General features: G+C 71.3%; 55 protein-coding genes. 23 read left to right on the top strand and 32 right to left on the bottom strand.

Annotation, left to right across the window (positions count from 1 at the left end; translation table 11 throughout):
- Nucleotides 1–121 precede the first annotated feature (121 nt).
- Both ACWD12_RS36305 and ACWD12_RS36300 read right to left on the bottom strand, forming a co-directional pair.
- On the bottom strand, nucleotides 122–520 hold the full coding sequence (locus tag ACWD12_RS36305) for a hypothetical protein (protein ID WP_450103159.1): 399 nt from the start codon (nucleotides 518–520) through the stop codon (nucleotides 122–124).
- A gap of 227 nt (nucleotides 521–747) precedes the next feature.
- A complete protein-coding gene (locus ACWD12_RS36300; RefSeq protein WP_450103158.1) occupies nucleotides 748–951 on the bottom strand; it encodes a hypothetical protein in 204 nt (67 codons plus the stop codon).
- Nucleotides 952–1,116: 165 nt separating this feature from the next.
- Between ACWD12_RS36300 and ACWD12_RS36295 the strand changes: the two genes are divergently transcribed.
- On the top strand, nucleotides 1,117–2,310 hold the full coding sequence (locus ACWD12_RS36295; protein ID WP_450103157.1) for an XRE family transcriptional regulator: 1,194 nt from the start codon (nucleotides 1,117–1,119) through the stop codon (nucleotides 2,308–2,310).
- Nucleotides 2,311–2,320: 10 nt separating this feature from the next.
- Here the strand turns inward: ACWD12_RS36295 and ACWD12_RS36290 are convergent, their stop codons facing one another.
- From ACWD12_RS36290 to ACWD12_RS36275, 4 genes are all read right to left on the bottom strand, one after another.
- A complete protein-coding gene (locus tag ACWD12_RS36290; protein WP_450103156.1) occupies nucleotides 2,321–2,731 on the bottom strand; it encodes a peptidoglycan-binding domain-containing protein in 411 nt (136 codons plus the stop codon).
- 178 nt (nucleotides 2,732–2,909) lie between these two features.
- Entirely contained in the window at nucleotides 2,910–3,710 is an 801-nt protein-coding gene (locus ACWD12_RS36285; protein ID WP_450103155.1) for an aldolase, read from the bottom strand.
- Between the two features lie 105 nt (nucleotides 3,711–3,815).
- Nucleotides 3,816–4,526: an NAD(P)H-binding protein gene (locus tag ACWD12_RS36280; RefSeq protein ID WP_450103154.1), complete on the bottom strand. Its 711-nt coding sequence runs from the start codon at nucleotides 4,524–4,526 to the stop codon at nucleotides 3,816–3,818.
- Nucleotides 4,527–4,540: 14 nt separating this feature from the next.
- The gene (locus ACWD12_RS36275; protein ID WP_450103153.1) at nucleotides 4,541–5,185 is read right to left on the bottom strand and encodes a hypothetical protein; all 645 of its coding nucleotides are present in this window, start codon (nucleotides 5,183–5,185) and stop codon (nucleotides 4,541–4,543) included.
- Nucleotides 5,186–5,320: 135 nt separating this feature from the next.
- Here ACWD12_RS36275 and ACWD12_RS36270 point away from each other — a divergent pair, with 135 nt between their 5' ends.
- Entirely contained in the window at nucleotides 5,321–6,040 is a 720-nt protein-coding gene (locus tag ACWD12_RS36270) for a hypothetical protein (protein WP_450103152.1), read from the top strand.
- Here ACWD12_RS36270 and ACWD12_RS36265 read toward each other — a convergent pair whose 3' ends face one another.
- On the bottom strand, nucleotides 6,041–6,439 hold the full coding sequence (locus ACWD12_RS36265) for a VOC family protein (RefSeq protein WP_450103151.1): 399 nt from the start codon (nucleotides 6,437–6,439) through the stop codon (nucleotides 6,041–6,043). It abuts the gene before it with no gap.
- 61 nt (nucleotides 6,440–6,500) lie between these two features.
- Nucleotides 6,501–7,706, bottom strand: a complete 1,206-nt coding sequence (locus ACWD12_RS36260) for a helix-turn-helix transcriptional regulator (RefSeq protein WP_450103150.1) — start codon at nucleotides 7,704–7,706, stop codon at nucleotides 6,501–6,503.
- Between the two features lie 232 nt (nucleotides 7,707–7,938).
- Here ACWD12_RS36260 and ACWD12_RS36255 point away from each other — a divergent pair, with 232 nt between their 5' ends.
- From ACWD12_RS36255 to ACWD12_RS36245, 3 genes are read left to right on the top strand one after another with little or no spacing between them, the layout of a single operon-like run.
- A complete protein-coding gene (locus ACWD12_RS36255) occupies nucleotides 7,939–8,196 on the top strand; it encodes a hypothetical protein (protein ID WP_450103149.1) in 258 nt (85 codons plus the stop codon).
- The gene (locus ACWD12_RS36250) at nucleotides 8,189–9,148 is read left to right on the top strand and encodes an MvdC/MvdD family ATP grasp protein (protein WP_450103148.1); all 960 of its coding nucleotides are present in this window, start codon (nucleotides 8,189–8,191) and stop codon (nucleotides 9,146–9,148) included. Before ACWD12_RS36255 ends, ACWD12_RS36250 begins: the two co-directional genes overlap by 8 nt.
- Nucleotides 9,145–10,293: a methyltransferase domain-containing protein gene (locus ACWD12_RS36245; protein WP_450103147.1), complete on the top strand. Its 1,149-nt coding sequence runs from the start codon at nucleotides 9,145–9,147 to the stop codon at nucleotides 10,291–10,293. The genes ACWD12_RS36250 and ACWD12_RS36245 overlap by 4 nt, the downstream gene beginning before the upstream one ends.
- Nucleotides 10,294–10,296: 3 nt before the next feature.
- Here ACWD12_RS36245 and ACWD12_RS36240 read toward each other — a convergent pair whose 3' ends face one another.
- On the bottom strand, nucleotides 10,297–10,419 hold the full coding sequence (locus tag ACWD12_RS36240) for a DUF397 domain-containing protein (RefSeq protein WP_358363962.1): 123 nt from the start codon (nucleotides 10,417–10,419) through the stop codon (nucleotides 10,297–10,299).
- Between the two features lie 206 nt (nucleotides 10,420–10,625).
- On the opposite strand from ACWD12_RS36240, the gene ACWD12_RS36235 reads away from it, so the two are divergent.
- Nucleotides 10,626–11,405, top strand: coding sequence for an SDR family oxidoreductase (locus ACWD12_RS36235; RefSeq protein WP_450103146.1), 780 nt, complete (start codon nucleotides 10,626–10,628; stop codon nucleotides 11,403–11,405).
- A 120-nt stretch (nucleotides 11,406–11,525) separates the two neighbouring features.
- Here ACWD12_RS36235 and ACWD12_RS36230 read toward each other — a convergent pair whose 3' ends face one another.
- The 4 genes from ACWD12_RS36230 to ACWD12_RS36215 form a co-directional block, all read right to left on the bottom strand.
- Nucleotides 11,526–11,879, bottom strand: a complete 354-nt coding sequence (locus tag ACWD12_RS36230; RefSeq protein ID WP_450103145.1) for a UBP-type zinc finger domain-containing protein — start codon at nucleotides 11,877–11,879, stop codon at nucleotides 11,526–11,528.
- A complete protein-coding gene (locus tag ACWD12_RS36225; RefSeq protein ID WP_450103144.1) occupies nucleotides 11,876–13,417 on the bottom strand; it encodes an ATP-binding protein in 1,542 nt (513 codons plus the stop codon). The genes ACWD12_RS36230 and ACWD12_RS36225 overlap by 4 nt, the downstream gene beginning before the upstream one ends.
- 16 nt (nucleotides 13,418–13,433) lie before the next feature.
- Complete coding sequence (locus ACWD12_RS36220; protein WP_450103143.1) at nucleotides 13,434–15,110, bottom strand: FAD-dependent oxidoreductase; 1,677 nt, start codon at nucleotides 15,108–15,110, stop codon at nucleotides 13,434–13,436.
- Nucleotides 15,111–15,286: 176 nt separating this feature from the next.
- Complete coding sequence (locus tag ACWD12_RS36215; protein ID WP_450103142.1) at nucleotides 15,287–15,661, bottom strand: DoxX family protein; 375 nt, start codon at nucleotides 15,659–15,661, stop codon at nucleotides 15,287–15,289.
- A 230-nt stretch (nucleotides 15,662–15,891) separates the two neighbouring features.
- On the opposite strand from ACWD12_RS36215, the gene ACWD12_RS36210 reads away from it, so the two are divergent.
- Together ACWD12_RS36210 and ACWD12_RS36205 are read left to right on the top strand one after the other, a co-directional pair.
- Nucleotides 15,892–16,371: a nuclear transport factor 2 family protein gene (locus ACWD12_RS36210; RefSeq protein WP_450103141.1), complete on the top strand. Its 480-nt coding sequence runs from the start codon at nucleotides 15,892–15,894 to the stop codon at nucleotides 16,369–16,371.
- A 272-nt stretch (nucleotides 16,372–16,643) separates the two neighbouring features.
- Complete coding sequence (locus ACWD12_RS36205; RefSeq protein ID WP_450103140.1) at nucleotides 16,644–19,094, top strand: hypothetical protein; 2,451 nt, start codon at nucleotides 16,644–16,646, stop codon at nucleotides 19,092–19,094.
- Between the two features lie 97 nt (nucleotides 19,095–19,191).
- Here ACWD12_RS36205 and ACWD12_RS36200 read toward each other — a convergent pair whose 3' ends face one another.
- Nucleotides 19,192–20,586, bottom strand: coding sequence for a cryptochrome/photolyase family protein (locus tag ACWD12_RS36200; protein WP_450103139.1), 1,395 nt, complete (start codon nucleotides 20,584–20,586; stop codon nucleotides 19,192–19,194).
- Nucleotides 20,587–20,670: 84 nt separating this feature from the next.
- Between ACWD12_RS36200 and ACWD12_RS36195 the strand changes: the two genes are divergently transcribed.
- Nucleotides 20,671–21,201, top strand: coding sequence for a MarR family winged helix-turn-helix transcriptional regulator (locus ACWD12_RS36195; RefSeq protein ID WP_450103138.1), 531 nt, complete (start codon nucleotides 20,671–20,673; stop codon nucleotides 21,199–21,201).
- 138 nt (nucleotides 21,202–21,339) lie between these two features.
- Here the strand turns inward: ACWD12_RS36195 and ACWD12_RS36190 are convergent, their stop codons facing one another.
- A complete protein-coding gene (locus tag ACWD12_RS36190; protein WP_358364839.1) occupies nucleotides 21,340–21,903 on the bottom strand; it encodes an LppU/SCO3897 family protein in 564 nt (187 codons plus the stop codon).
- Nucleotides 21,904–22,318: 415 nt separating this feature from the next.
- Between ACWD12_RS36190 and ACWD12_RS36185 the strand changes: the two genes are divergently transcribed.
- A complete protein-coding gene (locus ACWD12_RS36185) occupies nucleotides 22,319–22,792 on the top strand; it encodes a hypothetical protein (RefSeq protein ID WP_450103137.1) in 474 nt (157 codons plus the stop codon).
- 230 nt (nucleotides 22,793–23,022) lie between these two features.
- Here the strand turns inward: ACWD12_RS36185 and ACWD12_RS36180 are convergent, their stop codons facing one another.
- Entirely contained in the window at nucleotides 23,023–23,166 is a 144-nt protein-coding gene (locus tag ACWD12_RS36180) for a DUF6401 family natural product biosynthesis protein (RefSeq protein WP_450103136.1), read from the bottom strand.
- Nucleotides 23,167–23,229: 63 nt separating this feature from the next.
- Here ACWD12_RS36180 and ACWD12_RS36175 point away from each other — a divergent pair, with 63 nt between their 5' ends.
- A complete protein-coding gene (locus tag ACWD12_RS36175; protein WP_358364832.1) occupies nucleotides 23,230–23,409 on the top strand; it encodes a hypothetical protein in 180 nt (59 codons plus the stop codon).
- A gap of 398 nt (nucleotides 23,410–23,807) precedes the next feature.
- Here ACWD12_RS36175 and ACWD12_RS36170 read toward each other — a convergent pair whose 3' ends face one another.
- Entirely contained in the window at nucleotides 23,808–24,839 is a 1,032-nt protein-coding gene (locus tag ACWD12_RS36170; protein WP_450103135.1) for a rod shape-determining protein, read from the bottom strand.
- Nucleotides 24,840–25,409: 570 nt separating this feature from the next.
- Here ACWD12_RS36170 and ACWD12_RS36165 point away from each other — a divergent pair.
- Nucleotides 25,410–26,978 (top strand): PP2C family protein-serine/threonine phosphatase, encoded by a 1,569-nt coding sequence (locus tag ACWD12_RS36165; RefSeq protein WP_450103134.1) that lies wholly within the window; start codon nucleotides 25,410–25,412, stop codon nucleotides 26,976–26,978.
- A 204-nt stretch (nucleotides 26,979–27,182) separates the two neighbouring features.
- Here ACWD12_RS36165 and ACWD12_RS36160 read toward each other — a convergent pair whose 3' ends face one another.
- A complete protein-coding gene (locus ACWD12_RS36160; protein WP_450103133.1) occupies nucleotides 27,183–28,649 on the bottom strand; it encodes a DNA-binding protein NsdB in 1,467 nt (488 codons plus the stop codon).
- 652 nt (nucleotides 28,650–29,301) lie between these two features.
- Between ACWD12_RS36160 and ACWD12_RS36155 the strand changes: the two genes are divergently transcribed.
- Nucleotides 29,302–30,303, top strand: coding sequence for a phosphotransferase (locus ACWD12_RS36155; protein WP_450103185.1), 1,002 nt, complete (start codon nucleotides 29,302–29,304; stop codon nucleotides 30,301–30,303).
- Between the two features lie 258 nt (nucleotides 30,304–30,561).
- Here the strand turns inward: ACWD12_RS36155 and ACWD12_RS36150 are convergent, their stop codons facing one another.
- Together ACWD12_RS36150 and ACWD12_RS36145 are read right to left on the bottom strand one after the other, a co-directional pair.
- The gene (locus tag ACWD12_RS36150) at nucleotides 30,562–31,284 is read right to left on the bottom strand and encodes a PspA/IM30 family protein (protein ID WP_358360965.1); all 723 of its coding nucleotides are present in this window, start codon (nucleotides 31,282–31,284) and stop codon (nucleotides 30,562–30,564) included.
- A 36-nt stretch (nucleotides 31,285–31,320) separates the two neighbouring features.
- Nucleotides 31,321–33,402 (bottom strand): TPM domain-containing protein, encoded by a 2,082-nt coding sequence (locus ACWD12_RS36145; protein ID WP_450103184.1) that lies wholly within the window; start codon nucleotides 33,400–33,402, stop codon nucleotides 31,321–31,323.
- Nucleotides 33,403–33,529: 127 nt separating this feature from the next.
- Between ACWD12_RS36145 and ACWD12_RS36140 the strand changes: the two genes are divergently transcribed.
- A complete protein-coding gene (locus tag ACWD12_RS36140; protein ID WP_450103132.1) occupies nucleotides 33,530–33,775 on the top strand; it encodes a hypothetical protein in 246 nt (81 codons plus the stop codon).
- A gap of 94 nt (nucleotides 33,776–33,869) precedes the next feature.
- On the opposite strand, the gene ACWD12_RS36135 is transcribed toward ACWD12_RS36140, so the two are convergent.
- A complete protein-coding gene (locus tag ACWD12_RS36135) occupies nucleotides 33,870–34,352 on the bottom strand; it encodes a hypothetical protein (protein WP_358360960.1) in 483 nt (160 codons plus the stop codon).
- Between the two features lie 152 nt (nucleotides 34,353–34,504).
- Here ACWD12_RS36135 and ACWD12_RS36130 point away from each other — a divergent pair, with 152 nt between their 5' ends.
- Nucleotides 34,505–35,614, top strand: coding sequence for an NAD-dependent epimerase/dehydratase family protein (locus ACWD12_RS36130; RefSeq protein WP_450103131.1), 1,110 nt, complete (start codon nucleotides 34,505–34,507; stop codon nucleotides 35,612–35,614).
- A 35-nt stretch (nucleotides 35,615–35,649) separates the two neighbouring features.
- Nucleotides 35,650–36,855, top strand: coding sequence for a CaiB/BaiF CoA transferase family protein (locus tag ACWD12_RS36125; protein ID WP_450103130.1), 1,206 nt, complete (start codon nucleotides 35,650–35,652; stop codon nucleotides 36,853–36,855).
- Nucleotides 36,856–37,008: 153 nt separating this feature from the next.
- On the opposite strand, the gene ACWD12_RS36120 is transcribed toward ACWD12_RS36125, so the two are convergent.
- Nucleotides 37,009–37,212 carry a cold-shock protein gene (locus tag ACWD12_RS36120; RefSeq protein ID WP_358360953.1) on the bottom strand — a complete coding sequence of 68 codons (204 nt, stop codon included), beginning with the start codon at nucleotides 37,210–37,212 and terminating at the stop codon, nucleotides 37,009–37,011.
- 323 nt (nucleotides 37,213–37,535) lie between these two features.
- Nucleotides 37,536–38,576, bottom strand: coding sequence for a carboxymuconolactone decarboxylase family protein (locus ACWD12_RS36115; RefSeq protein ID WP_450103129.1), 1,041 nt, complete (start codon nucleotides 38,574–38,576; stop codon nucleotides 37,536–37,538).
- A gap of 326 nt (nucleotides 38,577–38,902) precedes the next feature.
- Here ACWD12_RS36115 and ACWD12_RS36110 point away from each other — a divergent pair, with 326 nt between their 5' ends.
- Nucleotides 38,903–39,400, top strand: a complete 498-nt coding sequence (locus tag ACWD12_RS36110) for a hypothetical protein (protein WP_450103128.1) — start codon at nucleotides 38,903–38,905, stop codon at nucleotides 39,398–39,400.
- Nucleotides 39,401–39,655: 255 nt separating this feature from the next.
- Nucleotides 39,656–41,026 carry a hypothetical protein gene (locus tag ACWD12_RS36105; protein WP_450103127.1) on the top strand — a complete coding sequence of 457 codons (1,371 nt, stop codon included), beginning with the start codon at nucleotides 39,656–39,658 and terminating at the stop codon, nucleotides 41,024–41,026.
- A 28-nt stretch (nucleotides 41,027–41,054) separates the two neighbouring features.
- Here ACWD12_RS36105 and ACWD12_RS36100 read toward each other — a convergent pair whose 3' ends face one another.
- Nucleotides 41,055–41,882 (bottom strand): helix-turn-helix domain-containing protein, encoded by an 828-nt coding sequence (locus tag ACWD12_RS36100; RefSeq protein ID WP_450103126.1) that lies wholly within the window; start codon nucleotides 41,880–41,882, stop codon nucleotides 41,055–41,057.
- Nucleotides 41,883–42,028: 146 nt separating this feature from the next.
- Here ACWD12_RS36100 and ACWD12_RS36095 point away from each other — a divergent pair, with 146 nt between their 5' ends.
- Nucleotides 42,029–43,474, top strand: coding sequence for an MFS transporter (locus ACWD12_RS36095; RefSeq protein WP_450103125.1), 1,446 nt, complete (start codon nucleotides 42,029–42,031; stop codon nucleotides 43,472–43,474).
- A 96-nt stretch (nucleotides 43,475–43,570) separates the two neighbouring features.
- On the opposite strand, the gene ACWD12_RS36090 is transcribed toward ACWD12_RS36095, so the two are convergent.
- Together ACWD12_RS36090 and ACWD12_RS36085 are read right to left on the bottom strand one after the other, a co-directional pair.
- Nucleotides 43,571–43,762 (bottom strand): hypothetical protein, encoded by a 192-nt coding sequence (locus ACWD12_RS36090; RefSeq protein WP_358360940.1) that lies wholly within the window; start codon nucleotides 43,760–43,762, stop codon nucleotides 43,571–43,573.
- Between the two features lie 111 nt (nucleotides 43,763–43,873).
- Entirely contained in the window at nucleotides 43,874–44,683 is an 810-nt protein-coding gene (locus ACWD12_RS36085; protein ID WP_450103124.1) for a crotonase/enoyl-CoA hydratase family protein, read from the bottom strand.
- Nucleotides 44,684–44,840: 157 nt separating this feature from the next.
- On the opposite strand from ACWD12_RS36085, the gene ACWD12_RS36080 reads away from it, so the two are divergent.
- The gene (locus tag ACWD12_RS36080; protein ID WP_450103123.1) at nucleotides 44,841–46,451 is read left to right on the top strand and encodes an acyl-CoA synthetase; all 1,611 of its coding nucleotides are present in this window, start codon (nucleotides 44,841–44,843) and stop codon (nucleotides 46,449–46,451) included.
- 257 nt (nucleotides 46,452–46,708) lie between these two features.
- Here ACWD12_RS36080 and ACWD12_RS36075 read toward each other — a convergent pair whose 3' ends face one another.
- On the bottom strand, nucleotides 46,709–48,250 hold the full coding sequence (locus tag ACWD12_RS36075) for an acyl-CoA synthetase (RefSeq protein WP_358360934.1): 1,542 nt from the start codon (nucleotides 48,248–48,250) through the stop codon (nucleotides 46,709–46,711).
- A 107-nt stretch (nucleotides 48,251–48,357) separates the two neighbouring features.
- Between ACWD12_RS36075 and ACWD12_RS36070 the strand changes: the two genes are divergently transcribed.
- A complete protein-coding gene (locus tag ACWD12_RS36070; protein ID WP_358360932.1) occupies nucleotides 48,358–48,969 on the top strand; it encodes a TetR/AcrR family transcriptional regulator in 612 nt (203 codons plus the stop codon).
- A gap of 278 nt (nucleotides 48,970–49,247) precedes the next feature.
- Here ACWD12_RS36070 and ACWD12_RS36065 read toward each other — a convergent pair whose 3' ends face one another.
- Nucleotides 49,248–50,222 (bottom strand): DUF5937 family protein, encoded by a 975-nt coding sequence (locus ACWD12_RS36065; RefSeq protein WP_450103122.1) that lies wholly within the window; start codon nucleotides 50,220–50,222, stop codon nucleotides 49,248–49,250.
- A 59-nt stretch (nucleotides 50,223–50,281) separates the two neighbouring features.
- Between ACWD12_RS36065 and ACWD12_RS36060 the strand changes: the two genes are divergently transcribed.
- Nucleotides 50,282–51,550, top strand: coding sequence for an MFS transporter (locus ACWD12_RS36060; protein WP_450103121.1), 1,269 nt, complete (start codon nucleotides 50,282–50,284; stop codon nucleotides 51,548–51,550).
- On the opposite strand, the gene ACWD12_RS36055 is transcribed toward ACWD12_RS36060, so the two are convergent.
- From ACWD12_RS36055 to ACWD12_RS36045, 3 genes are all read right to left on the bottom strand, one after another.
- A complete protein-coding gene (locus ACWD12_RS36055) occupies nucleotides 51,471–52,385 on the bottom strand; it encodes an oxygenase MpaB family protein (RefSeq protein ID WP_358360923.1) in 915 nt (304 codons plus the stop codon). The genes ACWD12_RS36060 and ACWD12_RS36055 overlap by 80 nt on opposite strands.
- Before the next feature lie 80 nt (nucleotides 52,386–52,465).
- Nucleotides 52,466–52,591 (bottom strand): DUF397 domain-containing protein, encoded by a 126-nt coding sequence (locus ACWD12_RS36050; RefSeq protein WP_450103183.1) that lies wholly within the window; start codon nucleotides 52,589–52,591, stop codon nucleotides 52,466–52,468.
- The gene (locus ACWD12_RS36045; protein ID WP_450103120.1) at nucleotides 52,548–53,492 is read right to left on the bottom strand and encodes a helix-turn-helix domain-containing protein; all 945 of its coding nucleotides are present in this window, start codon (nucleotides 53,490–53,492) and stop codon (nucleotides 52,548–52,550) included. Before ACWD12_RS36045 ends, ACWD12_RS36050 begins: the two co-directional genes overlap by 44 nt.
- A gap of 185 nt (nucleotides 53,493–53,677) precedes the next feature.
- Between ACWD12_RS36045 and ACWD12_RS36040 the strand changes: the two genes are divergently transcribed.
- A complete protein-coding gene (locus ACWD12_RS36040) occupies nucleotides 53,678–54,046 on the top strand; it encodes a hypothetical protein (protein ID WP_450103119.1) in 369 nt (122 codons plus the stop codon).
- A 7-nt stretch (nucleotides 54,047–54,053) separates the two neighbouring features.
- Here the strand turns inward: ACWD12_RS36040 and ACWD12_RS36035 are convergent, their stop codons facing one another.
- Entirely contained in the window at nucleotides 54,054–54,641 is a 588-nt protein-coding gene (locus ACWD12_RS36035; protein WP_450103118.1) for a hypothetical protein, read from the bottom strand.
- Between the last annotated feature and the right edge of the window lie 316 nt (nucleotides 54,642–54,957).

Here is a 54,957-nt window from a genome sequence, read left to right as displayed (position 1 = left end):
GTCGGCGTCGGCCAATCACCTGCTCGTCCCGCGCTACCCGGGCCGCGCATCACGATGCACACCAACCCGAGGCGGACGTCGCCTGTACGCGAGGCGGACGGCCCCGCACCATCCGAACCGGCTACGTGTCGGCCGAACCGTCCTGCGTGTCCCGGCCGACGCCGCCCGGCGTGCCGGAAGCGGCGCCCCCTGACGTGGGCACCAACCCGGGCCACCGCTTGCGCGCCCCTTGGCGCGTGATGCGGCAGGCTCGGCCCAGCTGCGGATAGCCGGCGCCGTCACCGACCGCCTGCGCGGCGGCCTCGTCCATGAGCCCTTCGACCGCCCGCTGCATGTGTACCAGAACATGCAGCGTCGCCAAGGCATCGCCCTCCACCGCACCCTCTGCGGACTGCCCCGGGGCGCCCAGCGGACGGAACGCGCGCTGAGCGAGACGCTGCGCGAGGTCTGTCGTCGCGGCGCGCGCCAAGGCGGCGATCTCCTGCTCGGAGAAAATGGGGACCAACGGTTCGGCGGGCATGGGCGCCACTGTAGGCCCCGACCGCGATTGACAACAATGGTTGTCCACTGGCCGGGCACGTCTCCGGATGGGACGGCGCCGGCGAAGCGACCACAGGGCCGCGACGCCGCCGGACCGGCGGGGGTCGCGGTCGAGCTCTCCGCTCTCCGCTCTCCGCAGTACCCTCGCGCGGTCGAGCTCTCCGCGGCACACTCGCCCGGTCAGGTTCTCCTCGGCACACTACGCAGTCAGGCTCTCCGCAACACACTCGGCAGCTGCGCCGTCGACACCGTCCATTCGCGGCCACCGCGCTCGGGGCGCAGGTAGACGGTCTCGGGCTCGTCGCCGAGTCGCAGCACGTCCATCACACGGGCGCGCCCGTAGATCGTGTCCAGGACAACGCCCACCTCCGGCGCCTCCGCGCGCGCCCGCTCCCCCGACGACTCGCCCATGCCCACTGCTCCCTGCCTCGTACGGCGAAATCCGACGCGTTCAATCGCAGCGGAAGTGCGCGCCCTCCAACAGGTCGCCGCACGGCGGTGTGGCCCGCCGGTAACCGGACGTTTTAGGCCACCGGAATCGACCACGTTGCGGATCGGATCGCTTACCGTACGTACATGTCCAGAAACCTGAAGCTCGCCGCCGCGCTGCGCGAACACGGTTTCACGCAGCAGGAGTTGGCCGAGCGCCTGAACGCGGTGCAGTGCCGGCGCACGGGCCGGTACGGCACGCTGTCCGACAAGTCGATCCGCCGCTGGCTGAGCGGCGAATGCGGCTGGCCGCATGCGCGTCAACGCGACGCTTTGATGGAAGTATTCAAGTGCCCCGTCGAGGACTTGGGGTTCGTCCCCCGCCGTCGCCGACGCTCCTCGCGGGCACCGGAGGAACCCGTGAATCGACGTACGTTCATCGGTGCGAGCACTGGCCTCGCCGCGGCGGCACTCGCTCCCGCGGCATCCGCCACAACCACAGTCGGTATGAGTGACGCCAAGCGCCTGGAAGGGCAACTTGCCACCCTCATCACCGTCAACGACCACAAGGGTGGACACCGCGCACTCGAACTCGCTGCCCTGACAGGCGCGACCGCATGTCGCGAGGCCCTTGCCAACAGCGCAACGCAGCGCGTGCGCGCGCGGATCTATGCGGTGGCTGCGCAGTTCGTCGCGGCCGCCGCATGGTCGTGCATCGATACCCGTGACCTGGAACAAGCGTCACGACACGCACACACGAGCCTGACCTTGGCCGGCATGTCCGGTGACGGCACGACGGAAATCGCCGCCTGGAACACGCTCTGCGTCATCGCCAATCAGCAAGCCAGCCACACTGACTCACTCGCCGCACTCCGCGCTGCCGCCGCAACGACCACCGCCAAGCAGGACAAGTTCTTTGCGTCCATGCTGCACGGGAAGGCAGCGTGCACACACGCAGCGTTGGGCGACCGCCGGGCCGCGCTTCGTCATCTCGGCCATGCCTCCGACTGCCTTGCCCGCGCGGAGTACAAGGACCGCCCAGCCTGGGCCTCGTTCTACGGCACCGGCGAGTTGCACACGCTGACCGCAAAGGCGCAACTCGCCCTCGGCGACCCGGCCTCCGCCGAATACGCCGCGCACCACGCCCTCACCACCATCCCGCCCGCTCTGCGCCGCAATCGCGGGTTCGCCACCATGCGCCTCGCGTTCGCCCAACTCCACCAAGGCGAACGCGAACTTGCGAGGGCTACGGCCGGCACCGCGTACGGCATCGCCCGCGAACTCCCGGACCCGGGCCGCCTCAACACCATGCTCGCCGACTTCCGCGCCGCCGCCCGCTGACGCCGCGTCCCTAGACCCACCACCAGCAGCCGAGGAAGGTGCCACCGGCGCTGAAGGCCGGGAATTCCATGGCGTTAAGGGTCTGCGGCCCGTACACGCCATCGCGGTTCGCCGGCGGGAAGCCGTGGAACGTCTGGACGTTGACGACCGCCTGCCTGGTGGACGGACCGTAGTCACCGTCGTGGGTGAGGCCTTGGCCGTAGCACTCGTTCAGCGCCAATTGGAGCACCCACACGGCGGTGTTGTTGTAGTCGTCCAGGCTCAGCACGCAGTTGGTCTGGCCGGTGTTGTTGCCGACGCTCGGGACCAGCCAGCTGTACTGCGTTCCGTGGGCCGACCGGCTGGTCCAGTTGTCGCAGTGGACGGCGGCCGCGGCGGGAGGCGCCGCCGCGACGCCCGCCGTCACCGCTCCCACGGCCATCGCGAGCGCGGTTGCCGCACGTACCGCGCGGCTCCTGAAACGTGGCGTACTTCTCCGTGCCATGTCGCCCCCGGGGCGTGTGTCGGAGTGGTCCGGCGCACCAACTCACCTTGCCCACAAGGCCGAAGCCTCACAAGAGGAGCGCGGCGAACGCCCGCCCGACATTCCGCTTCCAACCTCAGCGAACCACAACCCCCGCGGCGACGCAGTCGGGGTGATTGCGGAGGGCGCGGCGTGCGTAGTAGGCGAAGGTGGCCTGGTGGCGCTTGGGCGTGGACGTCCAGTCGTGGGCCTCGCGGGCCAACTCGTCCGGCAGCGGCTTGATCGTCCCGGCGGACATGGCGAGGAGTTGGAGGCGGGCGGCGCGTTCGATCAGGACGGCGAGGTTGCAGGCCTCCTCGATCCCGCTGCCGGCGACGAGTTGGCCGTGATGGGCCAACAGGACGGCGCGCTTTCCGCCGAGCGCGGCGGAGATGATCTCGCCCTCCTCGTTACCCACGGGTATGCCCGGCCACGTGGCGAGGAAGGCGCAGTCGTCGTACAGCGGCGTGGTGTCCATCTGCGATATCACCAGCGGGACTTCGAGCATCGACAGCGCGGACGCGTACAGCGGGTGCGTGTGCACGATGCAGGTGACGTCCTCGCGGGCCCGGTAGATCCACGAGTGGAACCGGTTGGCGGGGTTGGCCATCCCGTCGCCTTCGAGCACGTTCAGGTCCTCGTCGACGAGCAGCAGGTTGTCCTCGGTGACTTCGTCGAAGCCGAGCCCGAGGCGCTGGGTGTAGTACGTGCCGGGTCGGTCGCCCCGAGCCGTGATCTGGCCCGCGAGGCCGGAGTCGTGGCCCGCGTCGTACAGAATCCGGCAGGTGAGTGCCAGCTTTTGACGGAGGGTCAGGCCGCTGTCGCCGAACTCCTCCGCCATCCGGCGCGCGGCGCGGTCGACCAGGACCTGCTTCGGGTCGTCGAGCGAGTTCGCCATGTCGTCGTCTCCTGGTCTCTGTGGGCACCGCCGAGTGGTTACCGCCGGGTGGGGACCGCCGAGCACGTGCGGGCGCATTGTCGATCATGGGCGGGATCGGCGTACCTACGGCTCGGCGTGCCGCCTGATCTCCCGGTTGTCGAGCACCGGCGGGTGGTCGGTGTCGAACTGGAGGTTGACCATGGCGAGGGCGAGGTCCTCGGCGCGGATCAGCGCTCCGGGAAACGGGCGCAGGACTGCCGCCGTCGCGCGGGCGGCCATCCCGGGACGGCGGTCGGGCGCCGGGTGGATGTACGCGGGGCGGTAGACGAGGAGGCGGCGCGGGTTGATCCCGGCCAACCGTGTCTCCGCCTCCGCCTTGACCCGCGCCCAGCGCAGTCGCGACCGGGGGTCCGCTCCGCGCGCGCTGAGAAAGTGGAAGGTGTGCTCGGGACTTGCCGCGGCGAGCGCCTCCGCGGCGGCGACCGCGTACCCGAGGGTGATCTCGCGGTAGGCGTCCGCGTCGCGCACTCGCGCCGAGGACGCGCCGAGGCAGAAGAAGCAGCCGCTCACCCCGCTCAGCGCCGCACGGATCGGGGACAGGTCGCCGAAGTCGGCGCACTGCACTTCGATGAGGCGCGGGTGGGAGAGTCCGAGCGGTCGCCTTGTGGCCGCCCGTACTTCGCCGATCCGCTCGTCGGCGAGGCACCGAGCCACGACTGCGGATCCCGCTGTGCCCGTCGCCCCGAACACCAGGGCGACGGCCGGGGCCGGCCCCTCGGCTGGGGGACCGCCGGAAGGCCCGGCGGCAGGCCCGGTTGCAGAAGGATGCTCCATTGCCGGCGCACCCCTCAGCAGCTCTGGAAGAAGAATTCGGCGTTCTCGCCGTCCGGCGCGAGGAACAGGTAACCGACCCCGTTGTCACCGAAGTTGACCTCGAAGGGCAGCTGGTACGAGTCGAGCTGTGCGACCAACTGCCAGTCTTCGCCGGGCAGATCGTCGCCCTGCAACCAAACCGGCACCACATCGGGGCCGCCGAGCTGGTTCATCCGGATGCTGCCCGCGGCGTTCTTCCGGAGTTCGTCGAGCAACTCCTCCAGACGCACTTCGCGGTCGTCCTCGTCCTCGCCCTCGACCGGCGCCAGATCCCGCTCGACCTGGGCGAAGTCGACCTCCTCGTCCACCCGGATCAGGTGCACCCGCTCCAGCGCGGTCGGCCCGATGGCCGCCGCCCGTGTCTCGACGGACTTGGTGACCTGCCCGCCGGGCTGGACGACGGTCGCGTGTTCGCCCGAAAACCCGAGGGCGAACAGATACACCACGCGGTCCCCGTGCCCGTCTCCGTCGCCGCCGTCCCCCACCCGTACCCGAAATTGCCCCATGAACGACGCGAGTTCATTCGTATACGGATCCACCGGCCACTGCGGCGCCGCCAGCCAGTACGGCAGGCCGCCCAGCCGAGTGCCCTCTGCGACGGCTCCGTCGGCGTCATCCACGGGGTGATAGGACGTGAAGCGGTACCGCATGCGGCTCCCCGGTTGTCGACCGTCCGGCTGTGTCACCGCACAAGCTATCGCCGTCGCCCAAGAGGGGCATCATGCAGGCAAGGACCAACATCACGGGGGACGACCATGCGGTTTCGCCGGTTCAGTCGATCAACACCGGCCGTCTCGCTGCTCGGCCGCTCGGTCGGGCGATGGGTCGTCGTGGCGGTCGGCCTGGGAGTGCTGGTGTTCGCGCTCGTCTCGGCGGTCGATCCGTACCAGGAGACACGGGATTTCCGCGCGACCGCCAAGTGCGAGCGAGGCGACGACTGTCTCGCCGAGGAGCCCGCCTCGATTGCGGACCGCCGCACGTACACCATGACGTCGACGGACTCCGACGGCCACACGACCACGACCACCCACCACGAAGTCACGTGGCAACGGGCGGACGGTTCCCGGCAGTCCCGCGACGTGTCGGCGGGCTTCTACAAGAAGGCGGAGGAAGGGGCACCGGCCACACTGCGGCTGTGGCGGGGCGACGTCGTCGGCGTAGAGGTGATGGGCGCGGAGGAGACGTTCCTGCCCAAAGCCGCCGACTCGCTCGGCTTTTGGTTCCACCTGGCCTACTTCGGCCTCGGAGTGCTGCTCTGGGGGCTGCTGTTCGGCTGGTGGGACGGGTTCTTCATGCTCTGCTTCCGCACCATCGCATGGATGTTCACCAGCATCGTGCCCGTACGGATCGCGACGGACGCCCTGGCCTACGGCCTGAACAGCGAGTCCGCTCCCCTCGGGACGATCATCTTCGGCGTCTTCTTCACCGGCATCGCCGCCGTCATGCTGTTCAGCACACTCGGCAACACGTGGTGACTAGGCCTCCGGCCCCGGCGAGGACATCGCAGCCCGGTCGGAGTCACTGCGGAGGACACAGAACTCATTGCCCTCGGGATCCGCGAGTACGGCCCAACCCGCGCCGTCGGGCTCCCGGCGGTCCGCAACCAGGCCGGCCCCCAGAGCCAACAGCCGCTCGACCTCCTCCTCGCGCGAGGTCGTCGGACGCAGGCACAAGTGGATCCGGTTCTTGACCGTCTTCGGCTCCGGCACCTGGTTGAAATACAGAACCGCGCCCTCCGGAAGCATCACCTGCGTCTCGTGAGAACCAGGCTTGGCCTCGGGATCCAGCGGACACCCGGTCACCTCACTCCAGAAGCGAGCCAGCCCGTACGCATCCGAACAGTCGATCGCCAAGTTCTGCACCACCGAAACCATCCCCCCACCCTGCCCGAGCACCCACCACCACGCCAACAGAAGGCCCCCTGCGCTGCCCGCGTCAGCTCGCCCAGTCGAGCACATCCCGCACATCAGGAACGTCGCGGTACGACCGCAAGGCAGTGAGGACCACCCGGACCCGTTCCGCCGTTCGTTCACTGGCCACGTCCGAGGACAGAGAGATCACTCGATGAGCCGTCGCGGCGGCTTCCTCCGGCTCGTTCGCCTCCGCGTAGGCCACCGCAAGCCAGGACAGATACAGCGCAAGCTCACGGGTGTGCGTCGCGTCGTACCGTTCGAGCACATCTCGCAGTATCGGAACTGCCCTCAGCGGTCGGTGCAGTTCCGTGTAGACACGAGCTTCCATGACTTGCAGTTCGCCGGCATCGACCCAGTAGAGGTAGCCGGGTTCGTCTTCGTCGGCATGCTCAGCGAGAGCTTCGGCAGCCGCTCCGAGCGCACGTATCGCGTCTTGCGAGGCTTGCGCTTTGGCATGTGCCCACGCCACTCGATCGGAGTACAGGGCTCTCGCCCGCGGTGGTCCGTCCGTGGCTTGCTCACAAGCCGTTGTAGCCATGGTGACCCCGGCTCGCACGTCTCCTGTGTTGCTGCGCTGGTAGGCCAGCGACCCGAGGAGGTTCGCACCCAGCGTCAAGTCACCCGCCCTGTGCGACGCGACAATGCCGAGGCGGTAGATGCGTTCGGCTTCGACGTGCCGCCCCGCATCACTCACGATCCACCCCGCAATCTGCGCCAACTCGCCGATGCCCCGCAACAGTTCTCGACCAACCGAGTCGGAGTACGAGGCATCGCTGTAGAGGCGGACCGCCGTACGGAGTTCACGCAGCGCGGGACCGATCAGGTCTCCGCCGGCCAACACGTCGTCGGCGAGCCTCAACCCATGGACGCGCTGTGTCAGATCCCGTACTGCGGACATGCCGATCCGCCGCCCGGACGCGGCGTCCGGCGGCTCCAAGGGATCATCAGGCGGCAGGAAGTCGGCGATCGTCGTGGGGGTCCTCTCCCGGGCCTTGATCGATGCCGCGCGCTCCAAGTCGGCTACCGGGATCGACAGCGCGCCGGCCACGAACGGCAGCCACTCGCGCGGTGTGCGCCGCCCGGTTTCGTAGCGGTAGATCTCCTGGCGTCCGAGCGTGTCGACAGGCACCCCAGCGGCACGACAAACCTCGCGCGCAAGGTCCGCTTGGCTCCAGCCCCTGGCCGTACGCGCTTGCTTGATCAACTCCGCCGCCGTCTGCCTGCGCATCCGTCCAGTCTGGTCTACAACTGGGCCTACACGCGGCATCTTTCTACACCCCACCGATTCGCGGTTCACTCGAAGCACTAACCATCCGGTGGGCCTTGGGAGCGTGGGCGTGAGTGCCCGATCTCCGCGCTTCCCTCCCGGCCCGAGCATGTGGACCGACCATCCACGTCCATCTACGAACTGCCGTGTGAGCGTGCCTTGAAGGTCCATGTACACGGCGGAAGGGAAGGGCATGAACGTGACCCCGAATGTGGCAGCGAGCGCACTCGTGCCTCTGCACTTGGACTACGCGACAGCCGTTGAAGGCAGCGTGTCGGACGGTGTGACGACTTTCGACCAGGAGCGCCAGGTGACGCTGTTTGACGGTGTGCCGTTCTCGAAGACGGACCCGGGCATCCGTTCGCAGGTGACGACGTCCAACATCCGGTCGGACGGAGTGCAGGGCGCCATCGACGCCGGGCAGCCGGACGACGCCACGCCCAATGCCTGACCGCCCGCGAATTCTGGTCGCGACAGGGCCTGTCGACGCAACCGCCGATCTCGTGATCGACGAACTCAACCGGCGCCGCGTCCCGCTCGCTCGTATTGACACCGGAGCGTTCCCGGACTTGGTCAATCTCTCGGCGCGCGTCGGCGCGGATGGATGGACCGGCGAGATCGCCTCCGGGTCGCGCGCTGTCCGCTTGGAGGACTTGCGCGCTGTCTACTGGCGCCGACCATCGGCCTACCCGGCCGAAGTCGCTGCGCCCGGCGCGCCTCGCGCATTCGCGTCCCGCGAAGCACGTGCCGGAATGGCAGGAGTGCTCTACTCGCTGCCCCACGTCACCTGGATGAACCATCCCCACGCGATCATCGCGTGCACCAAGCCGACGCAACTCGCGGCGTTCGTACGGGCCGGGCTCGCCGTACCCGACACGTGGATCGGGAACGTGCCGGAGCGTCACGGCGCGTTCTGCGCCGAAGGCCCTACCGTCTCGAAGACACTCGGGCCCATCACCTACGACGGACCCGATGGATACCGCGTGCTGTACGCGAGCCGAGTCCCGCCCGAACACTACGGGGACCCACGAGCACGGGCGACCGCCAATCTGCTGCAACGCGAGGTCGCGGAAAAGGTGGCTGAATACCGCGTCGCGGTGGTCGGGGAACGGCTGTTCATCAGCGAACTGCACGCCTGTGGTCCCTATCTCGACATCCGCGCCGTGAACGCCGACAACGTCGTCTACAAGCCCGGGACGCTACCGGACGTCGTACAGGAAGCGATCCGGACCGTGACCCGCGGGTTCGGTCTGCTGTTTGCCGCGTGGGACCTGTTGCGCGACGAAGAGGGAACCGTATGGGCGCTCGAACTCAACCCCGCCGGGCAGTGGGCATTCACGCCCGACAGTGACGAGATCTGCAACGCCATCGCCGATCACTTGGAAGAAGCCGCCCACGCATGAACGATCCGATCAGCGACGAAGGTGCCCTACTGCGCGCGCAGTTGACGGAACGGCTGCGGGCCGCCGGGCACGCGCGTACGCCGGGCGTGGCCGAAGCGTTCCGGGAAGAGCCCCGACACTTGTACGTACCGCGCTTCATCCGCCAACACCGCACGGACGACGGCGGATGGCGGACGGAGGAGGTGAGCGAGGGACACCCGCATTGGTTGTCCGAGGTCTACGCCGATCAGGTGCTCCTGACATCCACGTGGCCGAACATGTCGTCGTCCACTGTGCCGTCGCTCATGGCGGACATGCTCGACGCGCTCGACGTTCGCCCCGGCATGAAGGTGACCGAGATCGGCGCCGGGACCGGATACAACGCCGGCGTCCTCGGGCGGCTCGCGGGGGACGAGAACGTACTCTCAGTCGACGTCGCGCCCGAACTGGTCGCAGCTGCACGCGCCTCACTCGCCAGTGCGGGGCACGGCAAGGTGTCGGTCATTTGTGCGGACGGCGGCAGCGCCGAACCGCTGCGCGCCGACAGCGCCGATCGCCTGATCGCCACGTGCGGCGTCGACGACAACCCGGTCGGGTGGCTGCGGGCGGTACGGCCGGGCGGGCGTATCGTCGCCCCGGTCGGCGCAGGCGTCGCGGTGCTCGACGTGGACGAGCAGCACGGAGCGCATGGGAGGTTCCTGGCGACGGCCGCCTACTTCATGGGATTGCGCCCGGTGGACGGCAGCCCGTTGATGGTCCGTCCCGACGCACCCGACGGACCCGCGAAACCCTGCGGGATGCCGCTCACCGCGTGGGAAGAAACCCGGTTCACGTTCCTGGTGTCCTTCGCGCTGCCGTCTGCCGACGTCCTCACCGACACACCGGCAGACGGGGGGCTGGTCATCTGGCACCGTGACGGGTCGATCGCGCACATCACCGGCGACGGCACAGCGAAGCAGGCCGGACCGCGGCGGCTCGCGGACCTGCTCGGGCAACTCTGGGCGGAGCACGTCGCACACGGCGAGCCCCCGCACGACGCGTACCGAATGAGCGTGACACCGGGCGGAGAGCGAACCGTCACAGGCGAGTACCAGGGCGCCACGTGGCCAGTCGCACCGCGCCACGCCGAGCAAGACGCTTCGGTTGTCAGTGAGGGGCCTCCTTAACCTTCAAGTCGCAGATGCGTGCTCTGCTGTCGCTGCGACGAAGCGAGTCCACCGATCTGCCGGCACTCGCAGCGCCGACCGCTCGCGGGAGGCCTTCGAGTCACGCACCGCGGCGTCGGAGGCCACCGAAACGCGGAGCTGCGGGACGGGGGCGCTGTGTGGGGGCGGGCGGACCGTGGTGGTGCTGGCGAAGAGCTTTTGGATTTGTTCCTCGTGCACCTGTCACATCGTGTTCTCGGGCTCCGTCAGTGCTGTGTAGGCAGAGCGAAGCGCAGAACACGAGACGAGGGCCCGGGCACACGGGTCCGGAACGCAGACAGGCGGGGATCAAGATGCAGCAGTCCACGAAGAAGATCGCGGTCGCCGGGGCCACCGGGCGTCTGGGCAGCCACGTCGTACGGATCCTCACCGAGCACGGCCACGAGGTCGTCGCGATCTCCCGCTCGGCGGGCGTCGACATCGTCACCGGTGAGGGCCTCGCGGACGCGCTGGCCGGGGTCGACATCGTCATCGACACCGCGAGCACCCCCTCGCCCGTGGAGCAGGACGCCGTCGACTTCTTCACGGCCTCGGCGGCCAACCTCCACGAGGCGGGCGGGAAGGCCGGGGTCGAGCGGATCGTGTCGGTGTCCATCATCGGGATCGACGCGTCGACCGGCGGCTACAACCTGGCCAAGGTCGTCCACGAGAAGGCCCTGCTCGCCGGCCCGCTGCCGGTCCAGATCCTGCGTGCGGCGCAGTTCCACGAGTTCGTCGAGCTGCTGGTGAGCTGGGGCCGCCAGGGCGACACCGCGTACGTGCCGCAGATGCGCACCCAGTTGGTCGCCTGCTCGGCCGTCGCGCAGGCCCTCGTCGACCTGGCCGAGGGTCCGGCGCCCGAGGCGGGTGCCGCGGCGGCGCCGTTCCCGGAGATCGCCGGGCCGCGCGAGGAGAACCTCGCCGCGGTGGCGAAGCTGGTCTTCGCGCGGCGCGGCGAGACCGTCGAGGTGATCGAGGTCAGCTCCCCCGACACTCCCGACCGCGAGCTGCTGGAGAGCGGCGCCTTGCTCCCGGGCGCGGACGCGAAGCTCGCCGGCCCGGCGTTCGCGGACTGGCTGGCCGCCTCCTCCTGACCCGGCCGGGTCGCGCGGTCGGGGACCGCGCGGCCGTCGGCTACGTGGCCCGCACCCGTGCGGCCCCCGGCCGCGCGGCGCATGCCGCGCGGTCAGGATGCCGACGGGCCGGCACTCGCGTCAGCGGCGCAGGGTGTCGGCCCAGTTCGCGGGTACGCGCCCGGCCGGGCCGGGCGCCGGCTGGTCCTCCGGGTGGCTCTCCGGCGGCGCCAGATCGGGCCCCGACTCGTACATCTCGGACGTCTCGTAGTTCCAGAACCAGGCCTCGCCCGGCTCGAAGCTGCGGACGACCGGGTGCCCCGTCGCCTTGAAGTGCGCGGTGGCGTGCTTGGCGGGCGAGGAGTCGCAGCAGCCGACGTGCCCGCACTGGGCGCAGCGGCGCAGGTGGAACCACCAGCCGCCGGTGGCGTCGCACTCACTGCATCCGGTGCCGCTCGGTTCGGCGGTGGGGTCGACTCCGGCGGGCGATGTCATGGCGACTCCTCGGGTGTCTCGCGGGTCCCGGTCTCAGGCCCGGTCTCGGTCTCCGCCCCGGGCGCGGGCCCGGTCTCGGGCCCCGTCTCGGACCCTGACTCCGTCTCGGTCCCGGTGTCCGGTGCGGTCAGCGGCAGACGTACCTGGAACGTCGTGTCGCCAGGTGCGGATACCACGTGCAGGCTCCCGTGATGCTTGTTGACCACGATCCGCCACGAGATCGCGAGCCCGAGCCCCGTGCCCTCGCCGACCGGCTTGGTGGTGAAGAAGGGGTCGTAGATGCGCTCCCGGATCTCCGGGTCGATCCCCGGCCCCGTGTCGTGGAACTCGACGAGGAGCTGGTCGCGGTCGTGGGTGGTGCGCACGGTCAGCGTGCCCTCGCCGTCCATCGCCGCGACGGCGTTGTCGATGAGGTTGGTCCACACCTGGTTCAACTCGCCCGGGTACGCCGGGACCCGCGGCAGCGACCGGTCGTAGTCCTTCTCGACGCGGATGCCGGAGCCGATCTTCCTGCCGAGCATCGTCAGCGTGCTGTCCAGGAGTTCGTGGACGTCGGCGTCCTGGGACGGCGCGCGGTCGAGCTGCGAGTACTGCTTCGCCGCGTCGACGAGCTGCGAGATGCGGGTCGTCGAGTCCTCGATCTCCGCCATCAGCAGCTCGGTCTCGACGGTGTAGTTGAGCCACCGAATCGCGCCTTCGAGGATCTGCTCGTCCACCGCTGCCGCGACGTTCTCCAGCCAGTCGACGTCGAGTCCGGCCTGTACGAACGTCGGTGCGATGTTCCAGCCTTCGGCGATGCCGTGGTCGTCGAGCCAGTCGGTGAGGGCGTCCTCGCGGTCGCTGGCCTCGATCGGGCTGAGCGGCGTCGCCTTGGAGACCTGTTCGGCGGTGCGCTCCTGGATCTCGACCAGCGTCGCCAGCGTCTCGCGCTTGTACGGTCCGGACGCGATGGCCTTCAGCTTGTGCCGCATCCCGGCGACGCGCTCGCGCAGGGCCGAGGTCGCGCGTACGGCCGCCGCGGCGGGGTTGTTCAGCTCGTGCGTGAGCCCCGCCGACAACGAGCCGAGGGCGAGCAGCCGTTCGCGCTGGCCGACGACCTGCTGTGTGCTCTGGTTGCCGAAGAAGAGCCCCTCCAGCAGGTGCACGGCCATCGGGAACCAGTCGCGCATGACCGCGGCGAAGGTCTCGGCGGGCAGGATGAAGAGGCGTGACTGCTCGGGCACCCGGCACGAACCCTGGTAGTGCGCCCGGGTGGGGTCGGTGGCGTACGCCTGGAAGGCCCCGGCGTACGCCCCGCGGTCCGAACTGCGGGTGACCTCCAGGTCGTCGGCGCCGACCCGGCGCGAGAGCACGAGGGTGCCTTCGAGCAGGACGTAGAAGCATGTCGCCGGCTCGCCCTCGCGGTAGAGGTAGCCGGGCTCGAACCGCTCCACGCGCCCTTCGGCGCACAGTCGGGCCAGTTGCTCGTCGGTCAGCTTCTCGAAGAGGAACAGGGTGCTGAGCTCTTCGACTTCACAAGGCATCGGCACGCCGGTCACGACAGTTCCTCCCCGTTCACGACTGCTCCAGGTAGCGGTGGACGAGCATCACGGCCATGGCTCCCTCTCCGACGGCGGAGGCGACACGCTTGGCGGACTCGGAGCGCGCGTCGCCCGCCACGAACACGCCGGGCACGTTGGTCTCCAAGTGGTACGGCGGACGGTCCAGTTCCCAACCGCTGGGCTCCTGACCGCCGATGGTCAGGTCCGGGCCGGCCACGATGAACCCGCGCGGGTCACGGGTCACCGTCCCCTCCAGCCAGTCGGTGAGCGGGGCGGCGCCGATGAACACGAACATCCACTGCGCGTCCACGAGTTCGGTCTGCCCGGTGGCCACGTCGCGCAGCGTGAGCTGTTCGAGGTGGTCCGAGCCGTGGGCCGCCTCGACGACGGTTCCGGTGCGCACGCTGATGTTGGGCGCCTGCTCGATCTGCTGGATCAGGTAGTGCGACATCGACGCGGAGAGCGAGGGCCCGCGTACGAGCAGGGTCACCGACTTGGCGCCGCGCGCGAGGTACATCGCGGCCTGCCCGGCGGAGTTGGCGCCGCCGACGATGTAGACGTCCTCGCCCGAGCAGGCGGCGGCCTCGGTCAGCGCGGAGCCGTAGTAGACGCCGCACCCCGTCAGCGGCGCCAGCCCCGGCACCTCCAGCTGGCGGTACGACACGCCGGTCGCCAGGATCACGCTGTGCCCCGAGATGACGGACCCGTCCGCGAAGCGCACGCCGCGCGACGAACCGGTCACCTCCAGCCCGGTGACCTCGCGCGCGGTCAGGATCTCCGCACCGAACTTGGTGGCCTGCCGCCGCGCCCGGTCGGTGAGCTGGGCGCCCGACACGCCGTCCGGGAAGCCGAGGTAGTTCTCGATCCGGGAGCTCTGCCCGGCCTGCCCGCCGGTGGCCGAGCGCTCCACCAGGACGGTCCGCAGCCCCTCCGACGCCCCGTACACCGCCGCACCGAGCCCGGCCGGGCCGCCGCCGATGACGATCAGGTCGTAGAAGTCCTCGGTCGGCATGGTGGCCAGCCCCACCTGCGCGGCGAGGTCGGGTTCCGCGGGCTCCACCAGCGTGGTGCCGTCCGGGGTGATCACCAGCGGCAGGCGCTCGCTGTCCGCCTGGGCGGCGGTCAGCAGCCGCTGCCCCTCGGGCTCGTCGCAGGAGTACCAGCGGTACGGCACCTGGTTGCGCGCGAGGAACTCGCGTACCGCCGACGACTGCGCCGACCAGCGGTGGCCGACGACCTTGGTGGTCGGCACCTGCTTGTGGTCGGAGGCTCGCCACGCCGCGAGCAGGTCGTCGAGGACCGGGTACAGCTTCTCCTCGGGCGGGTCCCAGGGTTTGAGCAGGTAGTGGTCGAGGTCGACCACGTTGATCGCGTCGATGGCGGCGTTGGTGTCGGCGTACGCGGTGAGCAGCACGCGTCGCGCGCTCGGGTAGATGTCGACCGCCTGCTCGAGGAACTCGATGCCGTTCATCTGCGGCATGCGGTAGTCGGCCAGGATGACCGCCACCAGGTCGCCGCGCAGCTTGAGCTCGCGCAGCGCGTCCAGGGCCGTCGCGGCCGATTCGGCGCGCACGATCCGGTACATCCCGCCGTACCGCCGCCGCAGGTCGCGGGCAACAGCACGGGAAACGCCCGGATCGTCGTCCACGGTCAGAATCACTGTCTGCCGTGAGCCTGCTGTCTCTGCCACGCCTCTCCCACCCGAATTGCTCGATAGTCGCTCGATCCGACGTCGCCCGGCACCGAGAGTCACCGGCACACCCCCAACGCCCACTCATCGTATTGGCGCACGTTCGATCATGCAGTTCCGTGGGCGTACCGCTTGTTTGCCGGTCGCGCACCGGCCGGGGGCGGGGTCCCGGGAGGCTACTTCCCGGCTGCCCGGGCGACGTTACGGGCCCACAGGACCAAGGGGATCTGGAGGGGCACGCGGGCGATGGCCGCGGCCCGCAAGGTCGCGGGGCGGCGGCGCCAGTTGTACGCCATCTGGACGTTGGCGGGCGTGACGGCGACGAAGAACCCGGCGGCGGCGTAGGCGCTCATCCGGCGGGTCCTCGGCACCGCGATACCGACGGCGAGCGCCAGTTCGACGGCTCCGCTGACCTGGGTCCAGGTACGCGGCTTCCCCGGCAGCTGCCGCGGGATGACCGCGTCGAACTGGGACGGGGCGGCGGCATGGGCGACGGCGGCACCGGCGAGCAGTCCGGCGAGCAGGCGGGCGGATCGTTCATTGCTGGGCACGCGGCGGCCTCCGGGGCCTCGGGTCAACTGGGTCAACTGCGGCAACTAGGGCAACTGGGGAAGCCGGAGTAGCCGCCCACGGACAGTCACACTATTTGATGGCAAGTCAATAGCACCCTGCCCGTGCCGCCCGGCCCCGGCACACCCCACTGTCCCTGGATGTCGCAGGAGTCCTCTGATACCACCGGAACACCCGTCCCGGGATCGCCACCGTCCAGGAGGTACCACGCATGGGCCGCTTCACCCGCGAGGAACTGCAAGGCGCTCTCTCCCACTACAACTCGGTCGTCGCCACATGCGTCGAGTCGGGCGACTGGACCGCGTTCGCGGACCTGTTCACCGAGGACGTCGTCTACACCGAGCACGCGTACGGCGTGTTCACCGGCCGCGAGGCCGTCCGGTCGTGGATCAAGGAGGTCATGGCGCCGTTTCCGACGATGCGCTTCCCGCAGGACTGGGTCGCGTACGACGAGGAGAACGGCGCCATCGTGCTCGGCCTGCGCAACGTGCTGCCGCATCCCACGGACGCGGGGGTCGAGTTCGGGTTCGCGAACTGGACCCGGCTGGTGTACGCGGGAGACGGCCTCTTCTCGTCCGAGGAGGACTGCTACAACCCGGCCCGTGACGCGCCCGCGGCGATAGGCGGCTGGCTGGAGGCCGGCGGCAAGCCCGCCAAGGAGATCGTCACCCACGACGAGCGCGCCCTGTGACGGCACCCCCTCGGCTCGGTGAGCCTCGCCCCCGCGCAATCGGGTGAGCCTCGCCCCCGCGCAGTCGCCGAGATCCGCGGACTCCGCCCCGAGTCGGGGCGGAGTCCGCGGATCTCGGCACGTTGCCCGTGAACTGGGGTCGGCGGATCTCGGCGCGTTTGGCCGGTGAACTGTGGCAGAGACGACTGGTAGAACGGGCCGGGCAAGCTTCGGGGAGGCGCTTCGGCGGTGTCCCCGACGGCACACGGACTGCACGGGAGCGGGACAGAACTTTGACGGACAAGCTCAGGGCCACGCGTGACACGGCGGACAAGCAGCTGGAGTTCCTTGCGGCGAAGGTCGTCGGGCGCAGACTCACCCGAGGCACGCGCGAAGAACTCGGCTGGCTCGCCGAACTGTTGCGGGCCGAAGGACGCGAGTGCGAGCCGATCCAGTTCGCGACCGTGCAACGCCCGCACTCCGGCCATCTCCCGGTGCGGGAACTGGACTTCGACCTGATCGACGCCGCGTTGCACGCCGGGGTGCCGTTCGCCCCGCCCCCGCCCGGAACGGTGGTCAGTCTGCGGGCCTGGGCGGACCGGGCGCAGCGCGGCGGCCTCGTCACCCTCGCCGCGGATCCGCGGTTTCGCCCGCTGTTGCGCGAGGCGATCTTCTATCGGCCGGGTGAGCTCTTGGCCTTGGGCCGGCCCGGGAGCGTGCTCAGCGACCACGACGGTCTGGCCGATGCGGTGCTGGGCGCACCCGGACTGCTCGGCGTCGTCCAGGAGGCCGTCGTGTCGTGGGCGGAAGGGGTACGCGCCGGCAGCCTGCCGATCCTGCACGAGGCCGTGTACTTCCTGGACGTGCTGGGACCGGCCCGACTGGCCGAGGCGTGCCCGGAACTCCGTTCCACCGTGGCCGAGTTGCTCACCGCGGACATCGCCGAGGCCGTCGCGACGACGTGGCGTGGCGGGCTCGTCGACGAGTTGGGCGACCCCGCTCTCGACCGGTTCGGCTCCTTCTGGTCCAACGACGATGCCTTCCGCATGGAACCCGAGGACGGGGCGGACGAGGACTCGTTCGTGGTCGCGAACAGCGGACGCGCCACGGTCTTCGGTCCGCGTGGCGTGGTCGCCGGGCCGCTGTACCTCCGGTTCCCCGCGGAGCCGGGGTCGTCCACCACATCGGATCGTTTCCGGTACGCGCACGGGCAGTTCACGGCATCGGCTCCCCCGGCCGACGATGTGTCGCCCACTGTGCTGCTGCCGGGCGCGACGGCTCCGGCGATGCTGCGGCGCGGCCACGACGGCTGGTGGGAACTGCGCGACACGAAGGACGTGGTGGTGGGCCGCTGGTACCAGGGGGCGTCCCGGCCGACCCGTGCGGCGGGTACCCACGGCGTCGGGCGCCGACGGCACCGCTGGGCGGCCGGCAGCACGCTCGTTCCTCCGCCGCAGGTCTGGGGACGGCTGGTCCCGCGGGACGCGGCGGGCTCTCGGCTGCTCCGCGGAGCGGACGCCGCCCTGGCCGCTCGTGCCCTGGACTCGGTCGACGACCGACTCGCGGATCTGATCACCGGAATCGGACGCCGTATCCCGGTCGGGGACCATTCGCACGAGGTCGACGACTGCTTCGACGGACTGCGCGCGGTGTTGGAGCCGCTGTTCCCGGGCGTGGTGTCGGACGGTCTCCTCGACGGCATCGCCGGGACGGTCTGGTCGGCGGTGGAATGCCGGGTGCTGAGTGCGCGTCACATCGGGCCGCCGGCGTCCGGGAGCGACGGTGACGCCCCCGGCGGCGCGGCCCTGCGCCTGCGCGACGACCCGTCTCCCTACCCGATCACGGACGCGGGCGACCTGCGGGCGCGCATCTTCACCGAGATGCAGGAGATGTTCTTCCGGCTGAGTCGGGTGGCCGACAAGTGTGCGGACCCGGAGGTCGCCACACCGCCGTTGACCGTGCGGCTGGCGAACGCCCGCGGGTGGGAGAGCTCACTGGGTCGCCTGGGCTGCCGCGCGCTGCGGACCGCGCTCTCCCCGACGGCGCCGAATCAGCGCAGCAGGGAACTGGAGGCCGACCATGTGCGTGCGTGGGGCGGACCGGCGCTGTGCGACCCGGCGGGGCGCTGGCGAACCTTGTCGCTGCGCCTGGACGTGGGCACCGTTCCCCGCGAAGGGGAGGTCTGCCGGACGAAGCGCGGCTGTCTGATCGCGCTGCAGCGACCGCACGGGAGCCAGTCGGTCATCGCCGCGATCGAGTACGCGGCGGACGGCGTCTTCGATGAACGGCCGTTCGGTGTGGTCGAGTCGCAGCGCGTGTGCGCGGGTTGGGGCGGCGCCGACCGCGTCGCGGCGTTCCTGCGCCTGCTCGACGCCCGGGGGTCCGCGCCGTGGCCCGGGGCGTCGATCCGGGCATTCGGCGAGGCCACCGGCCTGTCCGTCGAGGAGGCGTCCCTCCTGGCGGTCGGCTTCGATCCCTACGACGCGTACTTGATCGGCCGTGGGGCGCACGGCATGCCGGGGCCTCTCGTCGAACGGAGCGGCCTGAGCGAGGAGCGCCTGAAGGAGGCGGGCAGGTTCCTCGCCCGGCACGCGACCGTCAACCAGCGCCTGGAGGTCCCCGAGTTGTTGATGCCGGACGATCCGGCGGACGTGTGGGCCGACCGGCTGAACGCCGAGCGGGCGGCGGAATGGTGGAACGCGAACGTGCGGACGCCCGCGGACGGGACGGCACCGAGCACATGACGGCCTGACCGCCTGACCGCCTGACCACCTGGCGGCCGCAGTCGCCACGGGCCGCGGCCGTTGCTGCGCTCGCTGCCTTCCGGACCAGGCGCGCCCATCAACTGCCTTCGCGCATCGCGGAGTAGCGGGCCAACGCGACCTCGCGCTCCTCGGCGTGGTCGACGATCCGTTCCGGATAGCCGGTCGGCAGGCCGTCCTTGAGCTTCCACGGCTCGTGGACGGCCGCCCCCGGGATACCGCGCAACTCCGGGACGTACTTGCGCACGTAGTCGCCGTCCGGGTCGAACTTGCGGCCCTGGGTGACCGGATTGAAAACGCGGAAGTACGGCGCCGCGTCCGTACCGCAGCCCGCGACCCACTGCCAGCCGTGGCTGTTGGACGCGAAGTCGCCGTCCGCGAGCCGGTGCATGAAGTGCCGGGCGCCGCGCGTCCATTCCTGGTGCAGGTCCTTGACGAGGAACGACGCGACGACCATGCGGACGCGGTTGTGCATCCACCCCTCGGCAAGGAGCTGCCGCATCCCGGCGTCCACGAACGGGTATCCGGTGCGGCCTTCCCGCCAGGCGTCGAACTCCTCCTCGGCGTCCGCGCCTTGGTCGTAGGGCATGGTCTTGAACCGCGTGTCGAGGTAGTCGCGCCCGCTCTCCGGCCGGTGCCACAGCACATCGGCGTAGAACTCCCGCCAGGCGAGCTCGGACCGGAACTTCGCGGCCCCGGCCGCAGGGCCGTCGGTCTCGGCGAGGATCGTCCGCGGATGGATCTCGCCGAATTTGAGGTGCACGGAGAGGCGGGACGACCCCGGCAGATCGGCGCGGTCGCGCAACTCCGCATAGTCGGCGAGGCCGTTGTCGCGGAATGCGGCCCAGTGGTCGTACGCGGCCTCCGCCCCCGCCGGCGGCAACTGCGGTACGCCGGAGTCTGGTTCCTCCGGCAGCCCACCACTGGACGCCGACGCCCACGCGACCCCCTCGGGGACCGGCAGCGGGTCCCGCCGGCCGTGGTCGGTCCAGGCGCGCAGGAACGGCGTGAACACCCGGTAGGGCGTACCGTCGCCCTTGGTCACGCGCCCGGGAGCGACGGCGTAGGGCGAGCCGGTGCGGACGAACGGGACTTCGCCGAGGGCCCGTTGCACCGCATCGTCACGCGTCCGGCCGTACGGCCCGAAGTCGGCGGCGGCGTGGACCTGTTCGGCCCGCGCCTCGGCGGCCAGGCGGGGCAGCTCGGCGGACGGGTCGCCGTACCGCACGACCAGGCCCCCGCTGCCCTGGCCGCGCAGTGCTTCGTCGAGGGCGCGCAGCGACCGGGCGAGGTACGCGCGCCGTGCCGGGCCCGCAGGTTTCCACAGCACCGGGTCGACGACGAAGACGGGCAGCACGGGCCCGCTGCCGTGGTCGCCGGTCCCCGGGGCTCCGGTGCCGGCGGCGGCGTGCAGAGCGGGGTTGTCCGCGAGCCGGAGGTCACGGCGGAACCAGAGGAGGCGTACGGCGGCCATCCGGCGACGCTAGCTTGACTTCAAGTTCACTTCAACTTCTACGTTGATCGTGTCACCCGGATCCACCGAAGGGGGCACCTCGCGATGACCGTGAAGGACTACCCGACAGAAGAACTGGCCCGCCAGCCGATCGGTTACTGGGCGGGCGTGGCCCACCAGGCCGTGGTTGCGTACACGAAGAGGACTCTGGAGAAGGAACAATTGACCCAGCCGCAGTGGTGGGTCGTGAATCTGGTGGGCGAGTCGCCCGGCACCTGGACCCGCGACACGATCGCCGAGCAGCTGTCGCTCTTCGCCGACCCGGGTCTGTCCTTTACTCCCCTGTACGCGCAGTTGTTCTCGCGAGGCTGGCTCGACGAGTCCGCCGACGGCACGCTGCACCTCACAGAAGAGGGCACCACCGGCCTCGCCCGCACCCACACCCGCGTCGTGCGGGCCAACGCACGCATCCACGAGGGAATCACGGAAGAGGAGTTCCTCGGCGCGCTGGCGGTCCTCCGCCGGATGATCGACAACACGGGCGGCGACAGCGACGTGCCGTGGTGGGCGTCGGACCTGGAACTGGTGGGTCGGGCGTCCCCGTACCTGATGGGGCTCCACGAGCGGGACCTGTAGTCCCGAATGTCCGGCCGGCTCGACCGGCGTCGGCACCGGCGCGCAGGAAGCGCACGTGCCGCCGCCTAGAGCGTCGACCAGGCCCGCCGGGTGAGCCGCCGCAGGTCACGGTCGAACTCACCCGGCCGGCCCGACCTTTCACCCAGCTTCCCCCGCCGGGTCGCGTTGCCCGCCGGTGGCGGCCAGCAGGCGTGTCTTCAGTTCGTCGAAGTCGGCACTGTTGAACTCGTACGGCATGGTCCCGATCGACTCGTAGTCCTGGTACGTCGTGAACGGTGTCACCGTCAGGCACAGCACCTCGCCGTCCGACGACCGCCACTCCATGCCCGTCTCGTAACCCTTGTCCGCCGGGAGTTCACGGCACGGAGTGGAACCGGACGAGACCTCGAACCGCGCCGTGACCCGCCAACGGGCCTCCGGGGACAGGCAGTCCACCGAACTCGGCAGGCGCCCGCCGACGAGCGAGCCCTCGAACGCGGCCAGGCACAGTCCCTCCTGCCCGCTCTGCGCGTCGACGTCGTCGAGCGGCATCGCGAACCGGTAGACCGGGTAGGCCGCGACCGCGGCGACCGCGACGGCCCACAGGGCGACCCAGCCGAGCCCGGAGCGCTTGCGCGACGGGGACCGGTGTCCATGACCGTGCGGGCGGTCGGGCGGCTGGGGGCTTTCGGCGTACGGACTTCCCTGAACCGGAATCGCCATGCGCGGCACCATATACAGCCGACCCCCACCAAGGGAATGGTCCAGACCAAATTGGTATGGACCTCTTTGTGCACGGTGTCCAGCGAACCGCCAGAGGCTCCCTTCGCATCGCGGCCGCAGCCGTATCGGGTACGGGCCGCACCTGCCGATCGGTAGGTACCGCTTGACGAACTCATCAGCCAGATCAGCCAGTTGCGCACGCACCCAGCTAATTGACCGACCGGGTCCCCAATGCCGCGTCCAACTGACCGAAGTACGTGGCGGTCGGGCACGGGATGGGTTCGAGGTGTGGGTATGGGGCCTGGCTCCGGGGGCGGCCCTCGGGGTACGGCGACACGGGCCGTCACGGTGCCGCTTGGACGGGTTTGTCCTGGTGATCATGGAAAGGTAGGCAGCCCCGAAGGGAGACATCTCGATGCTCAAGGCAGGTCTGGCCATCGCCGCTTCCGCGGTTGCGGTCGTGGCGATCGGTGCGGTCGTCGCGGCTCCGCTGGCGGAGCGCCGGCTGAACGGACGGCACGAGCAGGAGTCGACGTACCGCACCGGGCGCGACGCGAAGGCCGGCCACGCCTCGGTGCCCGAGTGGCTGCCCGACGACGCGACCGGCGTGCGCTACAAGATGCGGACCACGGGTGGCGACCGGCTGCTGGTGGCGAACCTCAAGGCGGGCCGCCCGCCGGTGGGGTGCGTACCGGCGGACGAACACGTACGGCCCGAGCTGACGGCCGGGTGGTTCCCGAAGGGCGTCATGCACAAGGCGAACCTGAAGTGCGGGATGTACTCGGGGTACGCCGACGGGAACAAGTTCGTCGCGTGGCAGCGGGACGGCGGCCGACGAAATGCCGACCCGTCGGGCCCCTCGAAGCCGTCGATCCGGGCGGACCGCTGACCTGACAGCGGGCCTGCCTGCCCGTCGGGCATCGGAGCGGCGGGGCCGCCGGGGCGGGCCACGGCACTCCGATGCCCGCGCGACCTGCCCGCACCCCCGTGGCGGGCCGACTGCGCAGGCCCACAATAGAACAGGTTCTACGTTCAGGAAACCGTTCGGTTACCGGTCCCTCGGCACGCCTCCCGCGCGTCCGCCCCCGCCCGGCCGGGCCGGGACGGTGGATCCGCTGGTCAGCGGCCCAGCAGGTGGTTCTCGCGGATGAGCCGGCAGATCGCGGTGAGGCGCAGCACGGCGAAGTCGTAGCCGACGGGTTCGCGCCAATTGGACTCTGCGACAACGTCCGTAAACCTCAGGGCGTAGTCGGCCAGGTCCATAAAACGACGGTATCCCCGCGTGCCACTCCGGTCCGGGAGGACACCGATGCGATCATCGGGGCCATGAGCGACGACCAGTGGTACTACTGCATCAAGCACAGCACCGTGGAGCAGGGAGCCGGCTGCCGTGCGAACGACCGGCTCGGCCCGTACCCGACCCGCGAAGCGGCGGCACATGCACTCGAGTCCGCGTCGCAGCGGACGCGCGAGGAAGACCGCAAGGACGAGGACTGGGACAACTGAGGACCGGGACGACTGAGAGCCCAGGACACTCGCGGACCCCGGACAACCGGGCCCGAAACCGCTCGGAACTGCCCGGACTCCGCAGGGCTGACGGGAAACGCAGAACCCCGGGACCGTCTAGGCCCGGGGCTGAAGTGCACTGGACTGCGGCGCACTGAGCTCCCGCGCACCGGACCGCCGAGCAGCCGGATCTCTGGGCCTCTGGGCCTCGGCACCCGCTGCCGTGACGCGGGCGGCCCGCCCCTGCCGTCGGGGACCGGCGACACGACCGCGAAGGTACGGTCGTCGGGCGGGCCGCCTCTTCTGGGTAGCCACCATGGGGCCGCATCCATGTGGCTGCCACCGGCAGCTGTCTTGGGGAAGCCCCGCACCGGGTGCCGGTGCGTCTCCCGATGGCCTCAGGCCACCGGGGCGAAGGCCTCCGGGTCCGTGGCGGTCTCTTCCTCGGAAGACGTCTCGGCGTGCACGGGTTCGCGCGGCGGCTTGGTGGAGCGGCCGTCCATGAGTCGGGCGAGGCCGTCGATCACCCTGGACTGCGGGTCCGACGCCACGTGCACGGGCATCCCGGTCGCGGCCCCGATCATCGCGTCCAGCCCGGGGATGTGCGCCCCGCCGCCCGCGACGGTTATGCCGCGGTCGGCCAAGTCGACCACCAGGTCCGGCGGGGACCGGCGCAGTACGCCGGTGATGCCGTCGAGCAGCGAGGCCAGCGGGTTGCAGATGATGTCGCGTACGCCCGCCGACTCGACGGCCAGCGTGCGGGCCAGGCCGGTGGCGACGTCCTTGCCGATGACCGTGATGACCTCGTCGACGTCGAGCCGGGCGTAGATCTCCCGAATCGCGCCGGTGGGCATGACGACCCCGTGCCGCGCGCGCAGGTGCTCGGCGATCGCGTGGTCGATGGCGTCGCCGCCGACCGGAAGGATCGACGCCGCGACCACGGCGCCGAGCGACAGCACCGCGATCTGCGTGGTGGCCGCGCCGCAGACCACGACCATGGCCGCCTCGGGGAGGTCGACCGGCAGGCCGCAGCCGACGGCCGCCGCCACCGGGATGTCGACCAGCTCGACGCGCCGTACGCCCAGCCCGGCCAGCGACGCGACGGCCGCCTTGCGGGTGAGCGGGCCGCTGTCGTGCGGTACGCCGACCACCGCTCGTACGCCGCCGGGTCTGCGCCAGATCGGCGCCACCCGGCGGTCCACCAACTGGCGCAGCATCGACTGCGCCAGCTCGGCGTCCACGACGGTGCCGCTCGAGATCGGGCGCGCGACGCGGATATGGTCCGGTGACCGGCCGACCATCCGGGCCGCGACCGATCCGACGGCGACCAGTCCTCCGGTGCGGGTGTCCACCGCGGCGAGACTGGGTTCGTCCACGACCAGGCCGTCGTTCTTGAGGTAGACGCGGGTCCGGGACGCCCCCAGGTCCACGGCCACATGACAACGCCGCAAAGCGGCAGGATCGACTCCCACTGCATCCTCCGTTTCGTCCGGGCGTGTTCGACGGAGCCGGAACCTCGCTTGGACTGCGGATCAGGCTCCATCGTGTGCAGCTTGCGCGGCGGTCCGCGCGTCTACTGGGCCGGTCGGGTGACGACACACCGTTGGCGGGTGCCGGGTCGGCGGCAGCCGGGGGCATCGCGAGGAACCGAAGAGTTGGACGACGGCCCGCGGTTCGACCGCTCGGGGTACGCGGGCCCCCGGTGCGATGGCGCGCGGTACGTCGACTCGCGGTACGACGGGGCGCGGTACGACGGGGCGCGACATGTCGACTCGCGGTACGTCGGCCCATCGGGCGGCCGACCCGCGATGATCACAGCTGATCGTGCACGGACGCCTTCCGGCGGGCACCTCGATCGTTTTCGGTCAGCAGGTCGCTCGATACGGTACGGAACCGTCAACCCGCCATCTCCCTCCACCAATGTGGTGAAATCGCCCCCGGTAGGAACGCCGCTGTGCGAGAGTCGGTGCGGCGACACGGAAGCGGGCGTAGGCGGGTGGATGCACGAGCGGCCGGAGTTCGACGCGGCGGATCTGTCGGCGATGATGACGAGGGTGGCCCGGCTGAGGTCCGAGGTCGACGACCTGCTCACGACGTACACCGCGCAGGAGTCCACACGCCGGGCGCACGTCTGCGAGTTGCTGTCGTCGAGCCTTGAGGAGTCGCTGGACCATCTCGCGCAACTGTGCGCGCCGGTACGCGAGGACGCCACCGCCCGCGACCGCGACGCGTGGCCGCACGAGACGTACCGGCACGGAACGCACGCGTTCCCGGCGGTCCCCGAGGTCTTCCGGTCGCAGCGCTACCTGCGTCCGCGCCTGATCGACACCGTGGTCGGCGACACCCTGGTGCCGGCACGCCCGGCGGCACCGCGCGACCTGCTGCTGCCGCCCGACGAGCCGGTACGCGGTCGCGGTCACGAGGACCTCGTGTCCCGCGCCGTGCCCGCGCCGCGGGCGCACGCCGGGCTCATCGCGAGCGCGGAATGGCACCTGGACACCGATGAGATCCGCTGGTCCGACGAGATGTACCTGCTGTTCGACCGCGATCCGGTGGCGGGCCCGGTACGCCTCGACGACCTCCCCCGCCATGTCCTGCCCGGCGACCTCCCCGAGGTCGAGGCCCTGGTCGGCGAGTTGCTCAACGAACTCGTGCCTGCCGAGGCGGAGTTCCGCGTACTGCGCGCGGACGGCACGACCCGTTCGCTGCACCTGATCGGCGAACCGGTGCTGGACGCCGACGGAACGCCGCGCAGTGTGTGGGCCATCCTCCGGGACGTCTCCGAACTGCGCTGGACGCAGGCCGCGTTGACCGAGGCACGCGAGCAACTGCTCGTACAGCGGCAACTCGCCCAGGCCGAGCACCGCATCGCGGCGGAACTCCAGCGCGCGGTCATGCCGCGCTGGACCCGGGCCATCGCGCTGCCCGGACTCGACGTCGCCACCCGCTACTTCCCCTCCGACGGCCTCCGGGTGGGCGGCGACTGGTACGACGGCATGGCCCTCCCGGACCGCACGGTCCTGGTCAGCATGGGCGACATGGCCGGGCACGGTCTGGCCGCCGCGGCCGGGATGACCACGCTGCGCAGCGCCCTCGAAGGGTTCGCGATCACCGGTGCCCCGCCCGGCGAAATGCTGTACTGGCTCAACCGCCTGGTCCTGCACGCCATGCCCGCCGAGGCCGTCGCGACCGCGCTGTGCGGCCGGTACGACCCCGACCGCCGGGTGCTGACCATGGCCCGCGCCGGCCATCCGCCGCTGCTGCTCTTCCGCAACGGCCACGGTTCGATCCCGAACATGCCGGGCGGCATCCTGCTGGGTGTGCACGACGAACCGCGCTACGAGGAGCTCCGCCTCGAACTCCGGGCCGGAGACCTGATGTTGCTGTTCACCGACGGCCTCGTGGAGCGCCGCGGGATCGACATCGACGACTCGATCCGGTCGCTGCTCTCCCTCGCTCCGCTGCTCACCGGGGCCGACGCGCGCTCGTGCGTGGACATCGTGGTGAGCCGCCTGGGCCACACTGATTACGAGGACGACGCCTGCGTCATGGCGTTGCGCGTGACCTAGGCCCACGAGCGGCACATAGCACAGATGCACGTGTGACTCAGCATGCGTGACCTGGGCGCGCGGGACGCCACTGCCCGAAGGCGACGTGGGTAAGCCCGAGACGCGAGCAGGCGAGCAGGCGAGCAGGCGAGCAGGCGAGCAGAGGGGAGACGGGCAGGCGGGGAGACGGGCAGGGCCCAAAACCGTACCGGGGCCGACGCCCGGCTATGCCGTCGTCGGCCCCGTCGGCCCCCCGCCTTCGGCGATCTCCTCGTGAAGGCTTCTGATCTCCGGCACGTCCTTGTACCGCCCGGTCAGCTTCTGCATGTCCCCGAGCCGGTCCCACGTGCGGTGCGACGAGACCTCGCGTGTGGAGCGGATGGCGAGCCGGGCGTACTGCGCGCCCGCGTCGGCCTGGCCGTCGAGGAGGTACGCGGACGCCAGCGAGATCAGGTCGAACGTCTGCGATCGCTGATGGCCCTGCGCCCGCAACTCCATGGCCTTCTGGGCGTGTTCCTGCGCGAGGCGGACCGCCGACGGGTCGGTGTCGGCCAGGGTGCGGTACACCAGTGCCTGCATGCCGTGCAGGTCCGCGCTGTCGAAGAAGGCGATCCAGTCCGGGTCTTCCTGCGGCTGCGCACGTGTGAACTCGCGTTCGGCCAGGCCGAGCGTACGCCGGCACTCGACCGACTGCCCGAGTGCCGCCTGCGCCCACGCCTCCACCGTGTGGAACATCGCCCGCGTGGTCGGCGTCGCCCGCTCCCCCGCCGTGCGCTGGGCCAGTTCGATGAGCGACAGCGCGTCGCGCGCCCGCCCCAGATGCACCATCTGCCGGGCCGCACGCGACAATGCCTCGGCCGCACGCGGTAGGTCGCCCGCCTCGCGGGCCGCGTGCGCGCCGATGACGAAGTAGTTCTGCGCGGTGGGGTTCAGGCCCACGTCGTGCGACATCCAGCCGGCCAGTACGGAGAGGTTCGCCGCCACCGCCCATAGACGCTGTTTAACGGCTCCCGGGTTATCCGCGGTCAGCAGGTTGCCGACCTCGTTGAGCTGGCCGACGACGGCCTTGCGTTGGAGGCCGCCGCCCCGGTTCGCGTCCCACGCGCGGAAGACGGTGACCGCGTGTTCGAGCGCGGCGACCTCCTCCGAGCCCACGGGGCCCGCGTCGATGGGAGCGTACGCGGCACGTGCGCCGAACGCGTTGGCGCGCGGCACCGCCGTGGCGGCGCCGGCGCCCGGCGCGGACTTGGCCGTGCCGAGCCAGCGGTCGAAGTTGGTGACAAGCACGGGGCCCGCGACCAACGCGAATCCCGTTCCGACGAAGCCACGCCGATTGAGCATGAGGTCCATTCCCGTGAACTCGGTCAAGGCGTCCACGGTGCGCTTGGTGCTCCACGGCAGTTCCTCGGGAACGGCTGGTACGTGGTGCCTGGGGCGCCCGGTGAGGCCAAGATCCTCGGAGGTGACAACACGTCCGAGTCGCTCGGTGAACAGCGCCGCGAGCACGCGCGGGACGGGGTCGCGCGGGCACTCCCCGTCCTCCAGCCACCGCCGCACCCGTGAGGTGTCGGTGGCCAGTTGCGGGTGCCCCATGCCGGCCGCGCGCCGGTTGACCAGCCGGGCCAGTTCGCCCTTCGACCAACCGGTCAGCGCGAAGAGATCCACCAGTTTGGTGTTGCGCCCGCGCCGCATGTCGGCCCGCCCTTCGATTCGCCGTTCACGTTCGAGCCCCCAGGTTGCTCGGTGATTCGAGGCTAGTGCGGGGCAAGGCGCATGCCGTCGATTCGCCACAGTTCGCCAGGGTCCGCCACGTGGATCACCACCCGCGCGAGGGAGTCTCGTGGGTGATGGATCCGGAACGCGGGGCCTACCCACCCCGCGGCCGGTATCCCGGCACTGGTCCTCGGCCGACGCGACCCTGTCGCCGCGGACCGTGTCGCCGCGCGAGGCGTACGACCCGAGCACCATGCGAGCAACGCGCACGGCAGCACCACCACCGGTGCCGGCGACCGGTCGGGGCGGCCCCCAGGACGCCCCGGTCCGGCCCCGTGCGGATCCGACCGCCCCCCGGTCGACCGCGCGGCCTTTGGCGGCACCCTCCCGGATCCCCGGAGCAGGAAGGTCCTCGATGTCACCCTCCCCGTCACCCCTGGCCCGCGGCACGTCGGGCCCCACGGTGCGCGGCAGTTCGCCGCGGCCCTCCGCGTACGGCCCCGCCACCTCGCCCCCCACGCGCCGTCCCGCTCAGCCCGGTCCGGCCGGCGGCCGGGCGAACAGCCAGAGCGGGCCGCGCCCGCCCGGCTCGCCGGGGGCCGATCCGGGGCGCCAGCGCACGGGCGGCGGAGTGCCGGGGGGGTACGGTCCGGTCGGGCGCGACGCGGACGCGGCGGGACGGCGCGTACCGGCGCCGGGTCGGGGCGGTCCGCGGGACCGCACGGGGCGGGGGGCGGAGGGCGGACCGCAACAGCCGTCCGTGACACCGTCGGTGGTGGCCGCCGCGGCGGCGAAAGTGTGCCCGGGATTCGTCGCGGGCGCGGTGATGCGGCGCACCCAGAAGTCGGTGCTCATGACCGGATCGGTCGGGCGCAACCCGGTGGTGGCGAAGTACCTTGTGGACGACTCCTCGCACTGGATGCAGCGGCTGAGGCACGAGATATCGGCGTACCGCACGTTCACGCGGCAGCGGCCGCCGGTGCGGGTGCCGCGGCTGTTCGGTGCGGATCCGGACCGGCGCATCCTGGTCATGGAGCACGTGCCGGGACGGCCGGTGGCGGTGGAGCGGCACCCCGGGGCCGCCCTGCCGCGCGGCGACGTCCGTGCGGTGCTCCAGGCCTTCGGCGCGCTGAACGCGTGGAAGCCGCCCTCGGGTTCGTTCCAGGCGGCCTTCGACTACGTGCCGCGCGTACAGCGATACCACGCGCTCGGGCTGCTGACCGACCGTGACGCGGGCGACCTGGCGCAGCTCCTGCGCGGCCTGTCCCGCCTGCCGCTGCAACTGTGCCACGGGGACGCGTTGTTCTCGAACATGCTGCTCACCTCGCACGGACCGGCCCTGGTGGACTGGGAGTTCGTGGGCTACCACCTGCCGGGCTACGACCTCGCGGTGCTGTGGTCGCTGCTCGCCCGGGACCCGCTGACACGACGCCAGATAGTCCAGTCCGCGCAGCAGAGCGGCTCGTTCGCGCGCGACGCGTTCCTGGTCAACCTCATGCTCGTGCTGGTCCGCGAGATCCGGATCCACGACCAGGCCTCGGCGGGCGAGGACGAACGGCGACTGCTCCGCCGTCTGCACGACGACTGCACGACGGTACGCCGAGCCGTGCGTGCTGCGGTGGGAACGCACTGACCGGCGACCGAGGACGACGTCGGGCCGGATCCCCGGACGGACCGGACCCTACCGCCGCGTGACACGGAAGGAGGCGGGGCCCCTGGGAGCGGATCCACTCGGGACGAACGGCACAGGAGGCCGGCGGTAGCCCACTCCCGCCGGCCTCGTGCCGCTGGCTCCGGGTTCCCGGGCAGTGTTCCGGGCCTGTGTTTCCGATCCCGGTTTCCCGTCCCCGGGTCTCGATCCCAGGCCTTGTTCCTGGGCCTTGTTCCGCGGTCAGGCGGGCGTCTTCGACTTGAGGGCGGCAAGCCGGGCCGCGACCTCGGCGTCGTCCGCGACGTCGTCCAGCGACTCGAACTGCGCGTCCAGCGACGACGCGGCCAGCTCCTCGGCACCGCGTACGCGGGCCTCCTCACGCCGCACCTTCTCCTCGAAGCGGGACACCTCGCTGGTCGGGTCCATGACGTCGACGCTCTTGAGAGCGTCGTGCACCCGCGACTGCGCCTGGGCCGACTTGGCGCGGGCCACCAACTCGTCACGCTTCCTGCGCAGTTCGTCGAGCTTCTCACGCATCTTCGAGAGCCCGTCCTTGAGCTTGTCGACCGACTGCTGCTGCGCGGCGATGGTCGGCTCGGCGGTCTTGGCCTCCCGTTCGTAGTCCAGCTGCCTGCCCAGCGCGACCTTGGCGAGGTTGTCGAACTTGTCCGCGTCGGTGGTGTCGCCCGACGCCCGGAGGGAGTCCGCCTTCTGACTGGCCGCCAGGGCTTTGCGACCCCACTCGGCGGCGGACTCGACGTCCTCGCGGTGGTCGTCCTCCATGAGCCGCAGGTTGCCGATCGTCTGGGCGATCGCGGCTTCCGCCTCACCGATGTTCTCGGTGTAGTCGCGGACCAGTTGGTCCAGCATCTTCTGCGGGTCCTCGGCCTGGTCGAGGAGGGCGTGGATGTTGGCCTTGGCCAGCTGCGTGACGCGGCCGAGGACCGTCTGCTTGCTGCTCATGTGCGCCTTGCCTTTCTGCGAACGGGTGTTGGTACGTCAGAACCGGCCGCCACCTCCCCTGCGCCCCCGCGTACCGCTGCCGCCGAAACTGCCCGGCCCGGGACCGCCGCCCCGTCCGCTGCCCCGTCCTCCGCTCCGCCCGCCGCCCAGGCCGCCGTTGATGAGGATGCCGCCGAGCACGACTCCGGCGAGGTTCCCGAACCCTCCGCCGCCGCCCCCGAATCCGCCGCCGAGTCCACCTCCGAACCCGCCGCCCGTGCCACCCGCGCCGCCGCCGCGGAACCGCTGCACGTCCTGCTGCGCGAGGCCGATCGCCTCACCGGCCAAGGCCGCGGACCGCTGCGCCTCCGCGAGGGCCGCCACGGGGTCGGCCGACGCGCTCCCGTGGGCCTGGTCCAAGTGCCGCTGCGCTTCGCCGAGTCGGGTGCGCGCGGTGCCGCCGACCGCGCCCCGGTTCGTGGTGACGAAGTCGGACGCCGCCGCCACCTCGGCACGCGCCGCGCCGAGCGCCTGGTCCAGCCCGGCCCGGGCCCGCCGGACCCGGTCCTGTTCGTCGCGTACGTCGGCAAGTGCCTTGTCGAGCGCGGCGTCCGCCTCCTCGATGCGCCGGGCGGCGGCAATCGGGTCCGTGGGGGCCGAGGCCGGCTCCGGCTGCGGGGCGGCGGCCGCGAGTTCGCCGCGCGCCCGGGCGATGAGGCCGACAAGGGCCGGGTCGTTGCGGCCCGCGGCCACCAGTGCGTCCGCCTCGGCGAGGTCGGCCCGTGTCTCCGCGATCAGGCCGGGCAACGACGCCGCCGCCGCCTCCAGTTCGGCGGCGCGCCGGTGCACGGCATCGAGGAGCTGCCCCACCTGGGCGACGGCCGCTTCCGCCGCCTGCACGGAGACCGCGGCGGGTCCGGTACGCCCGGCGGTGTGCTCGCGGTCCGCGTCCGTCAGCGCGTCCTGCACGAAAGCCAGGCGCTCGGCGGCCTGGTCCGCGTTGTCGGCGACCGGGGCGAGCGCGGAGTCCGCGTACCGCCGGACGAGTTGCGCGAGGGTGGCGCGGGCGGGTTCGACGGCCTGGGACAACGTGGCCGCGTCCCGGGCGACCTGTGCGGCGACTTGCGGTGCGTTCGCCTCCAGGTCGCGCAGCCGGTCGAACGCGTCGGACTGCTCGTCCAGGCGCCGGTTGGCCTCGGTGCAGCGCGCGGTGATCTCGGTGAGCATGGCCCGCTTCGCGGCGTCGTCCTCGGGGACGTCGTCGTCGAGCCGCTGCCGGATCCGGAACGCCGCGCTGAGTTCCGTGCGGGCGAAGTCCAGGGCGGCGGCGAAGGGGACGACCGCTTCCTCGCCGAACTCTGCGGTGGCGAAACCGAGTTCCTGCTCGCTGGTGCGTACCGCGTCGTCGGTCTCGACGAGCAGGCGACTCGCGGACTTGTCCAGCTCCGCGAGCGGGACACCGTCGGGTACGGGCGTCGCGCCGGTCTCGTCGCGGCCGGCGCGGCGGTGCCGTACGAACAGGTAGCCGCCCGCGACCGCCACGCCGCCGACCGCGACGGCGGGGACCCAGCCGGGTACTCCCCCGCCGTCACCGCCGTCGCCGTCCGGGTTCGCGGCCCCCGGGACGATCGGCCCGGGCACGACGGGCGCGCCGGAGAGCATGGCCGTGTAGCCGTCGGCCGCTCCGATCGCCGCCCCGGCCCAGTCGTTCTCCCGCAGGTGCGGCTCGATCGCGATGCGCGAGACCTCGTCGACCTGCGCTTCGGTGAGCCGCGCGGCGTTGTCGACGGAGACGTAGTACTGCCGGGCCCCGGTGGCGACCGCGAGCAGGAGGTCGTCGCGGCCGAGGCCGTTGCGGACGGCGGTGGTGTTCGCCCAGGCCGCGGGGCTCTGCCCGGAGAAGTCGCGCACGTACACGACGAAGAGTTGCAGGCGCTGGGACTGGTCCAACCGGGCGAGTGCCGTCTCGACCTCGTCCTTGCGGCCGTCGAGCGCGCCGACCTTGTCGGTGACCTGGCCGGAGGAGAGCGTGACGGGGCCTTCGGCGGGGGCGGCGGGTGCGGGGGTGCCCGGCAGGGCGGGCAGCGCGGCGAAGCCGAGGATGACGGCGGCCGCGAACATCCGTGCCAGCCGCCGCATGCGCTCCCAGCCCTCCGCCGGTCCCCGGCGGTGCGCCCGGGATCTCCTGTGCACGCACGCTAACCCGACATTTCGGGTGTGGCGACCCGAACCGGGCGACTGGAGGGGCTCGCGTAGATTAGCGGCCATGCCGGAAGACGCCCGTGGACGGCTTGTCAGCGATCCCTTCGAATACCGCGTGACCAAGGACCGGAAGGTGCTGGTGTCGCGCGGTGGCCGCCTGGTCGTGACCGTCTCGGGGGCCGCCGCCGAGCGGCTCGCCACGGGGATCGAGGCGGCGGAGGCGGCCGGGGACGCAACCGCCGTGCAGCACCTGCTGGCCCGGGCGACGGGCAACTACCGCCGCGGGAACGAGAAGCGCGCCACCCGCTGAGGCGCGGCGGCGTGGGGCGTGGGTGCGGCGGCGGAGACGGGGTGGCGGTAGGAGGCGCGGCGCAGCCGCCCGGGGCACGGCCGCGCGCGGCGGCTCAAACCTTGAAGGACTCCGCCGGGATCGGCTTGAGCAGCGCGAAGATGTCGTCCGTGATCGGCCGGTCCCACGACACGACTCGCACCTGCACGTCGTCGCTGCGGTCGAACTCGACGCAGGCGAGCCGCCCCTCGGCGTACTTGACGCGGCGCACGACGAGCAGCCCGTCGTCCTGCATCACCGGGTGCTCCTCGACGCCCAGCTCCTCCGGCATCTCCTCGTGCCCGAGGGCGGCGACCAGCTGCTGTGCCTCGATACGCCCGACGCCCTCGGCCCGACCCGGGGATCCGGCCGGCAGGTTGCCGATCAGCATCGCGGGGCCGCGGCCGGCCAGCAGGTCGTACCGAACGAAGATCCCCTGGCAGCTGCCGTCGGCGCCCGGCAGGATGTGCACGACCACCGACCCCGGCCAGTCGGTGAAGGGGATGGCGAGAACGTCGAAGTCCGGCCCGGCGGGCGGGCGGCGGCGCAGGAAACCCATGGGTCCATGCTACGGCGTGCACCGGCACCCGATTGCCGCGAGGGCCGCCGCGGGATCGCCCTTGTACCCGTGCCGACCTGCGGATACGGTCGCTCCGTCGTGGTAGCTGACTGCGTCAAGTATCTGGCGGTCCCGCGGGAGGGCGGCAGCACATGGGCGAACGGATCCTCGTTGTCGGCGGCACCGGCCCGACCGGCGTCCCGCTCGTGCGCGGGCTGGTTGCCCGCGGGCACGAGATCAGCATCCTGCACCGGGGGACGCACGAGTCGCCGGAGACCCCCGAGGAAGTGCGGCACGTGCACCTCGACCCGTACGACGAGGGGGCGCTGCGGGAGGCCGCGGCCGGTCCGGCGTACGACACGGTCATCGCGATGTACGGGCGGCTGCGCCGCATCGCCGAGGCGTTCGCCGGCCGCACCGGGCGGTTCCTGTCGGTCGGCGGAGTGCCGGCGTACCGCGGCTGGATGAACCCGGAGGTCGCGGGCCCGGCCGGACTGCCCGTCCCGGTCGGCGAGGACGCGCCGCTGGTGCGCGACGCGGCCGAGGACGCCAAGGGGTTCCGCATCGTGCGCACTGAGGAGGCCGTGTTCGCCCATCACCCGCGGGCGACCCACGTGCGCTACCCCTACGTGTACGGCCCCCGCCAACTGGCGCCACGTGAATGGTGCGTCGTGCGTCGGGTGCTGGACGGCCGCCGCCGGATCGTGCTGGCCGACGAGGGCCTGACCCTGCACCACCACGGCTACACCGAGAACCTCGCGCACGCGCTGCTGCTGGCCGTCGACCATCCCGAGCGCAGCGCCGGGCGCATCTACAACGCCGCGGACGACGAGGTGCTGACGGTCCGCCAGGTGGTCGAGACCGTGGCCGCTGCACTCGGCCACAACTTCGAGATCGTCTCCATGCCCTTCGAACTCGCGGTCCCGGCCCGTCCGTTGCTGATGCAGCCGTCGTCGGCGCACCGCGTGCTCGACCTGTCGCGGCTGCGCGCCGACCTGGGGTACCGCGACCTGGTGGCCCCGCGGACGGCGCTGGAGCACACGGCGCGCTGGCTCGCCGAGAACCGGCCGCTGCCCGGCGGCGCCGAAGAGCAGGTGCTCACCGACCCGTTCGACTACGCGGCGGAGGACCGGCTCATGGACGCGTGGTCCGATCTGCGCGACAGCCTGCCGGACGCGGGCTTCGCGACGATGCCGGGGTTCGGGCTCGCGTACAGCGGCCCCGGCGGACGACCGCGCAGCAAGCCGGAGTTCATCGCCTGAGGCACCGCACGGCACACCCACGCAAGGGAGAGCTCATGAGTGAGACCGGCCCGCTTCGGGGCATCCGCATCCTCGACCTGTCGATCGCCGCCACCGGGCCGTACGCCGTGGCCCTGCTGGCCGACCAGGGCGCCGAGGTCATCAAGGTGGAGCGCCCGGGCATCGGCGACATCGCACGGTGGGTCGGCGTCGCCATCGGCGGCACCAGCGCGCTGTTCGCCTCCTGCAACCGCGGCAAGCGCTCGATCGTCGTGGACGTGCACACCCCGGAAGGCCGGGACGTGGTGCGGGCCATCGCCGCGACGTGCGACGTCGTGGTGCAGAACTTCCGCCCTGGCGTGGTGGACCGGCTGGGCATCGGTTACGCGGACCTGTCGGCGGGGCGCGACGACCTCGTCTACGTGTCGTTGTCCGGGTTCGGGCCCGAGGGGCCGTACGCGGGCAAGTCGGCGTACGACCCGGTGATCCAGGCGTACGCCGGACTTGCCGTCAACCAGGCCGACGTGCCCGCCCCCGGTGAGCCGGAACAGCCGGTGTTCCTCCGGCAGTCCGCCGCCGACAAGGTGACCGCCCTGACCGCCGCGCAGGCCGTCACGGCGGCGCTGTTCGCGCGCGAGCGGGGGCAGGGCGGGCAGCACGTCGAGCTGTCCATGCTGGACGCCGTCACGTCGTTCCTGTGGGTCGACGCGACGGGCAACGAGGTGCTGTTGGACAGCGACGGGACGCAGAACTCGAGTTTCAACAAGACGCTCAAGCCGATCCGCTTCAAGGACGGCTGGGCGGTGGTCGCGCCGACCTCCGACGCCGATTTCGCGGGCATGTGCCGGGCGTTCGGCGTGCAAGGGCACGACGATCCGCGGGTGGCGACCATCGGCGAGCGCATGAAGAACCGCGAGTTGACGTCCGAGTTCGTGCAGCGCTGCTACACCGCGGCGCTGTCGATGGAGGTCGGCGCCGCGATGGCGCTCCTGGAGGAACAGCGGGTGCCCTGCGGGCGGGTGCTCTCACCGGCCGAACTGCCGGACGACCCGCACGCGGTGGCGATCGGGCTGTTCGAGGAGAGCACGCACGCCAAGGCGGGCCGGGTCCGACTGCCGCGGCACCCGGCGCAGTTCGCGGGCACGCCCGCCGCGCTCGGCGCGCCGTCGCCGGTGCTCGGCGAGCACACCGACGAGGTGCTGGCCGAGATCGGGATGGCGGACCGGGTGGCCGCGCTGCGGTCGGCGGGTGTGGTGGCCTGACACGGCGCCATCCGCCGTACGGCGCGGAAGGGTTCGACGAGAGGGCCCGCCCCGGGCAGGGGGCGGGCCCTCTCGTCGTACTCAGCTCGCGCTATTCCGAGTCGCGCAAAACCGAAGTCACAGCCGACCGGCCGAGGGCCGGGGCGCGGGCAATCAGAGCGGGCGGACCTGCTCGGCCTGCGGGCCCTTCTGGCCCTGCGTGACCTCGAACTCGACGCGCTGGTTCTCTTCCAGCGTGCGGTAGCCGCTCGTCTGGATCGCCGAGAAGTGCACGAAAACGTCGGCCTGGCCGTCATCCTGCTGAATGAAGCCGTAGCCCTTGTCCGCGTTGAACCACTTGACCGTACCGGTGGCCATGTCTTCTTCCTTCATGAAAACCTCAGCCGCCGCACTGCGCGACGTCCGGGTCGCTTACGTCGAGTGGTCCCACTCCCCGCGAAGTACTCCGGGATGGAAAAACGCCTACGGCAGTCGAGTCCGCAGGCGTCGGTCTTGCGAGGGAACTACTTCTACTGCTTGCAACCGCGGGCAACGTTACACAAGAAGATCGGGGCGCAACAGCCCTTCGCGCACCGAATCGTACGGTTCGTCGGCGGCGGTCCGCACGGGTTTCACGGGCCCGCCGCCGTTCCTGCTCGTGCCGTCCGAGGGTCACCACCACGTGGCGCCCGCCTGCGGATTCACCCGCCGGGGGTGGGTATCACCATGGTCGGAAAATCGGCCGGCATACTGCCCAGCGTCACCGCGATCTTGGCGAAGCCCATGAACAGCGCGAGGGCCGCGGCCAGCTCCACGGTGCCGTCCGGACCGAACGCGGCGAGCAGGTCGTCGCGCAGGTCGGCGGCCCGGTCGGTGGCCATGCCGTGCGGGTCGCCGAGGAAGAAGTCGGTGAACCGGATGACGACCTTGTGGCGCTCCTCCAGGACACTCTCCTCGAAGCCGTCCTCGATCAGCTCGACCAGGTCCTCGCCGAGCCCGTCCTCGCGCGCCTGCGCGAAACGTACGTTGCGGCAGTACCGGCAGCCGGTGACGCGCGCGTTGCGCAGTCGGGCGACCTCCTTGGTCGGATGGTCGACGACGCCGTCCCACCACAACGTCCCGTACATGCGCAGGAAGGACGCCAGCAGGTCGGGCTGCAGGGCGAGCGGGCTCCCGGCAATGGCGTTGTCCGGGTCGAACCCGGGCGGCTCGGCGGGCGCGTCGGGGTCGAGGCCGGGCGGGTTGACCAGGACGGGGTACGGCAGGTCCGGGTCGGTGTCCTGGGTGCCGAGCACGACCTGGAAGCGGTCGAAGCCGTCGTACACCGCGCAGGCCATCGCGAGGCCGACGAGGCCCTTCTCGCCGACGAACCCGGTCAGCACCTTGCGGTCGTCGTCCGTGACCGACTCCGGGGCCAGCACGAACTGTTCGGCGAACAACAGGCACGCGGACTCGGTCGGCGTGAAGGCGGCGTCGCCCGAGCCGAACTCCAGGCGCGCGATGCGTGCCTCGTCGAGGCCGGCGTGCACCGCGGCGCGAGTGCGGGCGGCCTGCTCGACGGAGCACTCGTGCAGCCCGGCGATGCGCAGGCGGACGAGCTCGGTGAGTACGGGGTCGAGCACACCGGGCGACCACAGGCGGGTCACGTAGTCCCGATAGCGGGTGTGGAGCGCAGGGCGCAGGCCGAACGCGCCGTCGAGTTCGGTAAGACCTTCGGCGCTCTCCGGGAGCCAGCTGGGCACCGCGGCACCCCTCCTTCCGACATGTCGTCTCCGCGCGTCTCCGCAGGTTGCGGACGCGCCTGCAGGCGATCCGGGGGCATAAGTAACAGATGTTCCGTGCAGCTGGAAGAGGCGTGGCATCTGCCGCGTGGCCAGGCCAAAAAACGTCCGGTTTGCCCTTTACGCCAGGCAGCACAAACCTCCGATCTCGGTCATTTTTGGATTTTTAGGTGTGACATAGGTCATCTTTCTTCGCGTTTGACGTCAAGATGGCCGCATCCTGTCTAGGCGGATTCGTCCCGAGCCGCCCGCCACACCGTCCGTCCGAAGAGCCCTGGGAGCCGGACATGGATCTCGACCGCAAGGATCTGACCCCCGAATGCGCCGCCGCCGCGCGCAAACTGGCCGGCACCGTCATCGCGCAGCGTTCGGGGTCCGCCGTACGCCACCCCGCCTTCCCCGGCTGGGCCGGCATCGTGGCAGGCCAGGCCGACGACCTCGCCGCCGCCGCTCCGCCGTTCCCGCGCGCCAGCCTGTGCTACCTGGCCCGGTCCCTGCGGGACGCCGCGAACGCGTACGGCGCCCGCGACCACGAGGCCGCCTCGGCCTCGTTCGCCACCGCGCTGCGCTTCGCCCGAAGCCTGCTGCGCACGCTCGACCGCTACGCCCCGGTCGCCTCCCCCGTGCTGTGCGGCGCGTGCGGTGAGCCATACGTGGCCGCCCTGGCGCGCGTGCCGCGCCAGATCCCGTCCGCCGGCGCAGAAGAGGGGCCCGCACACCTGGTGACCAGCCACGGGGCGCCGTACCGGGCCGAGCCGCACACGCCCTGCGCCGCGGCGGCCTGAGCCCACGGCCCGGCCGCGGCTCTGATCCGGGGCCCGCACGGCGGGCCCGTATCGCAGGCGTGAACCGCAGGCGCGCACCGCGGCGGTGACCCGCGGCCGGTGATCCGCGGGCCTGCGTCAAAGGCCCGCATCGCGGGCCCGGGCCTCGGCAAGGTGCCCGCAACCCGGGTGCCCGCGCCGGGAGTTCATCCGTGTTTCGCCTCGGCGCAATCTCACCTTGTGCCACGTGTCCAGCCGGTCACCTAGCGTGCGTCCATGACAGCATCCGTGGTCGCCCCGGCGGCCCCGAGCACCCGGGCCATACCCCGGCCCACACCTCCGGCGCCCGGATCGGCGCCGCCCGCGGCCAACCGCCCCGACACGCCGTCGCCCCGGCGCCGCTCGTCGGTCCCGACCCGCCTCCGCGCCGCCACCGGCGTCGTCCTGGCCCTCGTCGCCGGGCTCCTGGCCGCACTCGTCGTCGGCGTCGCCGCCGCCCGCGACAACCTCCACACCATCGGCAGCGGGACCGCGCCACAGGCCGCGACCGCCGCCGACCTCTACTACGCGCTGGCCGACATGGACGCACAGGTCGCCAACGTCCTGCTGATCGGCCACGACGAGCAGATCGGCAACAAGCAGTCCGCGCTGCGCCAGCTGCGGCAGGACCGCGCGGCCGTCACCGCCGCGCTGCAGACCCTCCTGGACCGCGGCCTCGACCTGGCGGGCGAGGGCACCGCGCGCCGACTGCTCGCCGACCTCGCCACCTACGACGCTCTGACGGCCCAGGCCCGGTTCGCCGACGACCTGGTGCTCGAACGCCCGGTCGCGCGCCCGCCCGCCAACGCCACGGGCTTCTACCTTTCGGCCACCGCGCTGATGCACCAGGACCTGCTGCCGGCCGCGGACCTGCTCGGGCGTACCGCCGAGAACGGGCTCGCCGACTCCGCCGACGACGGCCGGAGCACCGCACGCGCGGCCGCGCTGGCGATCGTCGCCTTCGGCGGCGCCGCGGTGCTCGCGCTGCTGGTCGTGCAGGTCCGCATCACCCGGCGCTTCCGGCGCGTGTTCAACCCGTTCCTGGTCGCCGCCACCGTGCTCGTCGCGGTGCTCACCGGACTCGGGGCGAGCCTGCTGCTCGACCACGGCGACCGGGTGCGCGACGCGAAGGCCGAGGCGTTCGACCCGTTCGCCGCACTGGCCCGCACGCGCGCGGTCGCCTCGGACGCGAACGCCGACGAGAGCCGCTACCTGATGCTCCCGGAGCGAGCGGGCCACTACCGCGCGCAGTTCAACGAGAAGGCGGCGCTGCTGGTGCCGACGTCGACCGAACCGGGCCTGGCCGCACGGCTGGCGGCGTTCCGGCGCGACGACGCGGCGTTGGTCGCCGCCGTCGAAAGCGGACGCCGGGACGCGGCGGTCGGCATGGCGACCAACGTGGGGCGCGGCAACCTGGCGTTCGAGTTCTACGACTACCAGAGCGTGCTCGACTCCACCGCGAAGTCCCACCACGACGACTTCACCGGCCGGATCGACGCGGGCCGGGACGCACTCGCGGGCTGGCGCTGGGCGCCTCCGCTGGTGCTCGGGGTCGGCGTGCTACTGGTGCTGGCGGGCGTACGGCCGCGACTGCGCGAGTACCGCTGACCGATCGAGCGCTGGGACGGTCCAGCGGTCAGGCCGCCGCCAGGCGGCGCAGGGCCCGCTCGGACGCCGAACCCGGCTCGGCGGCGAACAGGTCCAGGCCGCTGTACTCGGGGTCGCCCGGCAACGTCAGCAACTCGCCGTACAACTCCAGTTCGCCGACGACGGGATGGTTCAGCCGGTAGAACCGGTGGGCCGCGCGCGCCACGGGATGCGCCGCCCACATGCGGGCGAAGTCCGGGCTGGCCGCGCGCAGGCGCTCGATGTGCGCGGCGAGGCGCTTGTCGCCGCGGTAGCACGCGGCCAACACCCGCAGGTGTGCCGCGTGTTCGAGTGCGGTGTGCACCCAGCCGTCGCCGTGCAGTTCGCGGATGTGCGGGTGACGGAAGATCAGGTCCGAGATGCTGCGCTCGCCTTCCGGCATGGCCGCGAAGTCGCCGAACAGCGCGGCCGCGACGGGGTTCCAGGCGACGATCTCGGTGTGCCGGCCGACGAGGATGGCCGGCGTCGCGCCGAAGGATGCCACCAGGTGCCGCAGACCCGGGCGCGGCGGCACGGCCGTCTCCGGACACGTGCGGGCGTCGGGCCGGGCAAGCTGACTCAGGTACGTCCGCTCGTCGTCGTCCAGCCGCAGCGCCGTGCCGATCGCGGTCAGCACCTCCGCCGAGACGCTGTCGGACCGGCCCTGTTCGAGGCGCGTGTAGTGCGCGACGCTGACGCCCGCGAGGCCGGCCAGTTCCTCGCGGCGCAGGCCCGCCACGCGGCGGCGGCCGCCGTACGCCCGCAGCCCGACGTCCTGCGGGGTCAGACGTGCCCGGCGCGACTTCAGAAACTCGCTCAGTTCGACACGTGTGTCCACCCTGCGACGATAACCGCAGTCGGCGCGAGGGTGATCACGCGGTGCATAGGCAAAGCCGGGGCCTGGGTGCGGCGCGGCGGTCCGCACAGGCTGGACGGCGTACAGACCGCCCGCCTCCCCGGAGGCCTCCCGACCGGAGGTCGGCCATGCCGCCGCATGTCGCACGCCCCGCCTGGACACTCGCGCTGCTCGCTCTCGCGGGCCTGGTCACGGCGCTCGACTTCACGGTCGTGTACGTCGCGCTGCCCGAGATCGCCGCGGACGTCGGCTTCTCCGACCGCTCCCTGCAATGGGTCGTCAGCTCGTACGCCGTCGTCTACGGCGGTCTGCTCCTCCTCGGCGGCCGCCTCGCCGATCTCCTGGGCAGGCGCCGGATGTTCGTGGCCGGCATGGCGCTGTACGGGGTCGGCTCGATGCTCGGCGGCCTCGCCACCGCGCCGGGCCTGCTGATCGGTGCGCGCGCCGTGCAGGGCATCGGCGGCGCGGTGCTGTTCCCGGCGACGCTGTCGCTCGTCAACACGCTGTTCGCGGAAGGACCTTCGCGGACCCGGGCGCTGACCGTGTGGGCGGTGTCGGGAGCGGGCGGGCTGAGTTTGGGGGCGCTGCTCGGCGGCGTACTGACCAGCGCGCTGGGGTGGGAGGCGGTGTTCTACGTGAACGTTCCGCTGGTGGTGCTCGCCGGCGTGGCGGCTTTCGGCCTGCTGCCGCGCGACGCGGCGGCGGTCGGGCGAGACGGCGGCGAAGCGGTCGGACGGAAGGGGTTCGACTTCCCGGGGGCGCTGACCGGCACCGTGGGCCTGACGCTGCTGGTGTTCGCGATCGCGCAGGGCCCCGAGTGGGGGTGGGCCGATGCCCGGGTGGCGGGTGCCGCGGGGGTCGCGGTGCTGCTGCTGGCCGGCTTCGTGGCGGTGGAGGCGCGGACACCCGACCCGCTGCTGCCGCTGCGCCTGTTCCGGCAGCGGAGCCTGACCGCGGCCACCGGCGTGATCCTGGTGTTCGGGCTGACGATCCAGGCGGTGCCGTTCTTCCTGACCTTGTGGTTCCAGCAGGAGATGGGCTATTCGGCGATGCGTACGGGGGTCGCGTTCCTCGGGCCGACGCTGTCCATCACGGCGGGCAACCTCGTGGGAGAGCGCCTGGCCGGGCGGCTGGGGGTGCGCCGCACGCTGATGGCGGGGTTCGCGGTGGCCGCGGCCGGGGCGGCGCTGCTGGCGGCGGGGATGACCGAGGATGCGTCCTACGCCGGACTGCTGCCCGGCATCGTCGGCTTCGGGCTCGGCACGGGCATCGTGTTCACCACGATGTGGGTCGCCGCGGCCTCCGGGGTGGCCGACGCCGAGCAGGGGGCCGCGTCCGGGCTGGCCTCCACCGCCTTGCAGTTCGGCTCGGGGGTGGGCCTGGCGGTGCTGGTGTCGGTGGGCGGGATCCGGACCGCTGTGACGGTGGTCGCGGTGGGGTCGCTGATCGGTCCGGTGGCGGCGCTGCTGCTGCCGCGGCGCCGGCCCGGGGTCGGCGGCCGCGACGACGCGGCGGCGGCCGACGTGGGACGGGCGTCGGCGGACGAGCGACGCCACGAGCCGACGCGCCACTAGACCGTTTCCTCAAGCTCCCGACGGGCGCGGAAGCGGCCGTCTCCACCGCCTGTTGCGGCGGCGGAGACGGCGGCTTCCGTTGTTCCGGGGTGCCGGTCAGTCGTCGCCGCGGTCCCCTTCGGCCTGCGACGTCTCGTACGCGTGGGCGGTCTGCTCGGACGTCAGGTCGGCGTCGGAGGGGTGGATGTCACTGCCCCTCACCACCACGCGCGGGGGCGAGTGCACTTCGTGGTGCTCGTGCCGGGCTTCGGAGCCGGCCACGGCACCACGTGCCTCGGTGTCAGGCATGGAAACCTCCAGCGGCCCGACCGCGCCCGGCCCGCCGGGTGCGGCGCCGCTGCCTCCAGTGTCCCTCCGCGCGCGGCTCGGCGCAGACGCCCGCGTCTGCCGCCACGGGGGCTACGCGCGGCGGAAGACCGGCTTGCGCTTCTGCGCGAACGCGGTGGGGCCTTCCTTCGCGTCGGCGGTCGCGAAGATCGGCTGGCCGATCTCCAGTTCGCGCTTGAGGGCGTCCGCCTCCGACAGGTCCGCGGTCTCGATGATCGAGCGCTTGACCGCCTCGACCGCGAGCGGGCCGTTGCCGTTGATGATCGCGGCGATCTCCAAAGCCGCGTCCACCGCGGTGCCCGCTGGGACGACCCGACCGATGAGGCCGATCTCGCGGGCCTCCTCCGCGGTGTAGCGGCGGCCGGTGAGGAGCATCTCCATGGCGTTGGTGTAGCCGATCTGGCGCTGCAGGCGCACCGTCGAGCCGCCGAGCGGGAACAGGCCGCGCTGCACCTCGGCGATGGCGAAGACCGCGGTGTCGCCGGCCACCCGGATGTCGGTGCCCTGGAGGATCTCTGTGCCGCCCGCGACGCAGAACCCCTCGACCGCGGCGATCAGCGGCTTGCGGGGGCGGTGGTGGCGCAGCATCGCCTTCCAGTGCAGGTCCTTGTCGGCGGCCATGCGTTCGCGGTAGACGGCGGTGTCGCCGTCGGCCATGTCGGCTCCGGCGAGGGCCTTGAGGTCCATGCCCGCGCAGAACACGCCGCCCGCGCCGGTGAGCACGATCGAGTGGATGTCGTCGTCGGCGTCGGCCTCCAGCCACGCGTCGTACAGGCCGACCAGCATCGGCAGGGAGAACGCGTTCTTCGCCTCCGGGCGGTTCAGCGTGACCAGCAGCGTACCGTCACGGCGTTCGACCAGAAGATGCGGATTGGCGGCCAAAGCCCCTCCTTGTACGACCCCGTACCGATTTGGCACAGGAAAGACGATCATTGTCTGAGTCAAGGGTGCAGGGCCGTCGAGAGAGTCACAAGACCCGGCGCACAGTAAATCCGTCACACTATGGAATTCACGCGCCCTCGCACCTTACGCTCCGGCCATGGAATTCAACCTTGCCGACCTCTTCGAGCACGCGGTTGAGCAATACCCCGACCGCGAGGCAGTCGTAGCGAACGGCGAGCGACGCACATACTCCGAATTGGAAGAGCGTGCGAATCGCCTCGCCCACCATCTCGCGGACGCCGGCGTCGCGCCGGGCGACCATGTCGCGGTCTACGCCTACAACATCGTGGAGTGGGCGGAGGCGATGCTCGCGATCTACAAGATCCGCGGCGTCTGCATCAACGTGAACTTCCGGTACGTCGCCGAGGAGCTGGCGTACCTGCTCGACCAGGCGAAGCCTGTCGCCATGGTCTTCCAGCGGCAGTTCGCCGACCGGGTCGGCGAGGTCGCGCCCAAGGTCCCGTCGCTGCGCCACCTGATCGTCGTCGAGGACGGCACGGACGCGGACACCGGCGCGCTCGGCGCGGTCCCGTACGAGGAGGCGGTCGCGTCCGGCTCCCCCGAGCGCGACTTCGGGCCGCGCTCCGGCGACGACATCTACCTGCTGTTCACCGGCGGCACGACGGGCATGCCCAAGGGCGTGATGTGGCGTCAGGAGGACGTCATCTTCGCGCTCGGCGGCGGCATCGACCCGACCAACGGCGAGCGCGTCGACCGCCCCGAGGACCTGGCCGAGAAGGGCCGCAACGGCGGCGGGACGTTCTTCCCGATCGCGCCGCTGATGCACGGGGCCACCCAGTGGGGCGTGCTCCAGAACCTGTCGAAGGGTCAGCGCATCGTGCTGATCGACAAGTTCGACGCACACGGCGTGTGGAAGGCCGTCGAGGAGGAGAAGGTCAACGTCATCATGATCACGGGCGACGCGATGGCGCGTCCGCTGATCGAGGCGGTCGACGAACCGCGCGCGGACGGGGCGGAGGGGTCGTACGACCTGTCCTCGCTGTTTGCGGTGGCGTCGAGCGCCGCGCTTTTCTCGCCCACGCTGAAGGACGCGTTCATGGAGCGCCTCGGCGTCATCGTCTCGGACGCGGTGGGCGCGTCCGAGTCCGGCGCGAACGGCGTGGGCGTCGCGGTGAAGGGCCAGACCGCGCCCGACGGCGGCGGCATCACCATCAAGGCGGTGCCCGACTCGGTCGTGTTGGACGACGACCTCAACCCGCTGCCGATCGGTGTGATCGGCCGCCTCGGCCGCAAGGGCAACATCCCGCTCGGCTACCTCGGCGACCCGGTCAAGAGCGCGGAGGTGTTCCGCACGGCCCCCGACGGCACGCGGTACGTCGTGCCCGGCGACTACGCGCGCCTGGACGGCGACGGCCTGATCACGCTGCTCGGGCGCGGCTCGGCGACCATCAACTCCGGCGGCGAGAAGATCTTCACCGAGGAGGTCGAGGGCGCCGTCAAGGACCACCCGGACGTCTACGACGCCATCGTGGTCGGTGTCCCGCACGAACGCTGGGGCCAGACCGTCGCGGTGGTCGTGCAGCCGCGCGAGGGCCGGGAGCCGACGCTCGAGGGCATCCAGGAGCACTGCCGGACCAAGATCGCCGGGTACAAGGTGCCGCGCGTACTGCGCCTCGTCGAGGAGACGCGACGCACCCCGACCGGCAAGCCGGACCTGCCGTGGGCGCTGTCGGTCTGCACCGAATAGTTGCCGGCGGTTGCCGCCGACCCCCGAGGTCGGCCGGCGCCACGCGAAAAGGGCCGGGTCCCGGAAAAAACGGGGCCCGGCCTTTTCCGTACACGCGCCTTCCCGGTGTCGGTAAAATGCCGCGCGCATTGCCGATCACGGCTGCCCGGAATTGCCGGAAAGAACAACGGCGAATACACCGCCCGGGTCCCACCGGGCGGTGTATTCCTTTTCCGTCCGAGCATCCCGAATTGCGCCCCGCGCAACCCGGGGCCGCCTCAGACCGCGCGCTGGCGGCCCTCCCAGTACGGGTCGCGCAGCCGGCGCTTTTGCAGCTTTCCGTTCGGGTCGCGCGGCATCGCCGCGACGAAGTCCACGCTGCGCGGGCGCTTGTAGCTCGCCACCTGCTCGGCGCAGAACGCGATCAGCTCGTCGGCCAGGGCGTCGCCGGCCTCGCGGCCTTCGACCGGCTCGACGACCGCCTTGACCGACTCGCCCCAGTTGTCGTCGGGTACGCCGAACACCGCCACGTCCCCCACCGCCGGGTGGCGCAGCAGCGCCGCCTCGATCTCGGCGGGGTAGATGTTCTGCCCGCCCGAGATGATCATGTCGATCTTGCGGTCCCGCAGGAACAGGTAGCCGTCCTCGTCCATGACCCCGACGTCGCCGACGGTGAACCAGTCGCCGATGCGGCCCTTGCGGGTCTTCTCCTCGTCCTTGTGGTACTTGAACGCCCCGGTCTTCATGAGCATGTAGACCGTGCCGACCTCACCGGGCGGCAGCTTCTCGTCGTCGTCGCCGAAGACCGCGACCTCGCTGATCGGCCACGCCTTGCCGACCGTGCCCGGCCGCTCCAGCCACTCCTGCGACGTGCAGAAGGTGCCGCCGCCCTCGCTCGCGGCGTAGTACTCCTCGATGACCGGGCCCCACCAGTCGATCATTCCGCGCTTGAGGTGGTCGGGGCACGGCGCGGCGCTGTGCACGACGTGGCGGAGCGAGGTGACGTCGTACTTGGCCTTGACGTCGTCCGGCAGTTGGAGGAGCCGGTGGAACTGGGTCGGCACCATGTGCGTGTGGGTGACCTTGTGCCGCTCGATGACCCGCAGCATCTCCTCGGGGAGCCACTTGTCCATCAGGACGACCGAGTGCCCGATGTGCAGCGACTGCGAAGCATGCTGTAGGACGGCGGTGTGGTAGAGCGGCGAGCCGACCAGGTGGACGTTGTCGCCGCCGGGGCGCAGGCCGTAGATGAGCAGCGTGCCGCCGTACCGCGCGTCCTCGGGCGAACCGGCCGGCAGCGGGCGGCGCACTCCGCGCGGGCGGCCGGTGGTGCCGGACGTGTAGTTCATCGGCATGCCCACGCCGCGGTCCTCGGGCAGGCTGTCGGGCTGACCGTCGGTCAGCTCGGCGATCGGCCGGAAGCCCGGGACCTCCCCGATCGCGAAGCGCGCCTCGGGCGGCAGCTTGGCCTCCTCGGCCGCGGCCGACACGACGTCGGCGAACCGCTCGTGGCCGATGACGACCTTCGAGCCGCTGTCCTCCAGGATGAACGCCAGCTCGGGACCCACGAGATGGTTGTTGACCGGCACGATGTAGAAGCCGGCCTGCGCCGCGGCCAGGTACGCCACGATGTAGTCGGCCCCGTTGGGCAGTACGACGCTGAACACGTCGCCCGCCGCCATGCCCGCCGACCGCAGCCCGTGCACCAGGCGGTTCGACGCCGCGAGCAGTTCCCCCGCGGTCCACTCCCGGCCTCCCGGGTCGACCAGCGCGAGTTTTCCGGGGTTCTCCTGCGCGTGCGCCCAGAAGCCGTTCGCCACGGGCCGTTCCCTTCGCCGGCGGCCGACCGGCGGCCGCTGAGATCAAGATCCTTGACGTTGCCCAGCAGTATGGCCCCAACGAACGTTTGATGGAAGGGTGGCAACCGATGAAACGTCAGCCTGCCGACCCGGTCCCCCCGGCCCCCGCGTCCACCGCGACGGGCCAGCAGCGTGCCCGAATACTCCGTACCGCGCTCACTCTCATGAGCGCGCAGGGCTTCACGGGCACCTCGATGCGCAACCTCGCGACCGCGTGCGAACTCAACGTCGCGACGCTGTACCACTACTTCCCGTCGAAGGCCGACCTGCTGCGCGAGCTGGTCAAGGACCGTGCGTACACCGACCGGTTCACCACCGGCGCACCGCCGGTCGACACCGGGCTCCCACCCCGCGAACGGCTCGTGGAGATGATGACGCGCCTGTGGCAGGCCGGCCTCGCGGAACGCGAGGTGCTGCGGCTGCTGCTCAGCGAAGGCATGCGCGGTGACGAACTCTCCCGCGGGGTGACCGGCGGACTGACCATCGCCCTGGACGCGAGCATCGCGCGCTGGCTGGCCGAGATGTTCCCCGAACTCCCGTCCGGCCGCACCCGCATCGCCCGGATCCTGCGGTCCCTCCTGGAGACCGCCATCGTCGACCACCTCGCCATGTCGCGCCCCGGCACCCGCCGACGCCTCCGCGAGCAAGTCACCGACCTCGCCGCTCTCCTCTTCCCCTGACCTTCCCTCGACCCGCATCGACGTCACCCGGCTGGTGCGAGAACCGGCGCCGCGGCTATACGGGGCGCGGGGGCACCGGACGATTTCCGCACCGAGAACACCCGGACGCGGAGCTTCGAGGGCGACGGATCGCCGGCACACGGCGTCCTCGACTACACCATGAAGAAGCCGTCCCCCAAGTACCAGTGAGCCCCGCGTATCTGTGCCCCCCGCCCGGAAGTACCTGTGACCCCACGCGTCCCCTCCGTGAGGCGGAGTCGGGAGGTCCGCGGACGTGATCAGTCGTGCGGCGGGGCCGCGAGCAGCGTGTCGCCGGCTTCGGTGCGGAAGTAGAGCACCGACCGGCCCACGCGGCGGCGGCCCACGAGTCCCGCCTCGCGCAGCACCTTCAGGTGGCCGCCGACCGAACCGAGGCCCTGCCCGGTGAGGGCGACGAGCTGCGTGGTGCTCTTGGGGGTGTCCAGCAGCAGGAGCACCGACGCCCGGGCGTCGCCGAGGAGTCGGCCGATGGCGCCGGGCAACGCCGGACCGGCCGCCACGTCGGCGAGAGCGCCGGCACACGGGTAGACGATCGCGTATCGGTGCGGCAGGTCCCAGGAAACCCAGCCGCTGCGGGGCGTGACGGGCACGAACAGCAGTTGTGCGCCGACCACTTCGCGCGGCGGATAGTCGTGCGTGTTGATCTGGAGCCGCCCGTCGCCCAGCCATCGCATGCCCGGGCGCAGGTTGTCGAGCGCGGCCGCCCAGCCCCCGCGGCTCAACTCGCCCATGCGCGCGATGACATCGGCCTCGAGGACGCGTCGTCGTGCGTCCCAGTCGGGCAGCACGGCCGACTTCCATACCCACGACAGGAGTTCCGTGGCCACCGCGCCCAAGTCCACGCCGCGCAGGTCCGGCGGGAGCGGGCGGCCGTACGCCACTTCCGCGTCCGCGCGTGCCCGCTCGGGCGGCGTCTCCGCCACCCGGCGGACCTCCTGATCGAACGTCAGCCCTGCCTCGCCGCTCGGACACGGGGTCAGAAAGTCCGCGATCCATGACCGTCCGAACGCCACCTCGCACAGACGCTCGGCCGGCGGGTCGGCCGCGACGCGTGCCCGGAACGGCGCCAGATGCGCGTCCAGCCAGGCCCGCTCGCCCGGATGCACCGCGCTGCCCGCCGACAAGGCCATGAGCGCGGCCGTCGCCTCGGCGAGCGGCGACACGACGAACCGGCCCGCCGCCAGCGTGTCCGCGTTCACCAGCCACAGCCCCATGTTTCGCCTCCTGACGAAACATTACGTCCCGCCGCGGCGTCCCGGGCATGCTCCGAGCCATGCAGACCTACCGCGAACTCTTCCGCACCCCGGAGTTCACCCCGCTCTTCGCGACGTCCTGCGCCCAGGTCGCCGCCACGACGATCGGCTCGCTGGCGCTGGCCACGCTCGTGTACGACGCGACCGGCTCCCCCCTGTTGTCCGCGCTCAGCATGTTCGGAGCGTCCTTCGCCCAGGTGGTCGGGGCCATGACGCTGCTCTCGGCCGCCGACCGTCTGCCGCCGCGCGCCACGACGGCCGGCCTCGCCCTGGTGTTCGCCGTGGGCACCGCCGTCATCGCCCTCCCCGGCCTGCCGATCTGGGCCGCGTTCGCGGTGCTGCTCGTGCTCGGCCTCGCCGCGTCGGTGGGCGGCGGCGTACGCCTAGGCCTGCTCACCGAGATCCTGCCGGAGAACGGCTACCTGCTCGGCCGCTCGGTCCTCAACATCTGCGTCGGCAGCCTCCAGATCGTCGGTTTCGCCGTCGGCGCGGTCCTGGTCGGCGCGTTGTCGGCCCGCGGCACACTTCTGACCGCGGCCGCACTCGACGTGGCCGCCGCCGCAATCGCGCTGCTCGGCCTGCGGAAACGGGCGCCCAGGGCGGCCGGGCGGCCGTCCGTACGCGAGACGTGGCGTACCAACACCCTGATCTGGTCCTCGGTCCCCCGCCGCTACGTCTACGTCGCCATGTGGGTCCCCAACGGCCTGATCGTCGGATGCGAGGCCGTCTTCGTCGCCTACGACCCCGACCATGCCGGGCTGCTCCTCGCCGCGGCGGCCGCCGGCATGCTCGTCGGCGACATCACGGCGGGACGCTTCCTCGGCCCCGACCGGCGGCGCCGCCTCGGGCCGTTCCTGCGCCTGCTGTTGGCGGCGCCCTACCTCGTTTTCGCGCTTCGCCCCGCGCTGCCACTCGCGGTGGCCGCGATCGCGATCGCCTCGGTCGGCTACGCGGCCACGCTCCTGTTGCAGGAACGCCTCATCGCGCTGACCCCCAAGCCGGTCCTCGGCCAGGCCCTCGGACTGCACTCGTCGGGCATGCTGACAATGCAGGCCGTCGGGGCGACGATCGCCGGCACCGTCGCGCAATACACCTCACCTGCCGCGGCGATGACCGTGATGGCGACCGCGTCGATCGCGGTCACCCTGGCAATCGCCCCCGGACTCCGAACACCCCTGCCGGCAACGCCACTTCCCCGAACGCCTCCGGCTACGACGCCGTCAACCCCGACAGAACCCCCGGCCGTGCCGGAGCCGCGTCCGGCCCGAGGCGCTCCACCGCGGCCTTGATGTGCGGCGACTGGAACCCGGCCAGCCGCGCCGCCGGCAACACCGCCAGCGAGGTCGACCGCAGCAGCCGAAGCCCGGCGGTAACCGCGAACGGCGGCAACGGGCGGCGCCCGTAGATCTCGTGCGCCCACGAGGGCAGCGAACCGTACGCCAGCTCCGACACCTGGCGCCACAGCAGCTCACGGCCCAGCCACAACACCGGGTGCACGGGAGGGCGCCGCAGAAAGTCCCACACATCGTCGGCCTCCGGCGAACGCGCGAGCGCGGGACGCACGTCCTCGAAGTACTCCCGCATCCCCGCCGCCGACCCGGGCACATCATCCGGCGCCAGGCCCACCAGCACCGCAGACGCGCGCTGTTCCGCCAGGTAGGCGTCGACCTGCTTGTCGCTCAAGGCCAACCCCGACCGCCGGACGACATCGACGTACGACACCACCTCGGCGCAGTGCACCCAGCGCAGCAGCGCCGTCTCGTCTATCCGGTACGACACCCCGGTCTCGGGATCGGTCGCTCGCAGGAACTGGTGGATCCGACGCACCCGCGCCCCGGCCCGCTCCGCCTCGGCGCGAGAGCCGTACGTCGTGACGCCGACGAAGTCCGCGGTCCGGAACAACCGCCCCCACGGGTCCTTCCGGAACGCCGAATTCTGGACCACGCCCCGCACCGCGCGCGGATGCAGCGCCTGAAGGTAGAGCGCCCGCACCCCCGCAACCCACATCGCCGGATCGGCGTGCAACTGCCACGTAACGGAGCCGGGCCCGAAAATCCCGGGATCCCCGGCCGCCGCCGAATCCTCGCCGACCTCCCCGTGCGACTGCGCATGCGCGTCCTGCAACGGAACCGACCTCCTGAGTTCCCCTTCACTGTAGGACCTCGGCAGTCGATCAACCGGTCAGGGGCCCCGGCGCGCCACGACTACGGCCGCTTGAGGGCAGCCGTCAGCGACAACCAGGACGCCGCCGGGACGGCGATCGCACCCCGGTCGACATCCTTGCTGTCACGGACGGGGACGATGCCGGAAGCGCGGCCTGCGACCTCCAGGCAGTTGCCGCCTTCCTGATTGCTGTAGCTCGACTTGCGCCATGCGGGAGCGAGCAGTTCGAGGTGAACGGCGTTCTGCACGTGTGGTCTCCTCAATCGCTGTTTCGATCATGCGCAGGGACATGCTTGGTGGCAGGGCCAGCGCCCGAACGTGATCGTAGGTCATGGCGTAGTCCTCGACTGCCGCCTTGTCCTCGACCAATCTCCCGTAGTCGGCGCCTTCGGTGTACGCCACGGTCGGCCCGTCCGGCAACGTCAGCAGCGTGAGCGAGCCGCCCATGGCCGGATGTTCACCCTGTTCAAAGAGCAGGAGTTGGACCGTGATGTCGGGGTCGTGCTCCGTGGCCAACAGGCGCGCGAGCTGCTCGCGCATGACGACGGGACCGCCGACCGGACGCCGGAGGACGGCCTCGTCCAAAACGACCCACATCCCCGGACGGTCAGCGGCCTGAAGCCGCAGCTGCCTGTCCATACGAGCGGCGAGGCGCTCGGCGAGATGCCGTTCACTGGTCCACGATCGTCCGGCGCGCAGCAACGCACGGGCGTAAGACTCCGTCTGCAACAAGCCCGGAACCGCGTGTGCGGCGTACTCGCGGATCATCGTGGCCTGAGCTGCGAAGCTCATGAACTCCTGTGACCAGTCCGGAAACGACTGCTTGTAGAGGTGCGTCCACAACTCCACCAGCAGGTTGTCCGCACCGAGCACGTCGTCCAGCCGTCGCGCCAGATCCAGTGTCGGGCGGTGGCCCGTCGCGCGCTCGATCTGGTTCACGCGCGTGCTGTGCGTACGCACCTGCTCGCCGAGCTCTTCCTGCGTCCATCCCTGTGCCTCGCGGAGACGCTTCACACGTGCTCCGAACAGCGCGGCAATCGAATCCGCCGGGTCCAACACCCTTGGCATGCATCCCCCTTCACCAAGATCAACGGACCTGAAAGGTGCACGTTTCAGGCCACCGCACCTTACGAGCCTAACCGCGATGAGCAACCGTTTGGATACGGAAAGTCATTCCCGGGTTGCGGCACCTTAGGAAGGGCGCACACGGCATGGAAGCACCAGCAGCACCGGCTGGACGGGGAATCGTCCGCGTGTACGCGGTCGACGCCGTCACCGTCAATCCGGCGCGGCTCCACCAGCTCCCCTCAGCGGCTGAAGTATCTCGTCCCGCAACGCCGTTCATCGTGGTCGCCTGGGGCTCGGGGCCGGCCCACGCCGCGGCCGCACGCCGACGTGCGGACGACTTCGCGTACGACAACCGCCTGTACGTCGTGAATCACATCGTGAGCCACTGCACACGGGTTCGGGATGCCGCGCTGTACGACATCGCGTCGACGGACGCGGTCTACCGGTCCGCGACGTACGACATGGTCTGGTGGCTCCTCACGGCAACGAGCCGCGGGCCGGACCCCACGGAAGAATTCGACGGCGGATCGGCCCGCGGCTCGCACGAAGGGTGAAGCACGTCTACTTGTCGGGCCGGTAGTCGCTCGACGCCCCCTCCTCGTCCGTAAGCCGGAGCACAGGGCCGTTCGTGTCCTGGGTCAGCTCGAAGGTGTCGACCTTGGTGTTCTTCGTACCGTCGCGGTTGTAGAAGTTGCTGCTCTCGCTACAGGTATTCTGCATCGACGTCTTCACCTTGCTGGGCTTGAAGGTGACCTTGTCGCCGGAGACCGAGACCTTGCCCTCCTCCATGACGAACAGCGACGTCGTGCAGTTGTACATCGTGGTCTGCAACAGGCCGTTGTCGGTGTACGACCCGTCCGACTTGATGGTCAACTCACCCGTGCTGCCACTCGGCGGCGCGTACGCCCCGGTGATGGCGTCCTGGTACTGGACCGTCGCCCCGGACCCGGTCCGCCAGGAGCCGACCAGCTCCTTGGGCACCGAACCCCCTTTGCCGCCATCGCCCTTGTCCGTGTCGGCCTTGCCCGCGTCGTCGTCGGAACCCATGCCGACCTTGTCGTCGATCGAGACTCCGCCGTTGCCGGTGCCACCCTCGTCGTCGTTCTGGCATGCGGTCAGCATCCCGACCGCGAGAACGCTTCCGGCCATGACAACGAAGCCCTTACGCACACTTCTGCGCATGTTGATGTAACCCCCCAGACGAACGCCGCACCCAAGGTCCCCCCAGACAGCCGGCGGTGCTTGCGCTCCCTGCTGGCCGGTGCGTGCGTGATGCGTACACGATAGCGGGAGCGGCGCCGCGAACTCAGCCCCCAGGACAGGCTCGTGACAGAACCCGGATCACCCGCCGACAGATGCGACGGCCCTGAAACGCAAGTAGGCCCCCTCCACAGGAGGGGGCCTACTCGTCTATCACGCTAATTCCGGCGGCGTCCTACTCTCCCACACCCCTTCGAGTGCAGTA

It is taken from the genome of Streptodolium elevatio (genome assembly GCF_053592165.1).
This window is presented reverse-complemented; position numbering and strand designations above follow the sequence as displayed.

Bases quoted from the DNA above. Each gene is read 5' to 3' on its own strand.
- ACWD12_RS36305 (WP_450103159.1), bottom strand. From the start codon at position 520: ATGCCCGCCGAACCGTTGGTCCCCATTTTCTCCGAGCAGGAGATCGCC.
- ACWD12_RS36300 (WP_450103158.1), bottom strand. From the start codon at position 951: ATGGGCGAGTCGTCGGGGGAGCGGGCGCGCGCGGAGGCGCCGGAGGTG.
- ACWD12_RS36295 (WP_450103157.1), top strand. From the start codon at position 1,117: ATGTCCAGAAACCTGAAGCTCGCCGCCGCGCTGCGCGAACACGGTTTC.
- ACWD12_RS36290 (WP_450103156.1), bottom strand. From the start codon at position 2,731: ATGGCCGTGGGAGCGGTGACGGCGGGCGTCGCGGCGGCGCCTCCCGCC.
- ACWD12_RS36285 (WP_450103155.1), bottom strand. From the start codon at position 3,710: ATGGCGAACTCGCTCGACGACCCGAAGCAGGTCCTGGTCGACCGCGCC.
- ACWD12_RS36280 (WP_450103154.1), bottom strand. From the start codon at position 4,526: ATGGAGCATCCTTCTGCAACCGGGCCTGCCGCCGGGCCTTCCGGCGGT.
- ACWD12_RS36270 (WP_450103152.1), top strand. From the start codon at position 5,321: ATGCGGTTTCGCCGGTTCAGTCGATCAACACCGGCCGTCTCGCTGCTC.
- ACWD12_RS36265 (WP_450103151.1), bottom strand. From the start codon at position 6,439: ATGGTTTCGGTGGTGCAGAACTTGGCGATCGACTGTTCGGATGCGTAC.
- ACWD12_RS36260 (WP_450103150.1), bottom strand. From the start codon at position 7,706: ATGCGCAGGCAGACGGCGGCGGAGTTGATCAAGCAAGCGCGTACGGCC.
- ACWD12_RS36255 (WP_450103149.1), top strand. From the start codon at position 7,939: ATGAACGTGACCCCGAATGTGGCAGCGAGCGCACTCGTGCCTCTGCAC.
- ACWD12_RS36250 (WP_450103148.1), top strand. From the start codon at position 8,189: ATGCCTGACCGCCCGCGAATTCTGGTCGCGACAGGGCCTGTCGACGCA.
- ACWD12_RS36245 (WP_450103147.1), top strand. From the start codon at position 9,145: ATGAACGATCCGATCAGCGACGAAGGTGCCCTACTGCGCGCGCAGTTG.
- ACWD12_RS36235 (WP_450103146.1), top strand. From the start codon at position 10,626: ATGCAGCAGTCCACGAAGAAGATCGCGGTCGCCGGGGCCACCGGGCGT.
- ACWD12_RS36230 (WP_450103145.1), bottom strand. From the start codon at position 11,879: ATGACATCGCCCGCCGGAGTCGACCCCACCGCCGAACCGAGCGGCACC.
- ACWD12_RS36210 (WP_450103141.1), top strand. From the start codon at position 15,892: ATGGGCCGCTTCACCCGCGAGGAACTGCAAGGCGCTCTCTCCCACTAC.
- ACWD12_RS36200 (WP_450103139.1), bottom strand. From the start codon at position 20,586: ATGGCCGCCGTACGCCTCCTCTGGTTCCGCCGTGACCTCCGGCTCGCG.
- ACWD12_RS36195 (WP_450103138.1), top strand. From the start codon at position 20,671: ATGACCGTGAAGGACTACCCGACAGAAGAACTGGCCCGCCAGCCGATC.
- ACWD12_RS36190 (WP_358364839.1), bottom strand. From the start codon at position 21,903: ATGGCGATTCCGGTTCAGGGAAGTCCGTACGCCGAAAGCCCCCAGCCG.
- ACWD12_RS36185 (WP_450103137.1), top strand. From the start codon at position 22,319: ATGCTCAAGGCAGGTCTGGCCATCGCCGCTTCCGCGGTTGCGGTCGTG.
- ACWD12_RS36180 (WP_450103136.1), bottom strand. From the start codon at position 23,166: ATGGACCTGGCCGACTACGCCCTGAGGTTTACGGACGTTGTCGCAGAG.
- ACWD12_RS36175 (WP_358364832.1), top strand. From the start codon at position 23,230: ATGAGCGACGACCAGTGGTACTACTGCATCAAGCACAGCACCGTGGAG.
- ACWD12_RS36165 (WP_450103134.1), top strand. From the start codon at position 25,410: ATGCACGAGCGGCCGGAGTTCGACGCGGCGGATCTGTCGGCGATGATG.
- ACWD12_RS36160 (WP_450103133.1), bottom strand. From the start codon at position 28,649: ATGCGGCGCGGGCGCAACACCAAACTGGTGGATCTCTTCGCGCTGACC.
- ACWD12_RS36150 (WP_358360965.1), bottom strand. From the start codon at position 31,284: ATGAGCAGCAAGCAGACGGTCCTCGGCCGCGTCACGCAGCTGGCCAAG.
- ACWD12_RS36145 (WP_450103184.1), bottom strand. From the start codon at position 33,402: ATGCGGCGGCTGGCACGGATGTTCGCGGCCGCCGTCATCCTCGGCTTC.
- ACWD12_RS36140 (WP_450103132.1), top strand. From the start codon at position 33,530: ATGCCGGAAGACGCCCGTGGACGGCTTGTCAGCGATCCCTTCGAATAC.
- ACWD12_RS36135 (WP_358360960.1), bottom strand. From the start codon at position 34,352: ATGGGTTTCCTGCGCCGCCGCCCGCCCGCCGGGCCGGACTTCGACGTT.
- ACWD12_RS36130 (WP_450103131.1), top strand. From the start codon at position 34,505: ATGGGCGAACGGATCCTCGTTGTCGGCGGCACCGGCCCGACCGGCGTC.
- ACWD12_RS36125 (WP_450103130.1), top strand. From the start codon at position 35,650: ATGAGTGAGACCGGCCCGCTTCGGGGCATCCGCATCCTCGACCTGTCG.
- ACWD12_RS36120 (WP_358360953.1), bottom strand. From the start codon at position 37,212: ATGGCCACCGGTACGGTCAAGTGGTTCAACGCGGACAAGGGCTACGGC.
- ACWD12_RS36110 (WP_450103128.1), top strand. From the start codon at position 38,903: ATGGATCTCGACCGCAAGGATCTGACCCCCGAATGCGCCGCCGCCGCG.
- ACWD12_RS36105 (WP_450103127.1), top strand. From the start codon at position 39,656: ATGACAGCATCCGTGGTCGCCCCGGCGGCCCCGAGCACCCGGGCCATA.
- ACWD12_RS36095 (WP_450103125.1), top strand. From the start codon at position 42,029: ATGCCGCCGCATGTCGCACGCCCCGCCTGGACACTCGCGCTGCTCGCT.
- ACWD12_RS36090 (WP_358360940.1), bottom strand. From the start codon at position 43,762: ATGCCTGACACCGAGGCACGTGGTGCCGTGGCCGGCTCCGAAGCCCGG.
- ACWD12_RS36080 (WP_450103123.1), top strand. From the start codon at position 44,841: ATGGAATTCAACCTTGCCGACCTCTTCGAGCACGCGGTTGAGCAATAC.
- ACWD12_RS36070 (WP_358360932.1), top strand. From the start codon at position 48,358: ATGAAACGTCAGCCTGCCGACCCGGTCCCCCCGGCCCCCGCGTCCACC.
- ACWD12_RS36065 (WP_450103122.1), bottom strand. From the start codon at position 50,222: ATGGGGCTGTGGCTGGTGAACGCGGACACGCTGGCGGCGGGCCGGTTC.
- ACWD12_RS36060 (WP_450103121.1), top strand. From the start codon at position 50,282: ATGCAGACCTACCGCGAACTCTTCCGCACCCCGGAGTTCACCCCGCTC.
- ACWD12_RS36045 (WP_450103120.1), bottom strand. From the start codon at position 53,492: ATGCCAAGGGTGTTGGACCCGGCGGATTCGATTGCCGCGCTGTTCGGA.
- ACWD12_RS36035 (WP_450103118.1), bottom strand. From the start codon at position 54,641: ATGGCCGGAAGCGTTCTCGCGGTCGGGATGCTGACCGCATGCCAGAAC.